This is a genomic window from Amycolatopsis sp. NPDC043885 (genome assembly GCF_056435685.1).
On record NZ_JBWKEA010000018.1, the window covers coordinates 99189 to 156006 of the forward strand.

Annotated in this window: 53 protein-coding genes and 1 pseudogene (2 of these 54 only partly in view); 21 read left to right on the plus strand and 33 right to left on the minus strand. The window is 68.6% G+C overall.

Features of this window, described 5'->3' with window-relative positions:
- Positions 1-219, plus strand: the 3' portion of a protein-coding gene (locus AC069I_RS35650; protein WP_478224519.1) for an acyl carrier protein. It extends 39 nt beyond the left edge of the window; only the last 219 of its 258 coding nucleotides appear in the window; its start codon lies beyond the left edge, outside the window; it ends in the stop codon at positions 217-219.
- Positions 220-265: 46 nt separating this feature from the next.
- Here the strand turns inward: AC069I_RS35650 and AC069I_RS35655 are convergent, their stop codons facing one another.
- Genes AC069I_RS35655 through AC069I_RS35665 form a run of 3 tightly spaced genes read right to left on the minus strand, consistent with a single transcriptional unit; the run spans position 266 to position 2855 of the window.
- On the minus strand, positions 266-670 hold the full coding sequence (locus AC069I_RS35655; RefSeq protein ID WP_478224520.1) for a DUF302 domain-containing protein: 405 nt from the start codon (positions 668-670) through the stop codon (positions 266-268).
- Positions 671-694: 24 nt separating this feature from the next.
- A complete protein-coding gene (locus AC069I_RS35660) occupies positions 695-1486 on the minus strand; it encodes a sulfite exporter TauE/SafE family protein (RefSeq protein ID WP_478267358.1) in 792 nt (263 codons plus the stop codon).
- Between the two features lie 10 nt (positions 1487-1496).
- Positions 1497-2855, minus strand: coding sequence for an MBL fold metallo-hydrolase (locus tag AC069I_RS35665; RefSeq protein ID WP_478224522.1), 1359 nt, complete (start codon positions 2853-2855; stop codon positions 1497-1499).
- Between the two features lie 263 nt (positions 2856-3118).
- Between AC069I_RS35665 and AC069I_RS35670 the strand changes: the two genes are divergently transcribed.
- On the plus strand, positions 3119-3280 hold the full coding sequence (locus AC069I_RS35670) for a hypothetical protein (RefSeq protein ID WP_478224523.1): 162 nt from the start codon (positions 3119-3121) through the stop codon (positions 3278-3280).
- 90 nt (positions 3281-3370) lie between these two features.
- Here the strand turns inward: AC069I_RS35670 and AC069I_RS35675 are convergent, their stop codons facing one another.
- Positions 3371-3634, minus strand: a complete 264-nt coding sequence (locus AC069I_RS35675) for a metal-sensitive transcriptional regulator (RefSeq protein ID WP_340681391.1) — start codon at positions 3632-3634, stop codon at positions 3371-3373.
- A 168-nt stretch (positions 3635-3802) separates the two neighbouring features.
- Positions 3803-4402, minus strand: a complete 600-nt coding sequence (locus tag AC069I_RS35680) for an Rv1733c family protein (protein WP_478233321.1) — start codon at positions 4400-4402, stop codon at positions 3803-3805.
- A 422-nt stretch (positions 4403-4824) separates the two neighbouring features.
- On the opposite strand from AC069I_RS35680, the gene AC069I_RS35685 reads away from it, so the two are divergent.
- From AC069I_RS35685 to AC069I_RS35710, 6 genes are all read left to right on the plus strand, one after another.
- The gene (locus tag AC069I_RS35685) at positions 4825-6324 is read left to right on the plus strand and encodes an APC family permease (protein WP_478267359.1); all 1500 of its coding nucleotides are present in this window, start codon (positions 4825-4827) and stop codon (positions 6322-6324) included.
- Positions 6321-7541, plus strand: coding sequence for an arginine deiminase (locus tag AC069I_RS35690; RefSeq protein WP_478267360.1), 1221 nt, complete (start codon positions 6321-6323; stop codon positions 7539-7541). Before AC069I_RS35685 ends, AC069I_RS35690 begins: the two co-directional genes overlap by 4 nt.
- 11 nt (positions 7542-7552) lie before the next feature.
- The gene (gene argF / locus AC069I_RS35695; RefSeq protein WP_478267361.1) at positions 7553-8554 is read left to right on the plus strand and encodes an ornithine carbamoyltransferase; all 1002 of its coding nucleotides are present in this window, start codon (positions 7553-7555) and stop codon (positions 8552-8554) included.
- A 2-nt stretch (positions 8555-8556) separates the two neighbouring features.
- Positions 8557-9477, plus strand: coding sequence for a carbamate kinase (locus AC069I_RS35700; RefSeq protein WP_478267362.1), 921 nt, complete (start codon positions 8557-8559; stop codon positions 9475-9477).
- A 795-nt stretch (positions 9478-10272) separates the two neighbouring features.
- Positions 10273-10752 carry a DUF6069 family protein gene (locus tag AC069I_RS35705; RefSeq protein WP_478224529.1) on the plus strand — a complete coding sequence of 160 codons (480 nt, stop codon included), beginning with the start codon at positions 10273-10275 and terminating at the stop codon, positions 10750-10752.
- A gap of 93 nt (positions 10753-10845) precedes the next feature.
- Positions 10846-11181, plus strand: a complete 336-nt coding sequence (locus tag AC069I_RS35710; RefSeq protein WP_478224530.1) for a cupin domain-containing protein — start codon at positions 10846-10848, stop codon at positions 11179-11181.
- 8 nt (positions 11182-11189) lie between these two features.
- Here AC069I_RS35710 and AC069I_RS35715 read toward each other — a convergent pair whose 3' ends face one another.
- Positions 11190-11612 carry a pyridoxamine 5'-phosphate oxidase family protein gene (locus AC069I_RS35715; RefSeq protein WP_478267363.1) on the minus strand — a complete coding sequence of 141 codons (423 nt, stop codon included), beginning with the start codon at positions 11610-11612 and terminating at the stop codon, positions 11190-11192.
- A gap of 141 nt (positions 11613-11753) precedes the next feature.
- Between AC069I_RS35715 and AC069I_RS35720 the strand changes: the two genes are divergently transcribed.
- On the plus strand, positions 11754-13541 hold the full coding sequence (locus tag AC069I_RS35720) for a GAF domain-containing sensor histidine kinase (protein ID WP_478224532.1): 1788 nt from the start codon (positions 11754-11756) through the stop codon (positions 13539-13541).
- Positions 13542-13772: 231 nt separating this feature from the next.
- On the opposite strand, the gene AC069I_RS35725 is transcribed toward AC069I_RS35720, so the two are convergent.
- On the minus strand, positions 13773-14792 hold the full coding sequence (locus tag AC069I_RS35725; protein WP_478267364.1) for an Acg family FMN-binding oxidoreductase: 1020 nt from the start codon (positions 14790-14792) through the stop codon (positions 13773-13775).
- Between the two features lie 182 nt (positions 14793-14974).
- Here AC069I_RS35725 and AC069I_RS35730 point away from each other — a divergent pair, with 182 nt between their 5' ends.
- Entirely contained in the window at positions 14975-15637 is a 663-nt protein-coding gene (locus tag AC069I_RS35730; RefSeq protein ID WP_478233314.1) for a response regulator transcription factor, read from the plus strand.
- A 6-nt stretch (positions 15638-15643) separates the two neighbouring features.
- Here the strand turns inward: AC069I_RS35730 and AC069I_RS35735 are convergent, their stop codons facing one another.
- From AC069I_RS35735 to AC069I_RS35755, 5 genes are all read right to left on the minus strand, one after another.
- Positions 15644-17371: a sensor histidine kinase gene (locus AC069I_RS35735; RefSeq protein ID WP_478233313.1), complete on the minus strand. Its 1728-nt coding sequence runs from the start codon at positions 17369-17371 to the stop codon at positions 15644-15646.
- 101 nt (positions 17372-17472) lie between these two features.
- Positions 17473-18630: an ABC transporter permease gene (locus AC069I_RS35740; protein ID WP_478224536.1), complete on the minus strand. Its 1158-nt coding sequence runs from the start codon at positions 18628-18630 to the stop codon at positions 17473-17475.
- Positions 18627-19778: an ABC transporter permease gene (locus tag AC069I_RS35745; RefSeq protein ID WP_478224537.1), complete on the minus strand. Its 1152-nt coding sequence runs from the start codon at positions 19776-19778 to the stop codon at positions 18627-18629. The genes AC069I_RS35740 and AC069I_RS35745 overlap by 4 nt, the downstream gene beginning before the upstream one ends.
- 9 nt (positions 19779-19787) lie before the next feature.
- Complete coding sequence (locus AC069I_RS35750) at positions 19788-20747, minus strand: ABC transporter ATP-binding protein (RefSeq protein WP_478224538.1); 960 nt, start codon at positions 20745-20747, stop codon at positions 19788-19790.
- A 12-nt stretch (positions 20748-20759) separates the two neighbouring features.
- On the minus strand, positions 20760-21563 hold the full coding sequence (locus AC069I_RS35755) for an HPF/RaiA family ribosome-associated protein (RefSeq protein ID WP_478267365.1): 804 nt from the start codon (positions 21561-21563) through the stop codon (positions 20760-20762).
- A 130-nt stretch (positions 21564-21693) separates the two neighbouring features.
- On the opposite strand from AC069I_RS35755, the gene AC069I_RS35760 reads away from it, so the two are divergent.
- A complete protein-coding gene (locus AC069I_RS35760) occupies positions 21694-22167 on the plus strand; it encodes a GyrI-like domain-containing protein (RefSeq protein WP_478267366.1) in 474 nt (157 codons plus the stop codon).
- A 35-nt stretch (positions 22168-22202) separates the two neighbouring features.
- Here the strand turns inward: AC069I_RS35760 and AC069I_RS35765 are convergent, their stop codons facing one another.
- Positions 22203-23093 carry a universal stress protein gene (locus tag AC069I_RS35765; protein ID WP_478267394.1) on the minus strand — a complete coding sequence of 297 codons (891 nt, stop codon included), beginning with the start codon at positions 23091-23093 and terminating at the stop codon, positions 22203-22205.
- 174 nt (positions 23094-23267) lie between these two features.
- Here AC069I_RS35765 and AC069I_RS35770 point away from each other — a divergent pair, with 174 nt between their 5' ends.
- Entirely contained in the window at positions 23268-24308 is a 1041-nt protein-coding gene (locus AC069I_RS35770) for a zinc-dependent alcohol dehydrogenase family protein (RefSeq protein ID WP_478233307.1), read from the plus strand.
- Between the two features lie 275 nt (positions 24309-24583).
- Here AC069I_RS35770 and AC069I_RS35775 read toward each other — a convergent pair whose 3' ends face one another.
- The 5 genes from AC069I_RS35775 to AC069I_RS35795 form a co-directional block, all read right to left on the minus strand.
- Complete coding sequence (locus AC069I_RS35775; protein WP_478224542.1) at positions 24584-25279, minus strand: CBS domain-containing protein; 696 nt, start codon at positions 25277-25279, stop codon at positions 24584-24586.
- Between the two features lie 22 nt (positions 25280-25301).
- The gene (locus tag AC069I_RS35780; RefSeq protein WP_478267367.1) at positions 25302-26876 is read right to left on the minus strand and encodes an ABC transporter permease; all 1575 of its coding nucleotides are present in this window, start codon (positions 26874-26876) and stop codon (positions 25302-25304) included.
- A complete protein-coding gene (locus AC069I_RS35785; RefSeq protein ID WP_478267368.1) occupies positions 26873-27769 on the minus strand; it encodes an ABC transporter ATP-binding protein in 897 nt (298 codons plus the stop codon). Before AC069I_RS35785 ends, AC069I_RS35780 begins: the two co-directional genes overlap by 4 nt.
- Positions 27766-30006 carry a phosphoenolpyruvate synthase gene (gene ppsA / locus AC069I_RS35790; RefSeq protein ID WP_478267369.1) on the minus strand — a complete coding sequence of 747 codons (2241 nt, stop codon included), beginning with the start codon at positions 30004-30006 and terminating at the stop codon, positions 27766-27768. The genes AC069I_RS35785 and ppsA overlap by 4 nt, the downstream gene beginning before the upstream one ends.
- A gap of 120 nt (positions 30007-30126) precedes the next feature.
- Complete coding sequence (locus AC069I_RS35795; RefSeq protein ID WP_478224546.1) at positions 30127-30393, minus strand: DUF1876 domain-containing protein; 267 nt, start codon at positions 30391-30393, stop codon at positions 30127-30129.
- 203 nt (positions 30394-30596) lie between these two features.
- On the opposite strand from AC069I_RS35795, the gene AC069I_RS35800 reads away from it, so the two are divergent.
- Positions 30597-31754, plus strand: a complete 1158-nt coding sequence (locus AC069I_RS35800) for a site-2 protease family protein (protein WP_478267370.1) — start codon at positions 30597-30599, stop codon at positions 31752-31754.
- 100 nt (positions 31755-31854) lie between these two features.
- Here the strand turns inward: AC069I_RS35800 and AC069I_RS35805 are convergent, their stop codons facing one another.
- The 4 genes from AC069I_RS35805 to AC069I_RS35820 form a co-directional block, all read right to left on the minus strand.
- Entirely contained in the window at positions 31855-34056 is a 2202-nt protein-coding gene (locus AC069I_RS35805; protein WP_478267371.1) for a heavy metal translocating P-type ATPase, read from the minus strand.
- A gap of 71 nt (positions 34057-34127) precedes the next feature.
- A complete protein-coding gene (locus tag AC069I_RS35810; RefSeq protein ID WP_478267372.1) occupies positions 34128-34784 on the minus strand; it encodes a CBS domain-containing protein in 657 nt (218 codons plus the stop codon).
- Positions 34781-34975, minus strand: coding sequence for a hypothetical protein (locus AC069I_RS35815; RefSeq protein WP_478224549.1), 195 nt, complete (start codon positions 34973-34975; stop codon positions 34781-34783). The genes AC069I_RS35810 and AC069I_RS35815 overlap by 4 nt, the downstream gene beginning before the upstream one ends.
- A complete protein-coding gene (locus AC069I_RS35820; protein WP_478224550.1) occupies positions 34972-35898 on the minus strand; it encodes a universal stress protein in 927 nt (308 codons plus the stop codon). The genes AC069I_RS35815 and AC069I_RS35820 overlap by 4 nt, the downstream gene beginning before the upstream one ends.
- Before the next feature lie 176 nt (positions 35899-36074).
- Between AC069I_RS35820 and AC069I_RS35825 the strand changes: the two genes are divergently transcribed.
- Both AC069I_RS35825 and AC069I_RS35830 read left to right on the plus strand, forming a co-directional pair.
- A complete protein-coding gene (locus tag AC069I_RS35825; RefSeq protein WP_478267373.1) occupies positions 36075-36698 on the plus strand; it encodes a hypothetical protein in 624 nt (207 codons plus the stop codon).
- Positions 36695-37273, plus strand: a complete 579-nt coding sequence (locus tag AC069I_RS35830; RefSeq protein WP_478267374.1) for a hypothetical protein — start codon at positions 36695-36697, stop codon at positions 37271-37273. The genes AC069I_RS35825 and AC069I_RS35830 overlap by 4 nt, the downstream gene beginning before the upstream one ends.
- On the opposite strand, the gene AC069I_RS35835 is transcribed toward AC069I_RS35830, so the two are convergent.
- The 3 genes from AC069I_RS35835 to AC069I_RS35845 all read right to left on the minus strand — a co-directional run bounded on the left by AC069I_RS35835 (position 37260) and on the right by AC069I_RS35845 (position 41160).
- On the minus strand, positions 37260-38744 hold the full coding sequence (locus AC069I_RS35835; RefSeq protein WP_478267375.1) for a WS/DGAT domain-containing protein: 1485 nt from the start codon (positions 38742-38744) through the stop codon (positions 37260-37262). The two genes, AC069I_RS35830 and AC069I_RS35835, sit on opposite strands and share 14 nt — an antisense overlap.
- Positions 38741-39007 carry a DUF1918 domain-containing protein gene (locus tag AC069I_RS35840; RefSeq protein WP_478224554.1) on the minus strand — a complete coding sequence of 89 codons (267 nt, stop codon included), beginning with the start codon at positions 39005-39007 and terminating at the stop codon, positions 38741-38743. Before AC069I_RS35840 ends, AC069I_RS35835 begins: the two co-directional genes overlap by 4 nt.
- Before the next feature lie 1082 nt (positions 39008-40089).
- Complete coding sequence (locus AC069I_RS35845; protein ID WP_478224555.1) at positions 40090-41160, minus strand: acyltransferase family protein; 1071 nt, start codon at positions 41158-41160, stop codon at positions 40090-40092.
- Between the two features lie 48 nt (positions 41161-41208).
- Here AC069I_RS35845 and AC069I_RS35850 point away from each other — a divergent pair, with 48 nt between their 5' ends.
- A complete protein-coding gene (locus tag AC069I_RS35850) occupies positions 41209-41874 on the plus strand; it encodes a CPBP family intramembrane glutamic endopeptidase (protein ID WP_478224556.1) in 666 nt (221 codons plus the stop codon).
- Positions 41875-41877: 3 nt separating this feature from the next.
- On the opposite strand, the gene AC069I_RS35855 is transcribed toward AC069I_RS35850, so the two are convergent.
- Both AC069I_RS35855 and AC069I_RS35860 read right to left on the minus strand, forming a co-directional pair.
- A complete protein-coding gene (locus AC069I_RS35855; RefSeq protein ID WP_340681354.1) occupies positions 41878-42402 on the minus strand; it encodes a flavodoxin family protein in 525 nt (174 codons plus the stop codon).
- Positions 42402-43793: a DUF4389 domain-containing protein gene (locus tag AC069I_RS35860; RefSeq protein WP_478224557.1), complete on the minus strand. Its 1392-nt coding sequence runs from the start codon at positions 43791-43793 to the stop codon at positions 42402-42404. The genes AC069I_RS35855 and AC069I_RS35860 overlap by 1 nt, the downstream gene beginning before the upstream one ends.
- Before the next feature lie 168 nt (positions 43794-43961).
- Here AC069I_RS35860 and AC069I_RS35865 point away from each other — a divergent pair, with 168 nt between their 5' ends.
- The 4 genes and pseudogenes from AC069I_RS35865 to AC069I_RS35880 form a co-directional block, all read left to right on the plus strand.
- Positions 43962-44981, plus strand: a complete 1020-nt coding sequence (locus AC069I_RS35865; RefSeq protein ID WP_478224558.1) for an Acg family FMN-binding oxidoreductase — start codon at positions 43962-43964, stop codon at positions 44979-44981.
- 15 nt (positions 44982-44996) lie between these two features.
- Positions 44997-45227, plus strand: a complete 231-nt coding sequence (locus tag AC069I_RS35870) for an SHOCT domain-containing protein (RefSeq protein ID WP_478224559.1) — start codon at positions 44997-44999, stop codon at positions 45225-45227.
- 27 nt (positions 45228-45254) lie between these two features.
- Entirely contained in the window at positions 45255-47135 is a 1881-nt protein-coding gene (ftsH, locus tag AC069I_RS35875) for an ATP-dependent zinc metalloprotease FtsH (RefSeq protein ID WP_478224560.1), read from the plus strand.
- A gap of 18 nt (positions 47136-47153) precedes the next feature.
- A pseudogene (locus AC069I_RS35880) lies at positions 47154-48449 on the plus strand (wax ester/triacylglycerol synthase family O-acyltransferase); the annotation flags it as partial.
- Between the two features lie 69 nt (positions 48450-48518).
- On the opposite strand, the gene AC069I_RS35885 reads toward AC069I_RS35880, so the two are convergent.
- From AC069I_RS35885 to AC069I_RS35905, 5 genes are all read right to left on the minus strand, one after another.
- Positions 48519-51059: a cation-translocating P-type ATPase gene (locus tag AC069I_RS35885; RefSeq protein WP_478267376.1), complete on the minus strand. Its 2541-nt coding sequence runs from the start codon at positions 51057-51059 to the stop codon at positions 48519-48521.
- The gene (locus AC069I_RS35890) at positions 51056-51958 is read right to left on the minus strand and encodes a universal stress protein (protein WP_478233289.1); all 903 of its coding nucleotides are present in this window, start codon (positions 51956-51958) and stop codon (positions 51056-51058) included. The genes AC069I_RS35885 and AC069I_RS35890 overlap by 4 nt, the downstream gene beginning before the upstream one ends.
- 103 nt (positions 51959-52061) lie before the next feature.
- On the minus strand, positions 52062-52577 hold the full coding sequence (locus tag AC069I_RS35895) for an N-acetyltransferase family protein (RefSeq protein WP_478224563.1): 516 nt from the start codon (positions 52575-52577) through the stop codon (positions 52062-52064).
- A gap of 554 nt (positions 52578-53131) precedes the next feature.
- Positions 53132-54505, minus strand: a complete 1374-nt coding sequence (locus AC069I_RS35900) for an MBL fold metallo-hydrolase RNA specificity domain-containing protein (protein WP_478224564.1) — start codon at positions 54503-54505, stop codon at positions 53132-53134.
- A gap of 25 nt (positions 54506-54530) precedes the next feature.
- Positions 54531-55511, minus strand: a complete 981-nt coding sequence (locus tag AC069I_RS35905; RefSeq protein WP_478224565.1) for an Acg family FMN-binding oxidoreductase — start codon at positions 55509-55511, stop codon at positions 54531-54533.
- 218 nt (positions 55512-55729) lie between these two features.
- Between AC069I_RS35905 and AC069I_RS35910 the strand changes: the two genes are divergently transcribed.
- Positions 55730-56395: a response regulator transcription factor gene (locus AC069I_RS35910; RefSeq protein WP_478224566.1), complete on the plus strand. Its 666-nt coding sequence runs from the start codon at positions 55730-55732 to the stop codon at positions 56393-56395.
- Here the strand turns inward: AC069I_RS35910 and AC069I_RS35915 are convergent.
- Positions 56392-56818: the end of a sensor histidine kinase gene (locus AC069I_RS35915; protein ID WP_478224567.1), read on the minus strand. It continues 1295 nt past the right edge of the window; 427 of the gene's 1722 nt are visible here — the last part of the coding sequence; its start codon lies off the right edge, out of view; the stop codon is at positions 56392-56394. The genes AC069I_RS35910 and AC069I_RS35915 overlap by 4 nt on opposite strands.

Sequence of the window (56818 nt, forward strand, 5' to 3'; positions counted from 1 at the left end):
ATCCGTTCCGCGCTCCGAGGATTCGCCACCGAGGCCGATCTCGAATCCCTCGACCCCGGCGAAAGCCTTCGTGAAGCACTCGAACTCGACTCGCTCGACTTCCTGACCTTCGTGGAGCGGCTTTCCGGCACTCTCGGCAGGCGGATCGAGGAGAGTGACTACGGCAAGCTGGCCACGATGGACTCCACGACCGAGTTCCTCCTCGCGCGGGCACGCTGAGAGCACCGCGGTCAGGCGACCGGTGACGTGAACCGCGAGTCTTCCGTCAGGACGCCGCGAGGGCGTCCAGAGCCGCCCGGATGCGCTTGCCCGCTTCCTCGGCGACCGGGCGGAGTTCTTCGCGTTCCGGCACTTCGATCATGACGCGCGGGTCGAGTGCCTGGACCAGGCTGCGTTCGTCACCGTCGGCGCGGACCACGACGTTGCAGGGCAGCAACAGCCCGATCATGCGGTCGACCTCCAGCGCACGATGTGCCAGCGGCGGGTTGCAGGCGCCGAGGATCACGTACGGTTCCATGTCGGCGTCAAGCTTGTCGCGCATCGTGGCTTGGACGTCGATCTCGGTCAGTACGCCGAATCCCTGATCTTTCAGCGCCGCTCGCACTTCGGCGACGGCTTTCTCGTAGGGCAGGTCCAGGGTGAGGCTCAGGTCGTATTTCACGGTGATCATTTCCTTTCTCGATGGATGGGCGGTTCAGCCGCCGCGCAGGGCGGCTGGGGCGAACACGGCCGCGGCCGCGACTCCGGCGGCGACCACGAGGATCACGTAGGCGAACGTCCGCCGGACGGTCCGCTCCGGGAGCCGGTCGCCGACCTTCCCGGCCACCAATGACGCCAAGAGGGCCACCGCGGCGAATACCGCGGCGATGTCGTAGGGCAGATCCGGCATCGTGGCGGCGTGGGCGGCCAGCCCGCCCAGTGAGGTGAGCACGATGACGACCAGTGAGGTCGCGACCGCTTCCGGCGCGGTGAGGCCGAGCAGCATGGTCAGGGCGGGGACGATGACGAATCCGCCGCCGACCCCGAACAATCCGGTCAGCACCCCGACGACCGCGCCGACGGCGAGGGCCTTGGGCACGCAACTTCGCCAGTTCACCCCGCCCGCACTGGTCCGGCAGGCGCCGTCGCGCTCTGACGCGGCGGTGAGCATCCGTACCGCTACCACCGCCATGAGCACGGCGAACGCGACCAGCAGCCAGCGGTCGGGCAGCAGTTTCCCCAGCGCGGTGCCGGCGAACGCGGCCGGGACACTGGCAGTGGCGAAGACCAGCGCCACCGGCCAGCGGATCACCTTCGACCGCCACCGCCCCACCAAGCCCCCGGCCGCGGACACCGTGACGACCAGCAACGACGTCGGGATCGCCGCGGACAGCGGGAGGCCGACCCCATAGACCAGTGCGGGGATGGCGAGGATGGAGCCGCCCGCGCCGAGCAGGCCCAGGGCGGCGCCGATGATCAGGCCGAACGCCGCCGCCAGGATCATCATGGTGGCCGCCTCAGCCGGTGGCCATGGCAAGCCCTGCCAGGGCCGCCCGGTCGAACTCGTCATCCACCGCGACGACCCGGCGCCCGGCCGCGGCGAGGACGGAGGCCGCGATCGACGCGCGGTAGCCGGCCTGACAATGCACCCACACCTCTCCGGAAGGCACCTCACCGAGACGACCCAGCAGGTCGTGCAGCGGGATGTGCACGGCACCGTCGATGTGGTTCCGCGCCCATTCCAGGTTGCGCCGGACATCGAGAACGGTCACCGGCCGATGGTGACGGACCATGGCCAGCTCACCGAAATCCGCTCGGTGGAACGACCCGAGCGGCGCGGCGCCCGACCACGCTTCGGGCGTGCCGGTGGCCGCGGCTTCGACACGATCGATTCCGATCCGGACCAGTTCGCGCTGCGCGCCGGCGACCTGCTCCGCGGTGTCGCCGAGCAGGGACAGCGGCGTACCCCAGGGGATCAGCCACCCCAGATAGGTGGCGAAATTGCCGTCGGCACCGAAGTTCAGCGTGCCTGCCACGTGCCCTGCCGCGAACGCGGTCCGCGACCGCAGGTCCACTACCCACTCCCCTGCCTCGATGCGCGAACGCAACTCGGCCGGATCGGCGGTCTTCGGTGCGGCGAGGTCGGGGAGGCCCGGGCCGGCGCTGTTCGCCGGTCCCATATGAGCGTAGTAAGCCGGGTAGGCGTCCAGCCCGGCGAGCAGGCTGTCCACGTAGTCGCGCTCCTGCTGCGTCAGGACCGGGTTGATCCGCTTCTCCCGACCGATCGTCGACCGATCCGCGTCGGACTGCGTGGCCGAGCAGAAACTGCCGAAACCGTGCGTCGGGTAGATCTCGGCGTCATCCGGCAGGATCTCGGCCAGCCGATGAGCCGACGCGTACTGCCGCTTCACCAGCTCATCGGTGTGGGCGGGGCCGAGCAGGTCGGGACGGCCCGTGGAGCCGTACAGCAGCGAACCGCCGGTGAACACCGCCGGGACCCGTCCAGGCGCCTCCAGCACGTAGGACAGGTGCGTGAAGGTGTGCCCTGGTGTCGCCAGCGCCCGTACGCGCATGTGTGGCCCGACTTCCACCACGTCCCCGTCCTCGATCGACGCGCGTTCGAAGGACACCTTGTCCGCGGCGTTCACGTGGTAGGCCGCGCCGGTCACACGGGCCAAAGCGAGCCCGCCGGTCACGTAGTCGTTGTGGATATGGGTCTCGAACACGTCCGTGATCCGCAACCCACGCACTTGCGCCAGGTCCGTCACCCGGTCGATGTCGCGCTGCGGGTCGACCACGAACGCCGTCTCGCCGTCCTCGACGAGGTAACTGCGGTCTCCGAGGCTCGGAGTGTCGATGGCGATGATCTCGATCATAAAGCCTCCTTATACCCCCGGGGGTATCTAACCTCCAGTGTAGCGCATCGGCCGGCACTTCGCCGGACACCTTAAAAGGCACTGCGACAGAAGGTGATTCGCCCCATCGAGACAGCGTCGCAGCACCGAGGACACATCTCCAGAGACCATGGTCCCCACTCCACCGCCGACGGCTCATCCGGACCGCGGCAGGCGTACACAGGTACCCCTGGGGGTATAGTGGCCGCAAAGGCCTTGTCGTGAGCCCCTTGGAGGAACACCGAATGTGCCAGCGAATCGTCTGTCCGAAATGCGGAAAGCCGTCCTATCGGGGCTGCGGCAACCACGTCGAGCAGGTACTGGGCGATGTGCCCGCAGCCCAGCGCTGTTCCTGCGCCACCGAGCAGCCCGCACGGAAGCCGTGGCGACTGTTCCGCCGTCGCTGAAATCCCGGGCGACGACGGCGGTTCGTCCCACTCGGCGCGACGCGGGCGTCTCGGTGTCGCGCCGAGTCCGCCCGCGGCCGGCCCGGACCCTCAGGCCAGGGTCATGAACAGCTTTTCGAGCTCCTCGCGATCGGCGGCCCCTTGCACGGAGTCATCGGCGAGGCACTGCTCCAACCCGCTGGCGATCAACCGGAAACCCGCCCGGTCCAGCGCACGGGAAACCGCGGCGAGCTGGGTGATGACCTCCCGGCAGTCTCGTCCGTCGTCCATCATCTGGATCAGGCCACCGACCTGCCCTTGCGCCCGCCGCAGCCGCTTGCGCACGTCCGCGACGACATCTTGGTTCAGCTCCACACCGACCTCCTCAGGTACCCCCCAGGGTACCTGGAACGCGTGTGCGGTGTTCGGCGGCGCGCGGTCGGGGCCAGCTCTCCTTGCCCGCCGGGAACCGCGGTCTTGAATGATCCGGCTCGGGCTCGGGGAGACAACAGGACGAGGGCCGACGCGACAACTCCGTTCCCCTCACGCCGCGGTCCAGGTTTCCGACACCCGCCGCCATTCCCGCTCCCACGCGGCACCGCGCAGGCGACCCAGCATCGAACGACCGGCGAGAAAGAAGCCCGTAAGCAGCATCACGCACACGATCCAGAAGGCGACGCCGACGCCGACCCCCTGGCCGGCCACGTCAGCGGGCGTCGCGGGCGCCTCGACCGCGTTACCCTTCGCGTCGAGCCAGATCCGTATTTCGTTGCCGGTGGTCAAGCCGGGGTCCACGGTGACCACACCCTCCCGGACAGGCCCGCCGGGGACCGTCCAGCGAGCATGCGCCTTCACCGTCTCTTCGACGGGCACTCCATCGAACCGGACCTGCGCGGGCGGCGCGTCGGCCACCAGCATCGCAGTCGACTCGTGCCGGTTCGCGGCCTGCTCACCCGCTCGCCGCAACCCGGCGTCGTAGGCCTCGGACCCCACTGCCACGGCGAACGGGATCACCAACAGGGCGACCAGGACCACACCGATCACCAGCGCGGCCTCCAGCCGATCCGACGGCCGGGCAAGCGGGTTCCGGCCGACATGAAGCCGCCGCCACACCGCCGTGGCGATTCCCGGCTGTGCTCGCATGATTCTCTCCTCGGTCAGGGGCCGATCCAGGAACGAATGTCGACGCCTGGCTTCCAGCCTCTCTCCCTGAGGGAGCACACGGGAGTGGCTGTGGACCCCTGCGAACCGGGACCTTCGGCATGCCACCGTCCGATCCGGCCCTTAGGCCCATCGACCGCGGACCTAAGCCCCATGGCACTGCCGCGCCGGACGTAGATCCTCTATTGGAGGGAAAGGCGAAGGTGTCATATCGGCCGGGTTCGCCGTGAGTGGCGATCCGGATCGCCGAGGCCTTGGCTGGCTGACTGTGCCGAGCTTGTGTCATCCAACGCAGCGAAATACACACGGTCCTGCCGCGGGGCTGCGGAAACGGGGGCACTCGACGTCACACGCCACCTTTGCCTCAGGTAAGTGGGCTTACGGACGGAAGATCGGAAAGACCGATGGCACAGCAGGAACAACCCGGAGACCTCGACGGAGCCGAGCCAGGCGCCGAGGCCCCGGCGGGCGGCAAGGAGTTCTCGAACCGGTTCGGCTTGCCGGCCGCGACGGCGCTGGTGGTCGGTTCGATCATCGGAACGGGCGTGTTCGCCCTTCCCTCGTCCTTGGCCCCGTACGGCTTGTCGAGTCTCTTGGCCTTCGCCTTGGTCACGATCGGCGCCTTGGCTCTGGGCTCGGTGTTCGGTTGGCTCAACAAACGCGTGCCGGGCTCGGGCGGGCCGTACTTGTACGCACGGGACGCCTTCGGTGACTTCGGCGGCTTCGTCACCGCCTGGTCCTATTGGCTGACCGCCTGGGTGGGCAACGCCGGTATCGCGGTCGCCTGGGTCGGGTACGTGGAAGTGTTCGTCAACAAGGATCACAACCCGTGGTGGTCGATCGCCATCGCGCTGGTCGGTCTGTGGCTGCCCGCCGCGATCAACATCTCCGGCGTCCGGAACCTCGCGTGGTTCCAGATCGTCACCACGATCCTCAAATTCGTGCCGCTGGTGTTCATGGCGACCATCGGTTTGTTCTTCGTCAAGGCCGAAAACCTCGGTTCGTTCAATCCCAGCGGACTGTCGTGGGTGGGCGCCGTCTCCGCGGCGGCCGCGATCGCCCTGTTCAGCTACCTCGGCCTGGAGACCGCCTCGGTGGCCGCCGGACGCGTCCGCGACCCGCGGCGCAACGTGTCCCGGGCGACCGTGCTCGGCACCCTCGTCTGCGCCGTCGTCTACGTCCTGGGGACCGTCACGGTGTTCGGCACGGTCGGACAGCAGGCGCTGGTCGACTCCACTTCACCGTTCTCCGATTCGGCCACCGCCATCTTCGGGGCGAACTGGGCCGGGCAGGCCATGGCCGTGGTGGCGATCGTCTCCGGGCTCGGCTGCCTGAACGGCTGGACGTTGATCTGCGCCGAGATGCCGATGGCCGCCGCCCGTGACGGGCTGTTCCCGACCCAGTTCGCCAAGCTGAGCAAGAAGGAGATCCCGGTCTTCGGCATCGTGGCCGCCACCGTGCTGGCGTCGGTGCTCACGGCTTTCGGCTACTGGAACTTCCAGTCCGTATTCACCAACGTGGTGCTGCTGGGTGTGTTCACCGCGGTGATCCCTTACCTGTACTCCGCCGCCGCGCATCTCTACTGGCTCATCGTCCAGGGTCGCGCGCTGAACTGGCCGCATTTGATCCGCGATCTGGTCGTGACTGCCTTCGCGTTGCTCTTCAGCTTCTGGGCACTGGCAGGCAGCGGTTACCAGGCGGTGTACTACGGAGTGTTCGCCTTCTTCCTCGGTATTCCCGTCTACGTCTGGATGAAATCCCAGCGCAAGGAGTACGGCGAAACCCCCGTCACCCCTATCCGCTACCCCGCGGACAGCCCATATTTCCTCTCCCCGAAAGGGAACAACGGCGCAAGCGCCAAGAACGCTTCCCCACCGCCGTCCGAAACGCAGGAGCAGTCATGACTTTCGCCGTTCATTCGGAGGTCGGCCGGTTGCGGCAGGCCATCGTGCACCGTCCCGGACTCGAGCTCACCCGGTTGACCCCACGCAACATCGGCGATCTGCTCTTCGACGACGTCCTCTGGGCCAAGCAGGCGAAACAGGAGCACGACGCGTTCGCCGAAGCCCTGCGGGACAAGGGCGTCCGCGTGCACTACTACGGTCAGTTGCTGGCGGAAACGCTCGCGCTGCCCGAGGGCCGGACGTTCGTGCTGGATCGGGTGTGCACCCCCGAAATCCTCGGCCCGGCGCTGGTCGCGCCGCTGCGGGCCCTGTTCGACGACCTCGACGGCGAGAACCTGGCCGAGTATCTGGTGGGCGGAGTCCTCAAAGCCGACCTTTCCCCGCTGCGAGCGCGGAGTCTCCGATGGGACACCCTCGCCGCCGACGACTTCGTCCTCCCGCCGTTGCCCAATCACCTGTTCCAGCGTGACGATTCCTGCTGGGTGTACCGCGGTGTCTCGATCAACCCGATGGCGAAACCGGCCCGGCAACGCGAATCCCTGCACACCCGGGCCATCTACCGCCACCATCCGATGTTCGCCGGGGCCGGCTTCCACACCTACTACGGTGACGACGACGTCAGCCACCAGCCGGCCACGATCGAAGGCGGTGACGTGCACGTCCTCGGCGAGGGCGCCGTCCTCATCGGCATGGGAGAGCGCACCACGCCCATGGCCGTGGAGATCCTCGCCAAGGCGCTGTTCTCGTCCGGACAGGCACACACCGTGGTCGCCGTGGAGCTTCCGCACTCGCACGCCACGATGCATCTGGACACGGTGATGAGTATGGTCGACCGCGCCACCTTCGTGGTCTACCCCTACTTCGACCGCGGCGCCCGCAGCTGGACCATCACCGCGGGCGAAGAGCCCTCCACGCTGAGCGTGAACGCCAACGACAGCCTCTGGCACACCCTCGCCGAAGTCCTGAAAGTCCACGAGGTCACCCTGCTCAGCACCGACGAGGACATCCGGGCCGCCGAGCGGGAGCAATGGGACGACGGTACGAACTACCTCGCCGTCGCACCGGGGGTCGTCCTCGGCTACGAACGCAACGTCGCCACCAACACCATGCTGCGCAAACACGGCATCGAAGTCGTCACCATCGCCGGAAGCGAACTGGGACGCGGCCGTGGCGGCCCGCGCTGCATGACCTGCCCGATCGACCGCGACCCGAGCTGAACGGATCCGAAATGGCCTTCAACCTGCGTAACCGCAGCTACCTCACCGAACTCGACTTCACCAAGGAAGAACTCGTCTTCCTGCTCGACCTCGCCGCCCAGCTCAAGTCCGCGGCCTACGCCGGAATCGCGCAGAACCGGCTGGTGGGCAAGCATTTGGCGCTCATCTTCGAGAAGGCCTCCACCCGGACCCGATGCGCGTTCGAGGTCGCCGCCGCCGAGGAAGGAGCGACCACGACCTACCTCGGCCCCCAGGACGCCCACCTGGGACACAAGGAATCCGCCCGTGACACCGCTCGCGTGCTCGGCCGCATGTACGACGGGATCGAGTACCGCGGCCACGAGCAGGCCACCGTCGAAGAACTGGCCCGGCACTCCGGCGTACCCGTCTACAATGGACTCACCGCGACGAGCCACCCCACGCAATCACTGTGCGACGTGTTCACCATGCGCGAGCACAGCACGAAGCCCTTGCCGGAGATCGCTTTCTGCTACCTCGGCGATACCCGGAACAACGTCGCCCGTTCCCTGCTCGCGATGGGTGCCAAACTCGGCATGGACGTCCGGCTGGCCGGACCCCGCGCGCTCTGGCCCGATGAGGAGCACTTGGCGGCCTGTCTGGCCGAAGGCGCGGCCAGCGGGGCCCGGATCACCGTCACCGACGACGTCGAGGAGGCCGTGACGGGCGCGGACTTCGTCTACACAGATGTCTGGGTGTCCATGGGCGAACCCGCCGGCACCTGGCACGCCCGGGTCGAGCTGCTGGCGCCGTATCAGGTCACGGCCAAGACGCTCAGCGCCACCGGCAATCCCGGCGTCCGGTTCCTGCACTGCCTGCCCGCACTGCACGACCGCGAGACCGAGGTGGGAGCCGAAGCGTTCAAGGAATTCGGGCTGGACGGTGTCGAGGTCACCGACGAAGTCTTCGAATCCCCGGCGTCGCTGGTGTTCGAACAGGCGGAGAACCGGATGCACACCATCAAGGCGATCCTGGTCGCCACGCTGGGGAGCTGACCATGCGGATTCTCGTCGCGCTGGGCGGCAATGCCCTGCTGCGCCGCGGTGAACGGCCGGACGCCGACCTCCAGCAGGTCAACGTGCTCGCCGCCGCCGAGGCCCTCGCGGAACTCGCCACCGAGCACGAAGTCGTGCTCACCCACGGCAACGGCCCCCAGGTGGGGATGCTGGCCCTGGAAAGCGCGGCGGACCCCGCCCTGACCCGGCCGTACCCACTCGACGTCCTCGGCGCGCAGACCCAGGGCATGATCGGCTACCTGCTCGGCCAGGCGCTGCGGAACGTCGTGCCCGGTAAGCAGGTCGCCACGCTGATGACGCAGACGCTCGTCTCCGTCGCCGATCCCGCGTTCGGCGATCCCACCAAGTTCGTCGGCCCGGTCTACGCCGAGGAGCAGGCCGCCTCGCTGGCCGCCGAACGTGACTGGACTGTCCGCCAGGACGGCCCGTCCTGGCGCAGGGTCGTTCCTTCGCCAAGACCGCAACGCGTGGTGGAGACCCCGGTGATCCGCGCGCTCGCCGAGGCCGGAACGATCGTGGTCTGCGCCGGCGGGGGCGGTGTTCCCGTGGTACGGGACGAACACACCGGACGGTTGCGGGGTGTCGAAGCCGTCATCGACAAGGACCAGACCGCCGCCCTGCTCGCCGAATCCCTGGACGCCGACGCGCTACTGCTGCTGACCGACGTACCCGCGGTCATCGACGACTACGGCACCCCGCACGCCACTCCGATCCACCACACCACTCCGGCACGGCTGCGGTCCCGCGATTTCCCGGCCGGTTCGATGGGCCCGAAGGTCGACGCCGCCTGCCGTTTCGTCGAACTCACCGGCAACACAGCCGCCATCGGCGCCCTCGACTCACCCGCCGCGATGCTGCGGGGCACCGAAGGCACCGTCATCACACCCGGCGGCAAGGCGTGAGCGGTGGGCCACTCAAGCCTCGACTGACACCTTGCCATCGAGGGGTAGGTCGAAGGTGGCGTGACCGAGCCTCTGCGGTGAAGGCCTTCGCTGGGTCAAGGCAGGGAGGCGGCAGTCAGCTGCACCCTGAGTGTCCACAAGGGACACTTTCGCTGACTCAATGTCTGATTGATGCCCGGATGAGCGATTTCACGAGGGGGTCGTGAGTGGCGTTTCGGGTTAGAACCCGAAACGCCACTCACGACCAACCCGACCCACGACCAGGGGAGCCTTCACCTCACCCGTCAACCTCGCCCAAGATCAACTTAAGCTACGCGACATTGGGGTTCTAACCCTCTTTGCCACTCACGACCCCTCGCCAAACCGCACAAATCGCTCAACTCGGGCACCGACACCTCGGAAAATGCCCCTTATGGACAGTCAGGAGGTATCTCTTCGGCGAGTCCCGCCCCTGCCGCCGACTCCGGCACGCCACGTTTGACTTACCCCCCATAACCCGAATCGCCACTCACGACCCGGCAGGAACCGTGCAGACAGGCATCATCCGGCCGCTCGCCCGCCCGAGTACGTCCCTTGTGGACACTCAGGACACGGCCGGCTTCCGTCGGACAGTTCACAACCACACCGCGGAGACCACCTCTCGGCCATGAAGCCGGTGACGAGGGCTGAGCCGGTGAGCAGCCGGAACGCATGCGCGGCGGCGCACGGAAGCATCCGGGCACGCAGGCCGTTGGTCCCGCCAACGGGGTTCCTCTGCCCCTTCTGCACGGCGGAGCCGACGAGCAAGGTTTCACCATGGACAACGACTTCGAGGAAGAGGATCGACCTACTGTCAACGGAGCAAGGCTGTGGGCGGGCGGGGCCGCGACGGCGGTGACCGCCGGCCTGACCGCGATCGTCGGGATCCTGATCGCGCGCGGCCTGGTCAAAGTCGCCGTGCTGGCACCCAGCCGCGAAGGTGCGTGGGGTGGGGCAAGCACCCTCACCTACTCCCTCGCGTCGGCGGCCATCGCACTCGCGGCGACCGCTCTGCTGCATCTTCTTCTGCTCACGGCACCGAAGCCCCGGAGGTTCTTCGGCTGGATCATGGTGCTTTTCACCGCGATCTCCGTCGTGATCCCGCTCAGCCTGGGTGCCGCACTGGACGCGCGGCTCGCGACGGCGATCATCAACCTGGCCATCGGGCTCGCCATCACGATCACGCTGTCCGGCGTCGCCGGTTCGGCCATCCGCCCCCGGCGGACGACCGGATCGTTCGAACACGAATCACCCTGACCCACGGTCAGCGGCGATCCACCTTTCATCCCGGGACGGGCCGCCGCACAGGAGAAGGAGAAACACCATGACACCGAGCGAACAGGAACAGCGATGAGCGGCCGTCCCGAGGTCGCGGACGTCGGCGTCCTGGCAGCCGAACTGCTCCAGCAAGCCCGCGAACACCACTCACGGCGTGCCGCCAGGACCCTGGTGGCAGGCAACTCCCAACGGGTCACCCTCATCGCGCTGGCCGAGAGCGCCGAACTGGCGGAGCACGACTCGCCCCCGGCCGCCACACTGCACGTCATCACCGGAAGCGTTCGCCTGAGCACCCACGACCACGACTGGCTCCTCGGCCGCGGTCAGCTGACCGCCCTCCCACCCGAGCGGCACAGCCTGGCGGCGTTCCTCGACAGCGCCGTCCTGCTCACCGTCGCGCTCCACTGAGCGTCCGGTCAAGCGGTGGTGGTCACCGGCGTGTGCAGACGTCGTCCGGTCACCTTCTCCACCTCGATCCGGACGAAATGGTCGCGGCGACCGTCGACCCAAGGCGCCAGCCATGTTCCGGACACGTCCACAAGCTCGGTGACTTCCGTGATCAGGTTCGCGTGGCCGACGACGGTCACACTCCATCCGGTCCGCAGCTCGGGATCGAGTTCGTCGGCCTGGAAGGCCACCACGGTGTTGCCGGTCGCGGCGGCCAGTTTCGCCCCGCCGGCCACCCGGATCACGACGTGGTCCCGCTTCAACCGGAAGTTGACCGGCTGCACCGCCGGCACGGCGTCTTCGACGAAGACCAGACGCCCCACCCGCACTGTCCGCAGAAGGGCAAGGCACTGCTCGCGGTCCAGGACCTCGAGCTGTTGTCGATCCGCCACGATGACTCCCTGAAGACGTTGAAGAACAAGCACTTTCGAGCATGACCACCGGTTCGCCCACCGGTCAGGGCCGGACGTCCCGGTCTGCGAGGTCCATCGGCCATGACCGTGCTGTCAGTCGCAGCTCCGAAGCGGGCAGGCGTGATTGAATGGAAAACGCACTCTCTGCGGTGGAGAACAGCCGACCCGCTTCAGTTCCCCGACACCGGCCGGCTGAAACTCGACCAGGCGATCGACGTTCTGCTGGAGCACGCCCGCACCGTCCGTGACACCCAGGAGCGCCTACGGTCCTTGTTGCGGGCCAGTCATGTCGTGGCCTCCCACGTCGACCTGTCGCGGGTGCTGGGTCATGTCGTCGACGCGGCGAAGGATCTGGTCAACGCCCGCTACGCGGCGCTGGGCGTACTCGGACCGGACGGAACGGTGGACGAGTTCGTTTACAGCGGCCTCGACGATCAGCGCGCCGCCCGGATCGGGCAACCGCCCCACGGCCAGGGGATCCTCGGCCTGCTCATCACCGAACCCCGCCCGATCCGCCTCACCGACCTGTCCACTCATCCCGCATCGGCGGGCTTCCCACCCGGCCACCCGCCGATGCGGTCCTTTCTCGGAGTACCTCTGCTCGTCCGCGGCCAGGCGTTCGGAAACCTCTACCTGGCCGACAAGCAGGACGAGGACGAATTCAGCGCCGACGACGAGCAGCTTCTGCTCTCGCTCGCCGGGTTCGCCGCCGTGGCCATCGACAACGCGCATCTCTACGAGGAAGCCCAGCGCCGTGCCGCGTGGCAACGCTCGAGCGCCGAGATCACCGCCGCCCTGCTCGCGGGTACCGAAACCGGAGACGTGTTGCGCCTGATCGCCGCCAAAGCCCACGAGGTCGCCCGCGCCGATCTCGCCGCCGTCATGCTCCCGGCGGACGAAACCAACGTGCTCACGGTGCAGGCGGCCGCCGGCGAGGACGATGTGGAGGGTTTGGTCGGCCGGCGGTTGGACACCGAGAACTCCTTGTGCGAGCTGGCAATGACCGGCTCACAACCGCTCCTCAGTGAGAACTTGGGCAAAGACGAGCGCGGTCCCTTGTCCGACGAGACATGGGCGGGCAAGGCCGGGCCCGGCATGGTCGCCCCGCTGATGGCCCCTGACCGGCCACCGACCGGCGTGCTGGTCGTGGCCAATGCTCCTGGCCGTCGCGGCTTCCACGAACGCGACCTCGAGATGCTCGCGGCCTTCGCGTCCCAGGCCGCGTTGGCCCAGCAACTCGCACAGCACCGTGCGTACTCCGAGGAGCTGCAACTTCTCGAGGAGCGCGATCGCATCGCCCGCGACCTTCACGATCACGTCATCCAAGAGGTCTTCGCCACCGGCCTGTCCCTGAGCAACCTCGCCTCGGCCATCGACTCCGGCCAGAGAGATCGTCTGCTGACGGTCGTGCGCAAACTCGATCGGGTCGTCAGCGAGATCCGCGGCACCATCTTCGATCTGCACGCCCCGATGGGAGCGGGCGGGGAAGCCGAGCACAGCTTGCGCCGGGCGCTCTCCGAGATCGTCCGCACCACCACCGACTCGCTCGGCTTCACCCCCGTTCTGCGGCTTGACGGCCCGCTCGACACTCTCGTGCCGACCCGGCTCGCGGTAGATCTTTCCGCGGTCGTCCGCGAAGCCCTCTCGAACATCGCCCGCCACGCCCATGCGACCACCGCCACCGTGCAGGTCTCCGCGACGCCCACCACGCTCACAGCCCGCGTCGAGGACGACGGACACGGCCTCGGCGAGACCACCCGCCGTAGCGGCCTGGCCAACCTCCGCGCCCGCGCGGAGAAACACGGCGGCACCCTCAGGATCGACAGTGCTCCCGGCCAGGGCACGATCCTGAACTGGACGGTGCCGCTGCCCCACGGTGACCAGACGGGGCCGGGCTCGAACAATTAGCTTCCCGGCCAACGACGGGTTGAGCCCGAGCCGTACCGGGTACCTCACCGATCATGTGGATGGCGCTGCTGACCCCGCTGCTGGTCATGGCGTTCGCCTTGACCATGGAGCGCGTCGAAGCGATCGTCCCGAGCCGGGCCGCGCGCTCGATGGACCAGCCTGGCCGGCCCGGTCACCTCGCTACAACGCAGCTACACAGGCGACGTAGCGAAGGCCTTCACGGGCCGGTGATCACCGGCCACCACCGGCTTCGCCACCCCGGAAGCCGGTACCGAGCAGTTCGTCGATCGAGCGCCGCGGGGAATGCGGGACGGCACTCGAGGGATAGCCGAATCGCATGAGCACCTGGAGGGAACCGGGGAGCTCCAAGTCCTCGGTCAGGGCGGCACGCACCTCGGGCAGGTGCAGTGGCTGTGTCAGGACCGAGCCGACGAGTCCTTCGTGGACCGCGTCGAGCCAGGTCAGCTGCAACGCCCGCCCAGCACGAAGATGATCGTGCCGGGTGTCACCTGGTGTGACGAACGCCAGCAAAGTCTCCTCGGCCAGCCTGCGCTTGAGAACCTCACGATCGGGCAGCGCCGTCGACTCAAGGACCAGCCCCGCCCACGGCAGCGAACCGGCCGATCGCACGCTCGCGGCCAGGCCGGCGCCGTTGCGCTGGTCCTGGTCGCGGACGGTCCACAAGGCCAGCTCCCGCTGGTAGCCGAGGTCGTGCCGGTAGGCCTCGGCGGCGAACTCGAGCCGGTCCGCGACCATGGTCAGCTCGATCTCGTCGAGGATCGGCCTGGTCTGGACACCTTCGGCCGCCGCACTGTCCCGCAGATCCACGATCTGGTGCCTGGTCAGCGACCGCCCCGAAAAACGACGGCGATGACTGTGCCGCCGCTTGATCGCGGAATAGCGGTTCACCTCCGCGACCGAAGGGGGCAGCAGCCCGTTCGGTTCGACGGCGGCCACCACTTCGGGCCGGTCCGGATCGGGGAACTCGGCGGTGTACGTCCGGTGGCCGAGCACCCGGATGGCCAGTTCCAGATTGGCCAGCGCGGCACCACACGACATGAGGCGGTCACGACCGTGCGGGTCGTGCTCGGGGAGCTCCAGATCCCGGCGCTCGACCAGGACGAGCAGGCCTTCCTCGAAGTTCAGCCGCCACGGCTGGATGTTGTGCACCGACGGCGCGCGCAGCACCGCGCCCGCCAATACCTCCAGCTCCGCGGGCGACCAGCGCTCCGCCGGCTTTCGTCCGACCATTTCAGTCCTCTCGTACCCACGTCACTTACCTCTACGATGCGCCGCCGCGGCTGACCGGCAGCAGATTCGGAGGACTCGGGTCACCAGGACCAAGGACCCGCGACGGTGTGACGGCTGCGCCGGGCGGAACGGACGAGTACGGTCGAATTCGCGGCCGGTACCACGCAGTGGGAGGAAGCGGCATGACGACCAAGGTGTTTCTGGTCGACGACCACGAGATCGTCCGGCGAGGGCTCGCCGATCTCCTCGGCAACGAACCGGATATCACGGTGGCCGGTGAAGCGGCCTCGGTTTCCGAAGCCCTCACTCGAATCCCGAAGAGCGACGCGGACATCGCGGTACTAGACGTCCGGCTCCCCGACGGTAACGGCATCGAACTGTGCCGGGAGCTGCTGTCCACTCAGCCGGACCTGCGCTGCCTGATGCTCACGTCCTACGCCGACGACGAAGCACTGTTCACCGCGATCATGGCCGGAGCATCCGGCTTCGTCCTCAAGCAGGTACTCGGCAACGACCTCATCTCCGCCATCCGCACCATCGCCTCCGGCGGCTCACTGCTCGACAGCCGCACCACCGCCGCCCTGATGAACCGCATCCGCCGCGAACGCGACCGCGACGACCCGACCACCGGCATGTCCGAACAGGAACGCGCGGTCTTCGAGCTGATCGGCGAAGGCCTGACCAACCGCGAGATCGGTGAACGCATGTTCCTCGCCGAAAAAACCGTGAAGAACTACGTCTCGCGCATCCTCGCCAAACTCGGCCTCCAACGCCGCACACAAGCCGCGGTCCTGGCCACCGAACTCAAAAAGAACTCCGGCCCGTCGCTGTTCGGCGATCAGTAGGTCTCGTCAGGACAACGGCACGTGCCACAGCACCCGGCTACCGCCACCGGTGACCGGAGTGATCTCCAACGTCCCGCCGCATCGCAGGGCACGCTGGGACAGGTTGTCCAGCCCGCTGCGCCGCCCCGGCCCGGGAATTCCGACACCGTTGTCCGTCACTTCGATGACGAGTTCGTGTCCGGCCTCCATACTGACCGTGATCCGGTCGGCGCCGGAATGCCGGACCGCGTTGCTCAGCGTTTCCCGTAACACCGCCACGGCATGCTCGTGCAACTCCGGACCCACCAGCGTGTCGACCGCGCCGGTGATCCGCACCGACGGCGTCACGGTGACCTCAGTCGTCACGTCCTCGACCACGTCCAACAACTTCCGTCGCAGGCTCATCTCGGCTTCCGCACCCGAGGAATGCAGATCGAAGATCGACGTCCTGATCTCGCGAACGGTCCGGTCCAGCTGCTCGACGGTGTGCGCGACGCGGTTGCGCGCGAAGTCCTCCGCCACACGCGGCACGACACTCTGCAGGCTCATCCCCGTGGCGAACAGCCGCTGGATCACGTGATCATGCAGATCCTGGGCGATCCGGTCCCGATCGGCCAGCACGTCCAGCAACCTCTGGTTCCGCTGCTTCTCCGCGAACTCGAGGGCGACCGCCGCCTGGTCGGCGAAAGACATCAGCATCGGCACCTGCTCCGCCTTGAACTGCCGTGCCCCCTTCTCCCGCCCTGCGATCAGTATCCCGCCGACGACCTCTGCTCTGATCAACGGCACGGCCACCGCGGGCCCGGACAGCGCGGGCTCCTCGTCCGTCGGGAAGGCCGCTCCCAGATCGGCGATGAATCTCGCCTTGCGTTCGGTGACGACCTCGTCGAGCACCGCTCGGCCACCGGAGAGCGAATTCCCCAGCAGTGGATCGATCCGCTCCCCCGAGTTCGCGGTCACGGACAGTGATCCCGCGTCTGTCACCCCGGTATCCGTCAGCAGAATCATCACGCCTTCGGCCTCGGCGAGTTCGCGGACGCGGTCTGTGATCAGGTTCAAGAGCTCGGTCACCGAAGCCCCGCCGAGCAGTTCCCCGTTCACCTCGGCGACCGCGGCCAGCCACCGTTCCCTCGTCCGGGACTGTTCGAACAGCCGCGCGTTGTCCACAGCCACTCCGGCGGCGGCCGCCAAAGCCTGCAAGACGACCTCGTCATCGGCGGTGAACTCGGCGCCACCCCGCTTTTCGGTGAGATACAGGTTGCCGAACACCTTGTCCCGCACGCGGACGGGGACGCCGAGGAAGCTGCTCATCGGCGGGTGGTTCGGGGGAAAGCCGACCGATGCCGGATGCGCGGACAGATCCGGGACCCGAACCGGACGTGGCTCGTCGATCAGCAGGCCCAGCAGGCCACGCCCTTCCGGAAGGTGTCCCATGTTCGCCCTGGTCTCGGCGTCGATTCCGACATGAACGAACTCGGACAGACCTTCTTCGTCATCGAGCACGCCGAGAGCTCCGTACCGCGCGTCCACCAGTTCGACCGCGGCCTGAACGATCCGTTGCAAGGTCGAATCGAGTTCGAGCCCGGCCGCCACCGCCGGCACGGCGTCGAGCAGCCCCTGAAGCCGATCGCGGCCTTTCACGATCTCCCCGAGCCGCTCCTGCACCTCGCGGAGGAGCTCGTCGAGCCGTAGCCCGGTCAGCACGGCTGAAGCGGGCGCCGGTCGTCCCTTGGCGGGTTTCGGTTCGGCGGGCATCCTCGACTCCCTCCCGGCGGAGGTGACGGCATGACGTGGACCGGTTACCCGGAGGGACCGGCTCTACACCACACGGACGCCCGGAACCTTCGCCGCCGGGCTCAAGCGGTCAAGGACCGCCGCAGCCGCAGAGTCGCCGCGCCGAGGAAGAGGGCCGCGAAGGCACCGAGCACCGCCAAGGGCCGCAAGATGTCGACGAGTCCGCCGCCCCGCGACAGGATCGTGGTCCAGGCGTCGACCGCCCAAGCGTGCGGCGTGACGTGTCCTGCCGCACGTACGGCGGGCGGAACGATTTCCAACGGCCAGGTGCAGCCGCCGAGCATGCCCGCCCCGATGCCGACCGCGGGACCGATGGCCGACGCCTGCTCAGGGGTGCGGAACAGCGCGCCGCTCAGCATCCCCGCACCGGCACCGACGAGACCCCACATGAAGGTCAAGGTCACGGCCGCGAGCGGGTCACCCCAGTTCACTCCGAAGAGCAGGCCACCCACCCCGATGATCAGACCGGATTGCAGCAAGGTCAGCGCGAGGTAGCAGAGCGTTTCGCCGAGTATGACCTCACGCGGACGGACCGGTCCGGCGAGGATCCGGGCGTGGATACCCAGCCGTCTGGTCTGGATCAAGGCCGCTCCACCGGCGAGCGCGTTGATGAAGACGAAGAACACGAGCATGGTCGGCGCGCTGTAGCTGAATCCCGGAGGCAGGACGTCACCCGTGCTTCCCACCGTTTCGGCCCGCACGGCGACCTGAGGCACCGTGCGGTCGAGCGAGCGCGCCAGCGGCACCAGCTCGTCGAAGGAAGCAGAGGTCCGGGTCGCGGCGAAGGCTGCGGCCTGGACGGTCGCCGCGTGGTCCGCGACCACCGACGCGACCGCTGACCAGGCCCCCTGCCCGGCGCCCGAAGCGGCGGTGGTGAGCAACGGGAGTTCGACCGGCGCCCCGGCCGTCAGGGTCCGGTCCATCCCGGCGGGGATGAGCAGTACCGCGTCGACTTCGTTGCGCCGCAAGGCGTCCTTCGCCGCCGACTCATCGGTGAACGGACTGGTGACCAGCGTTCCCGCGGCGGCGAGACTCTGGGTCAGCTCGCCGGCGAAACGCCCTTCCGCCGCCACGACAGCGACCCTGAACCCGTTCTGACCGCGCATCACCGCGCCGATCACCAGGATCACGACGACCGGCAGCAGCACGATGAAGAACAACGCGATCCGGTCTCGCGCCAGTCTCCGGAGTGACACCAACGCGATGGTCACCACGTTCACCTGAATCTCCTCCGGTAGATCGGCACCGTGATGGCCGAGATCACCACGCAGAACAACAAGATCGCCAAGGCCGGCTGCACGACGCTGATCCAGCCCGCTCCCCCGGCGAGATCCGTGAAGGCCCGCAACGCCCACCCGTTCGGCGTCAGCAAGGCGAGCTTCCGCATGATCTCCGGCGCACCGCCGAGAAGGATGAAGTTGCCGCCGAGCAGGACCAGCCCGAAGATCACGAGTGAGGCGATGCCATCGGCCTGCCGGTCGTTGCCTGCCACGGCGATCACGAAGGCGGTCAGGCAGACCAGCGTCAGTGCCAGCGCGACGATCACCATGCCCACGGCGAGTGGCGGGCCCCACCCCTGACCGAGGACCAGGGCGGTGATCAGCGCGACCGACGACAGGCTCGCGACGCCGTAGGCGAAGGTGGCCAGCGCCTTCCCGAGGAGCAACGCACCGGCGCCCACCGGGGCGACGGCGATCCGGTCGAGGGTGCCGTTCTCACGCTCCTCGAAGTATCCGCGCGCACCGAAACCGATCGCGAAGAACATGAAGAAGATCCCCATCGCGGGACCGTAGTACCCGGCCGCGGTGAGCTGCTCGGTTCCGGCCGCCTTGGGCACGACCTGTTCGGGGAGCCGCAACCCGGCGGTCGCCGATGGATCCACGGGTCCGGCTCCGGCGGCCAGCGCCGTCGCCATCGAGAGGCGGTCCGCGTTCAGCTGAGCCACGAACGACTCGCCGATGGATCGGGCGACCGTTCCGGCGAGCGGCGAATCGACTCCGGAAAGCACGGTCATCGGCTCAGCTGTCCCATCATGTGCGGCGGCGGTGAAGCCCTCAGGCACCAAGAAGACCGCACCGAGCTCGCCCTCGTCGACCAAGGCGCGGGCTTCGGCTTCACTCGTCACGGGGACCACGTCGAGTACGGAGTCCAGCTGTGGCCCGGCGAGAAACGCCGTGAACGCCGTCGCCAACGCCCCGCCGTCCTCGTCGACAACGGCCACCTTGGTGTGGAAGTGCTCCCCTCCCTGGAAGGCGAAGCTCATCAGCAAGGCCACGGCCACCGGCGCGACGAACCCGAGTACCCACGCCGATCGGTCCCGCAGCCGCTGGCGCAGGTCCTTGGCCGCCACGACGAACGCCGCATGCATCTTGGCTCCTCAGTCTCGGAGTGCGGTGCCGGTGAGGTGAAGGAAGACCGCCTCGAGGTCGGGCTCGGTCACTTCGACCGAACGCACTCCGACTTCGGACCTCTCGGCCGCGTCGAGAACCGCGGGCAGCGCGCGACGGCCCTCGCGCACGATCAGGTGGACTTCGTCGCCCGCGGAATCGACTTTCTCGATGCCCGCGACAGAGCCGATCCGGTCCACCAGCCGGGCCGGATCCCCGTCGGTGGAAAGCGTGATGCGGTCATGCTCGCCGAGCCGGTCGATCAGCTCGCGGCGGGTGCCTTCGGCGATCAGGCGGCCGCGGTCGATGATGCCGACCCGGTCGCACAGGCGTTCGGCCTCTTCCATGTAGTGCGTGGTGTACAGGACGGCCATCCCGCTCGTGCCGAGCGACCGCACGTTCTCCATGATCGCGTGCCTGCTCTGCGGATCGACCCCGACCGTCGGCTCGTCGAGGATCAGCAGCGTCGGCCGGTGCATCAAGCCGGCTCCGATGTTGAGCCGGCGGCGCATCCCGCCAGAGAAGGACTCGACCCGGTCCCCGGCGCGGTCGGTGAGGCCGATCAACTCCAGCACTTCGTCGACCCGCCGGTCCAGCGTTTTCCCGCGTAGCCGGTACAACCGGGCGAAGAACCGCAGGTTTTCCCGTGCAGTGAGATCCGGGTACAGCGCGATGTCCTGCGGAACGTAGCCGATCCGGGCACGGGCCGCCGCGGCCGCGCCGTCGGCGGCTCCCGCGATCGCGATGCTGCCGGCGTCCGCGCGCAGCAGGCCGCACACCAGCCGGATGATGGTCGTCTTCCCGGCGCCGTTCGGGCCCAGCAGGCCATAGGTCTCGCCGGCGCCGATGGAGAACGCGACATCGTCGACGGCGACCCGTTCGCCGAAGCGCTTGGTCAGCCCGGCCACCGCCAGCACTTCGGCCTGCCCGGCGCGCGGTGACTCGGTCATGCGAAGAGTCACCTAGGCCGCCGGGGTGATCAGGCCGTAGTGACCGTCGTAGCGGTGGTACAGCACGCTGCCCCGGCCCCGTTCACCGTCGAGGTAGAACAGGAACGGCAAGCCGGTCAGGCCGAGCCGCTCCACAGCCTCCACTGTGGACAGCACCGGTGCGGGACACCCGCTGATCGTGAGGGGAAGTTCGAAGGGACTGAGGCCGTGCGAGCCCGGCGGAACGGTCTGAGCGAGCCGGTGCATGGTCGGCCCGGCGTGGTAGAGCACGCTGTCCTGCCCGGTACCGGTCTCGGTGAACAGATGGAAGTCATAGTCGAGGAGGTGCATGTCGACGAATGCCTCGTCGACCGTCGACCGGGCCAGCGAGTAGGACTTGTGCCGCACGATCTCTCGTTCCTGCTCCGGCCTCGGGAACCAGGGCTCGCGCGCGGCGGGATCCGACTCGTGGCGCCATTCGCCGGGATCCGGAACAGGACGCCCTCCTCGCCGGGCTTCCCAGTGCAGGGCACTTTTCTCCAGTTGCCTCCGGAGTTTCGCGTCCATCCGATCGATCGCCTCGTCCACCGACGGCGCCGCCGCCTGCGCGCGTACCGGCCTGCCGTTCACGTCCAGGGACGCCTGCGCCGTCACCGACTGCTCCCGTGCGGGGTCTCCGTACTTGGTCAGTCGCACCGACGCCGCCAGTACCGGCCGATGGGCAAGCCTCATCAGGCGCGAGACCTTGGCGGCCGCACGGCTCGCGGAAGCCGGCTCGACATCGCCGCGTACCGCCACCCGTACCTCGGGCATCGTCCTGGTTTCCTTCGTCCGCATCGATCGTCCTTCCCAAGTCGGTGCCCTAATCGGTACGCCGGTCGACCGGCGTGTCACCAGGGACCTAGGACGCCGCGGGAAGGGACCTTGGGGTCTCTGCCGCGGTCGCCCGGCAGCTGATGCTCGTGTCATGACTTACGCAGTGGAACTCACCGAACTCGACTCCATCGACGCCGCACATCTGCGGCGCCACACCACGACGGCCGACATCGGCGAGTGCGTGGGGGTGGGACTCGACGCGTTGTACACCTTCGTCTCCGAAGCAGGTAGCGCTCCGAACGGCCCTCCCCAAGCGGCCTATCCGGGCGATTTCCAACCGGGCGAAGAACTCGATCTCGACCTCTACCTGCCCATCACCGGCGGCCTCCCGTCGCAGGGCGATATCGACATCGTCACCCTCGACGGCGGACCTGCCGCCCGCACCTCGCATCACGGGCCTTACGACAAGATCGGTGCGGCGTATGAAGCCGTGTACGAATGGGTTCGTGAGAACGGCCGCCAACCCGCTGGAGCTCCACGGGAGTTGTACCTGTGTGGTCCGGAAAGCACGCCGGACTCCGCCGACTACGTCACCGACGTAGTCCTGCCGTTACGGAACGAGTGAGCGCGAGCCGACCGGCGCGCAGGCCGGGTCCTCAGTCATCGGGGCGCCCTTCCCGTCTCCCGGACGACCATGACCGGGCACTTCGCGTGATGGATCAGGGCGTGGCTCGTCGACCCGACGGCCAGAGCGGCGAAACCGCCTCGGCCACGAGTGCCCACGACCACCAGTCGAGCTTTCTCGCTCAGCTCGAGCAAGCGGTGCCGCGGCTTGTCCCTGACGACGACTTGGTCGACAGGTACCTGCGGGTATTTCTTGCGCCACCCCGCGAGCCGCTGCCCCAGAACGCGGTTTTCGGTCTCACGTACCGATTCTCCGGGGAAAGGCAGAGCACCTTCACCGGTGAAGAGTCCTGCGACATCGCCGTCGTGCCACGCATGCAAGGTGACCAAGGGAGCCTTCCGGTTGGAAGCTTCCGCGAAGGCCCAGGCGAGTGCTTCCTCACTCAACGGACTGCCGTCCACCCCGACAACGACCGCCCCGGTGTCACCCGGCCCCCGGACGACCACGACCGGGCAGACGGCGCCCGACGACAGGCGGGACGCGGACACTCCGGCGAACAGGCCGGCGATCTCACCGGTGGGAGCGCCGATCGCCAGAAGTCGCGCCGTGGCCGAGATTTCGGTCAACGCGGCGACCGGGCCCGTATCGACTGCCGCGGTGGTCACTTTTACCTCGGGAACCGCCGATTCACAGGCCTCGCGGAACTCGTGCAGCACTTCGCCGGTGATGGCTTCCTTCGCTTTCAACCAGGTGTCAGGCGGAAACGACCGATTCCCGAAGGGACCGCCATCGACGCCGTAGGCCATCAGAAGCAGCAGCTCCGTCTTGCACAGCAACGCTTCTTTTGCCGCCCACAACGCGGCCGCCATGGAGTGAGCCGAACCGTTCACCGCCGCGACGACCGGCCGGGAACCGAATGTCGTCATGGAGCACTCCTTCAGCCGACCGGTTTCGGATACCGACTCCGTCGACGCTAGGCACCCCGTCGCGGTGGTGATGCGGCCGTACGTCGCGGCCCGCAGGGGCTTTGGGCTCTGTGTCGCGCGGCCGCATGGCGACACGCTCGAACCGGCAACCCCTTCCGCGAACAAGGAGAAGGCATGAAGGCACTCGTTTACGACGGACCGGGGCGGCGTGCTTGGACCGACCGCCCTCAGCCGGAGCTCGCCGCGGCGACCGACGCGATCGTCCGCGTCGACGCCGTCACCATCTGCGGGACCGATCTGCACATCCTCAAAGGTGACGTGCCTGCCGTGGCACCTGGCACGATCCTGGGCCACGAAGCCGTCGGCACGATCATGGAGGTCGGCAAGGCGGTGACGACCTTGAAGCCGGGCGATCGGGTGCTGATCTCCTGTATCACCGCGTGCGGACGCTGCGAATACTGCCGGAAAGCCGTCTACGGGCAGTGCCTCGGCGGTGGCGGCTGGATCCTGGGTCACCGGATCGACGGCGTGCAGGCGGAGTTCGTGCGCGTTCCGTTCGCCGAGACCTCGACCTACGTGCTACCGAACGGTGTCGCGAACGAGGCCGCGCTGATGCTGGCCGACATCATGCCGACCTCCTACGAGGTCGGCGCCCGCAACGGACGGGTCCAGCCCGGTGACTGCGTCGCGATCGTCGGGGCGGGGCCGATCGGGCTCGCCGCGATCACCACGGCGCAGCTGTTCGGGCCGAGTTCCATCGTGGTGATCGACAAGGAACCCAGCAGGCTCGCCGCCGCGAAGACCTTCGGCGCGGACGTGCTCCTCCAGCCCGGCGAGAACCCGGCAGCGGTCATCGCCGAGCTCACCGGCGGACTCGGCGCGGACGTCGCGATCGAAGCGGTCGGCGTTCCGGAAACCTTCGAACTGTGCACGAAACTGGTCCGGCCCGGCGGACATGTCGCGAACGTCGGTGTCCACGGCGCGCCCGCCACGTTGCACCTGGAGGATCTCTGGATCCGCGACATCACCATCACCACGGGCCTGGTCGACACGTCGAGCACCTCGATGCTGCTGCGGATGCTCGCCGCGGGCAGGCTCGACACGACCCGGTTCATCACCCACCGGTTCGGGCTCGACGAGATGGACGAGGCCTACGACGTCTTCGCCCGGCCCCAAGAAAGCGACGCTCTCAAAGTCGCCCTCTTCCGCGGCTGAACACGCTGACGGGGGGCCTGCTCGGTGTTGCGAAAGCCACTTTCGCAACACCTCGGTGCGGGCTTGGAGTGGCTGGTCGCGCTAGGGGCGTGAGCGGGAATCCAGAGCCGGGCAGGTCCCCAATGTGGCATTGGAGACGCTCAGTGTCACCAATGCCGCTTTGGGGACGTCGGACCGCAGCGGCGCGATCCGACGTCACATGCACCACGTCGCATTCGCCTCGCCCCTCCATAGACCGGAAACGCCACTAACGGACGGAAGCGGGCCGCGTTCGGTCACGAACGACGCTTCAACGCCTCGATGACACCTGTACCGACCGGTTCCTCGATCGGCAAGCGGCTGTCGTCCATCTCCGCGGTGAGGTGTTCGCGGACGTCCACCACGCCGTCGAGCCGCCTGATCAACGCCACGATCACCGGGATCATGCCCGTACGTTCGACCTGACCGCGCACCGTGACGACACCGTTGTGGACGGAGATCGACAGCGTGTCCGGATCGATCGACATCGCCCGTTCGACGACCTCGGTGCGGACCTCCTCGCGCACTTCCGAGTCGGATCGCAGAAAGCCGCGCAGAAGGTCTGATCTCCCGACGATGCCCACCAGTTTCGCGTCGTCGTCGAGGACCGGCAGACGATGCACCCGATGGTTCTCCATCAGCCGGATCGCTTCGTCCACCCCGGCATCCTGTGCCACGGTGATCGCCGGCCGGGTCATCAACTCGTCGGCTCGGCTTCCCTCCACCTTGCGCCGTAATCGGGGCCGGAACCGCAGCAGCCGGTGCTGGATCTCCCGTTCCAGCAGATCACGCTGGGAGACGACGCCGACCACCCTGCCTTCGTCGTCCACCACGGGCGCACCACTCACTTCCCACGACGCGAGCAGGACGGTGATCGCCTTGAACGGGGTCTCCGGTCGCACGGTGAGCACCTGGCCGCGCATCACCTCGCGCACTCGACGACGTTTGCTCATCTCGCTCTCCTTTCCGAAAGTGTCAAGCCGCGATGTCCCGGCGTCTGAAGCCCGCCACACCGGCCGCGAGCAACGCGCAGGCGACCAAGACGAGCCAGGGAATGGACGCCATGCCCTCCGTCGAACCCGGCAGGTTCGGCAGGTGGGTGAACGGCGAGAGGTTCAGGACCACTTGAGGGACGCCGAAGAGCACGCCGAACTCGCCGACGACGACGATCGCCACGAGCACCACCCAGATCAGGCCGAGCTTGCGCGGAAACAGTCCGAACAAGGCGCAGGCCAGCCCGGCCAGCACCCACACCGCGGGCAGCTGCACCAGCGCGGCCGCTGTCAGCCTGCCGATCTCGGCGCCGGGGTACCCGGTCTGCAGGCCGCTGGCGAGTCCCGCGCCCAGGCCCGCCGCGAGCATCGGGACCACGCTTCCGGCGATCGCGACAACCAGGTAGCCGGTCAGCAACCGGGTCCGCGAGACCGATGCGGTGAGGAGCGGCTCGACCCGGAGTGCCTCTTCCTCGGTGTGCAAGTGGGTGAGCGCGGACATCGCGTACACCGAGACGACGACTCCGGCGATACCCAGTTCCAGAGCGAAGAACGCGTCCGAAAGGGCCTTCTCCCCGCCCAACGCGAGAATGAGCTGCTCGGCCCTGGGATTGTCGACGAACCTGCCGATACCGTTGGCCAGATTGCCGATGACGAGGCCCAGCACCAGGTAGACCGCCGTCCAGGCGAGCAGACCTGCTCGGTTGAGCCGCCAGAGCAGACCACCGATGCTCCGCAGGCCACGACCGGCGTGGGCGGGGCCGACGCGGTCGGCCAGCAGGCCCGCCCCGAGATCACGGTGATCGCTCAGCCTGACCGCGATCAGCACCAGCACGGCGGCGAACGCGAGGGGAAGTGCCATGACCCACCAGCGTTCCCCGGCGAACGGCCGGATCTGCTGCGCCCAGCCGATCGGGGACAGCCAGGACAGCCATTCCGGGCCGGAGTCCCCGATGGCACGCAGAAGATAGGCGAGCCCGAGGATTGAACCGGCGATACCGGTCGCCAGCCGCGCGGACCTGGATAACTGCGCGGTGACCGCCGCGATCGCTCCGAAGGCCCACCCCGTCGTCATCCAGCCGGCGCCCAACGCCACCGAGCCCGCCAAGGGCAGCCCCGCGACGGCCAGTCCACCGGCGGTCAGGATCCCGACGGCCAGTCCGGTGACGGCGGTGACCGCGAGCGCCGCGGCGAGCGCCGCGTGCCTGCCGAGCAGATCGAGCCTGCCGGACTCCTCCTCCGCCCTGGTGTGGCGGACCACCGTGGTGATGAGCAGCAACGCGACCAGTGCGGCACCGAAACCGGTCAGCTTGAGCACCGAGGCGGCACCGAGCGACGTGGGGTCGTAGATGCGGCCGTAGAAGGCGACCAGCGCCGGCACCGCGTTGACCGCCTCGGCCAAGACGGTCAGTTCCCGTTGCGACGGATAGAGGTCCGCGGTGGCGGCGGCCGCTCCGGCGGTGGTCGCCGCGCAGGCGAGTGTCCACAAAGGAACTCGTAGCCGCTCGCGGCGCAGGGCGAGGCGGAACAAGACGCCGGTCCCGGTCATTGTGCTCATCGGGACTCCAGGACCGGCGCGCGATAGTGGCGCAGGAAGAGTTCCTCGAGGGTCGGAGCCTGACTCGTCAGTTCCAGGACTCCGAGGCGGCTGAGCGCGGCTAGGACCACACTGAGTTCGGAGTTGTCGACGGTCATCCGGAAGGTGTCCCGGTCGTGGCCGAAGTCGTGGACGCCCGGCAAGGCCGCGAGCCCGTCCGGCGGCCCGGCCAGCCGCACGGTGAACGACGCGCGTGTCAGGTGCCGGAGCTCGCCGAGGCTCCCGGTGTCGACCACGCGCCCGCCCCGGATGATGCTGACGCGGTCGGACAACGCCTCGGCCTCGGCGAGGATGTGGCTGGACAACAGCACGGTCCGGCCGCGGTCGCGTTCCTCCCGGATGCAGTCGCGGAAAGCGTCCTCCATCAGTGGATCGAGACCGGCCGTCGGTTCGTCGAGAAGGAGCAGTTCGGCGTCTGAGGCCAACGCCGCCACGACGGCCACCTTCTGGCGATTCCCCTTGGAATAGGTGCGCCCCTTGCGGGTCGGATCGAGGTCGAACAGGTCCAGATAGCGATCGCGGAGACGTGGGTCGATTCCGCCGCGGAGCCTGCCGAGCAGGTCGATCACCTCACCGCCGGTGAGGGTCGGCCAGAGGGCCACCTCGCCGGGCACGTAGGCGAGGCGCCGATGGAGCGACACGGCGTCACGCCAGGGATCCGCGCCCAGCACTCGCATCTCCCCGCCGTCGGCACGCAGCGATCCCAAGAGAAGGCGCAGGGTGGTCGTCTTGCCCGCACCGTTAGGACCGAGGAATCCGTGGACTTCGCCGGTCCGGACGGTCAGGTCCAGTCCGTCCAGCGCCTTGGTGCGGCCGAAGCTCTTCCGCAGGCCGCGGATCTCGATCGCGTTCATCGGGCGGCGTCCAGCAGGACCCGGCGTTCCGCGGCCGCGATCGCGCTCCGGGACGCGTCGACCGCGTCGGGGTTGACGGAGATCGACGTGATCCCGAACCGCACGAGATGCTCCGCGAAGCCAGGCTTCGCCGAAGGTGCCTGCCCGCACAGCGAGGATGTGATTCCGGCGTCTCGCGCGGTGCCGACGATACGTCCGATGGTGTCGAGCACGGCGGGGTCGGCTTCGTCGAACAGTTCCGCGCAGACCGCCGAGTCCCGGTCCACCCCGAGAACCAGCTGGGTGAGGTCGTTGCTGCCGATGGACACACCGTCGATGCCCATCCCGGCGTACTCGGGAAGCCAGTGCACCACGGACGGGACCTCCGCCATGATCCAGCGACGCAGGCCTCGTTGCCGTCCGAGCGGGCTCGCGTCGATCAGCTCGAGACAGGCCTCCAGTTCCCATTTCGTGCGGACGAACGGGATCATGAGATGCAGGTTCGGCGTCTGCTCGCGGACCCTGGCGAGCGTGCGGAGTTCGAGGTCGAACAGGTCCTTCTCCCGTACGTAGCGGAAGCAGCCGCGGTAGCCGATCATCGGATTGCTCTCGACGGCTTCGTAGGCCTCGCCCCCGGCGAGACCGCGGAACTCGTTGCTGCGCAAGTCGGTCGTCCGGTAGACGACCGGGCGTGTGCCGAAGGGGCGCGTGATCCGCAGCAGCGACTCGGCCATCGAGTCCACAAAGGACTCCTGTTCGCCCTTGGCGATGAGGTCACGGGGATGACGCCCGCCGAGCGCCTCGGTCAGCAGGAACTCCGCCCGAAGCAGTCCGACCCCGTCGACCTGCCGCGCGGCGACCTCTTCGGCGTGTTCGGGCATGGCGAGGTTGACGTACAGCCTGGTTCCGATCGTCTCCGGCACGGCGGACACCACTACGGGTTCGGTACGCGCCGGCGGCCGGACGTAGCCGGACCGCACCTCGCCGGTGGTGCCGTCGACCGTGACGGGTCCTCGTCCCGCGAGGACCCGTGTCGCGTCGCCGGTGCCGACCACGCAGGGAACCCGTAGCTCCCGCGCGACGACCGCGGCGTGACAGGTCATCCCTCCTCCGTCGGTCACCAGCGCCGAGGCTCGCCGGATGGCGGGTACCCAGTCGGGGTTGGTCATCGGGGCGACCAGCACCTCGCCGTCCCGCAGCTGTCCGCCTTCGGCCGGATCACGCAGCACCCGTACCGCTCCACCGCCGATGCCCGGCGACGCGGCCAGCCCCGTGACGAGAACGTCCGGCGCCGGATCTCGCCTGGACGGAAGAGTCGTCACCGGCCGGGACTGGACGACCCAGATTTCCTTGCCCGTCATGGCGAATTCGATGTCCTGGGGCGTTTCGTAGTGGTCTTCGATCCTGGTCGCGAGCCGCGCCAGTTCGAGGACGGTCGCGTCGTCGAGGACACGGCGGCCCGCCGTATGCGCGGGAAGCTCGACTTTGACGTCTCCCCCGCCCACCTCGGCGATGATCTTGTGGGACTTGCTGCCGACCCGAGCCGAAACCAGCCGAAGATCGTCTTTGGCCACCAGATAGGTATCCGGTTCGACCGCCCCGGAAACGATCGCTTCGCCTTGACCGAAGACCGCTTCGATCACCAGACGGTCCCGATCGCCGGAGCGCGGGTCCGCGGTGAAGATGACCCCGGAGCGATCGGCGGTGATCATTCTCTGCACCACCACGGCGATCGCGGGTTCGCCGGTGAAGCCACGGCCGGCCCGGTATCCGATCACCCTGGGCGAGAACAACGACGCCCAGCAGTCGACGATCCGCTCACGAACGGCGTTGTCGCCCCACACGTTGGTGAAACTGGCGTTCATTCCGGCGAACGAGGCTTCCGCGCCGTCCTCGCCCGTCGCCGAGGACCGGACCGCGATGGGCGTCGACTGCCCGATCCCGTGATAGGCATCGATCACGTCGGTCAGGACACCGGCCGTCATCCCCGCCTGGTGGACCAAAACGCGCAACTGGTCGCACAGGCCTGACAGCTGCTCCGGCGCGTCCGCGGACGCGAGCGCCTTCTCGTGCAGATCCGCGATCTCACCGCGCACACCCGCTTCGTCGAGCGAAGCGAGGTACGCCTCGCGAAGCACGACGAACCCTGGAGGGACGGAGAATCCGGCGGTGATCAGCTCACCGAGATTCGCGCCCTTGCCGCCCGCCGATTCGGCGTCGGCGAGGCTGACCGTCGACAAGTCGCGTACGTAGGTCATCGCTTTCCCTCCGGACGTTGGCCTTCCATGGAATCCATGCTCGCCGGAGGTGCGGTCGCCGCTCTGCTGTCCAAGGTCCCGGCGCGACGGGACTTCGTCCCCACGCCGGGCTTCGGCGGGTCAGCGGCCGAGATGAACGGGTTTGCCGGTGACGCCCTCGATATCCGCCGCGGCCGCGTCGAGCAACCGGTGTGCGAGCTCGCTCAACGCACGGGAGACGGCCAGTTCGTCACCGATCTCGGGCACATTCGCGTCCACCGGATTGAGTCGCGCGGCTCCCACGCCCGTCAAGCCGGTGTCATCCCGGTTGACCAGTCTCGCGGTCGCTCGCGTCTGCGCTTCGTGCTCGTCGATGAAGATCTCCACGGTCCAGCGTTTCCCCTGCATTCGAACCTCCTTGGTTCGTTGTCCGTCCGAGGGATCCACCGTGTTCCGGCGGCGGCACCGGTCGAAAGTGCCGAAGGTCCCGGCTCGGCGGACGGCCCTGTGACCGAGGCTGTTCGGCCCTAGTCGACCGTCCGTGCCCCGAGAACCGTTGGGGGTCCGCTCCGCGAAAACACCGGACAGCGACGCCCGGGAAAGGGGACCCGATGTTCCGCACTGCCATCCCGCTCGGCCGGTGGGCCGGAGTCGTCGTACGAGCCCACTGGTCGGTACTCGTCGTGCTCCTCCTGATCACCGATCTCCTGGCGTCGGCCGTCCTGCCTCAAGCTGCTCCCGGCGCGAACACCACGTGGTACTGGGTGACCGGTGGGCTCACCGCGACGGGCTTCCTCGTTTCGCTTCTTCTCCACGAGCTTTCCCACGCCACGGTCGCGCGGCTCCACGGTGTGACGGTCAGGCGGATCACGCTGTGGATGCTCGGTGGCATGGCCGAGTTCGAGGGTGAACCACCGACGCCGAAAGCCGATTTCCGGATCGCGGTGGCGGGCCCGCTCGCCAGCCTGCTGATCGGAGGCACCGCACTCGGTGGCGCCTTCCTGGCCGCGGGTGCCCTGCCGCCGTTGCCGGTCGGCGGCCTGGCTTGGCTCGGGGTCAGCAACCTCCTGCTCGCGGTGTTCAACCTGCTGCCCGGCGCGCCGCTGGACGGCGGCAGGATCCTGCGAGCGGTCATCTGGTGGCGGCGGGGTGACCGTGCCCGGGCAGACGCCATCGCCGACAGGTCCGGTCAAGTGCTGGGAGCCGTCCTGGCCATGGCGGGTTTCGCGCAACTGGTCTTCCTGGGGCAGTTCACCGGCCTTTGGCTCGTCCTGCTCGGCTGGTTCCTGATCTTCGCGGCACAGGCCGAGTTCGCCGCCGGTCCGTTGCGCGAACGGCTCGGCGGGTTGCTGGTGGGCGACATCATGAACTCCGCACCGGTGATCGCACCCGGCTGGTGGACAGTGGACGCCTTCGCCGAATACGCCGCGGGTGCGAGTCACGAACGTGTTTTTCCGGTCCTGTCGTTCAACGGCGTTCCTCTCGGCGTCGTCAGCCTCGGCGACCTGCTCAAGGTGCCCGCCGACGCCCGGTGCGCGACCAGGATCACCGACGTCGCGGGGAAGGATCGGGCGGTCACGGTCGTCGGCGTCGACGCACCGGTGGCCGCGCTGATGGAGCGTGGCTTTCCCCGATCCGGCCGCGATCTCGTCCTGGTCACCCGGGCCGGCGGTCTGGCCGGTGTGGTCGGAGCCGACGACCTGGCGTGGGCGTTCGAAGTGACCGCGTTGGACCACCGCCCTCGGATCGCCGGTGGTCAGCGTCTCTGAGCACGCGAGTTACGCTTCTGATCACGCGAGTTACGTCTCTGGGCCCGCACTGAACGCAGAGGCGAGAGCCGGCCAAGCGACGACAACCACATGCCGTCCCTCAAAGCGTGAAGTAGGCCTCTTCCTCCTGCGCGAAGTGGAGGGTGAGAATCGCGTCGAGGCCATAGAGCGTCGCCCGGAGGTCATCGACCTGGTCCGATCGGATGCCGTCCGGCGCCTCGTCGAGGTGCCTGCGCAATCGACGGATCAACCGCTCGATCTCGGCGTGCTCCCGGCTCATCGTAACCGTACTGTCCGGGCCTCCCAGCACTTCGGCCAGCGCCGGATACAGCTGTTCCTCCTCGGCCCGTTCATGCGGCAGAAGCCGCTCCGTGAGCAACTTGCCGGCGTGCCGGACCGCGTCGTCGGCGTCCTGCCCCGCGCCCTCGGCCAGTGCGTCGGCGGCCAGGCGTACCGCGGAACGGACCGGCAGCAAGGTTTCGTGCTCACCGGCGAATCGCCCGACCAACCCTTCCGGCGCGCGCGGGCGAGACGCTCGCGGAGCGAGAAGAGCCCGGAGCGAATTCCCGATGACGGCGATGTCGATCCCCTCCTGCACCAACGCCCCCAGCACGGGTGCCAACCATCCGCCCGCCGCCGCGAGCATGGCGAGCACCGACAAGCCGGTGCCGATCCCGGCGCTCTCCACCGCGAGCCGCCTCGCCCGGTGCGCGATGTCCACCGCATCGGCAAGCCGGTCGATGCGGTCGTCCAAGATCACCGCGTCGGCGGCCTGGACCGCGGCCGTCGAACCGCGCGAGCCCAGCGCGATACCGACATCCGCGGCAGCGAGGGCCGGCGCGTCGTTGATCCCGTCCCCGACCATGGCGGTGACCGCGCGCTCGCTTTCCCCGCGCACGAACGAGATCTTGTCCCCCGGGGAGCATTCGGCGTGCAGGTCGTCGAGTCCGAGCAGCGCCGCCACCTCCTCCGCGTTGCCGACGCGATCGCCGGTGAGCAGGACGATCCGCGTCAGTCCCGCCGAACGCAGACGGCGCAGCGTCCGGGCCGCGTCCGGCCTGAGCCCGTCCCGCACCAGCAGCGCGGCGACCGGCTTCTCATCTTGCTCGACCCAGATCACGGAGGCCAGGTCGAGCCTTCCTCGTCGTTCCACGCCAAGCGCCCAGCCGGGAAGAAGGCTTCCGGACCGCCTGCCCACCCGGACCCTCTTCCCGTTCACCGTCCCCTCGACCCCGCGCCCCGGTGTCTCGGACACGACCTCGGCGGGCGGGACCGCGACTCCGGCGGTCCTCGCCGCCCGCACGACACATCCGGCGAGCACATGCGGTGAGAACTCCTCCACCGCCGCGGCGATCCCGAGAACGCGATCGGCCGAGTCGTCCGGTGCGCAGACCACCGCGGTGATCTCCGGACGGCCCGCGGTCACGGTGCCGGTCTTGTCCATCGCGAGGGTGCGGACCCGGCCGAGCAGTTCCAGCGCGGCACCGTCCTTGACGACCACCCCCGACCGCGCCATCCGGGACATTCCGCCGGTCACCGCGACCGGTACGGCGAGCAGCAGCGGGCAGGGCGTGGCGGTGACGAGTACCGCCACCGCGCGTGTCGGATCCGCGGTGAACACCCAGGTGAGGGCGGCGATCACCAGTGCCGTCGGCAGGAACCAGACCGCCACCCGGTCCGCCAGCCGCGCGATCGGCGCGGTGGCCGAGGCGGCCTGCTCCGCGAGCCGGACGACTCCGGCGTAGGTGCTGGCGTCGGCGGTCGCGGAGGCCGACACCTCGACGACGGCGCCGGCGTTGACGACACCACTGCGGACCTCTTCCCCCGAACGATCGGCAGGCTCCGCTTCTCCGGTCAGGGCGGACTCGTCGAAGATCCCCGCACCCCGGACCAGCCCGTCCACCGGAACGACCTCGCCGGGCAGCACGACGACCACGTCGCCCGGTAGCACGGAAGCGGCCGGAACGTCCTCGACGAGGTCGCCTCGGCGCACATGGGCCGTGGCCGGCGCCCGTGCCAGCAGCGCGGAGAGGTCGCGTCCGGCCCGGCGACGCGCGGCCGCTTCGAGCAGCCGGCCGGTCGCGACCATCGCCGCGATGATCGCCCCGGCGAGGTACTCCCCGACCGCGACAGTGCCGCCCAGCGCGAGCACGGCGAGCACGTCGGCTCCCCACCTGCCCGCCCGCAGGTCGGCGAGTACCCAGAGCGTCGCGGGTACGAACATCACCGCGGTGGCGGCCGCCCACAGCACGGAAGCCGCCACCGGGCTCACGACGCGGGCGATCCCACCCGCGGCGAGCATCGTCAGCACCCCGGCCAGGAGAAGCGTTTCACGAGACGGAGGCCACCGGGGCGGCGATGGTGACCACTCAGTCATCCGGCCGGCCTGTTCGCCTCGTCGTCCCACCCGAACCGGACGCGATCGACTACCTCGACGACGCCCGCGATGCGACGCACCAGCGCCGCCAGCAGAACCGCCTGACTCCGTCGCTCGACCTCACCTCGCAGGGTCACGATCCCGCTCTCCACCTCCGCCCGCACCTCACCCCGCGACGGGCGACGGGCCAGTTCCGAGATGTCCCGCAGGACCTCGTCCCGGATCTCCGCGTCCGTCCGGACGAAGGCGTGCACGAGGTCGGCCCGGCTGACGATCCCGGTCAGCTTGCCGTAGCGGTCGACCACCGGCAGCCGCTTGACCCGATTGCCCACCATCAACCGGGCGGCCTCCGTGACCGGAAGGTCGGCTTCGACGGTGATCGCGGGGGTGCTCATCACGTCCGCCGCCGTACGCCCGTCCGCTTTCGAGCGGATACCCGGCACCCGTGGCTGCGGCGTGCCGACCGACTCGACATGTCTGAGCAACAGGTCGGCCTCCGAAACGACACCGACGACATCGCGATCGTCGTCCACGACGGGAACGGCGCTGATTCCCCGGCCCGCGAGGGTTCCGGCGACATCCGCGATCGGGGTACCTTTCCGCACCGAGCAGACCTCCCGGGTCATGACGTCGCGGACGGCCATTCCGGTCATGACGGACGCTCTTCGTCCTCTTCGTCCTCTTCGGACGGTTCCTCGCGCTTCCGAGCGCGATAGGACTCCGCGGCGAAATATCTCCGCATCGCCGCCTCCGCCAGTTCAGCCGAAGAACGGGACGGACCGGATCCGGCGGCGATCGCGTCCCGTGCCTCCTTGGCCGCGCGCGCGTTCTCGACGTCGTTCATGTGCTGCTTCCTTCCTTGGAGTGCGAATTCCGAATCCCGGTGTCCACCCGGACGACGGCGACCGGACACGGTGCCCGGCTTGCCAGGCCTTGGCTCACCGAGCCGAGCAGCATCCCGGCGAATCCGCTCCGGCCACGGGTTCCGACCACGATCAGGCCCGCTCGTTCGCCGTATTCCCGGAGGACCTTGCCCGCTCGTCCTCGGACCACCACGCAACCGAAGGGAACACCCGGGTACTCGTGTGCCACCGAGGACACCTCGGCGGCCAAGGCACGCCGTGCGGAGTCGTGGACGGCTCTCGATCCGCCGAGACGCCGCACGCCCGGCTCGACCGGGCCCAGCTCACTCCACGTTCTGAGTGCGGTCACCGAGGTTCCCAGCTCCGATGCCTCCTGGAAGGCGAATCGCACGGCGGCCGCCGAGTCGGGCCAGCCGTCGACACCGACCAGTACCGGACCTGGACGCGCGTCACCGTCCCGGACGACCACGAGCGGGCACTGTCCGCGGGCCGCCAGCGCGATTCCCGAAGAGCCGAGCAGGAATCTGCCGACGCTTCCGAGCCCGTGCGAACCGAGGACCACGAGGGCAGCCCGTCGCGATTCCTCGACGAGTACCTCCCTCGTGTCTCCCTCCACGACCTCGGTCGTGATGTCCAGGCCGGGCGCGGCGGCCGCGGCGGTCTTCCCGGCGGCACTCAAGCGCACGATCCCGGTCTCCCGCATGGCTTCACGCACCTCCGCCGCGGTGACCTCCAGAGTGGGATAGTCACGTCCGGCCGATTCGTACGCGTGCACGAGCCGCAACGGAAGTCCGCGACGGCGAGCCTCTCCGGCGGCCCAGCGCGCCGCCTCCACGGCCGACCACGAGCCATCGATTCCGGCCACCACCGGCTTCGACCGGCTGTCGTCGAACCCTTCTGCCATCTCTCGACCGCCTTCCACGAAGTGCTACGGCCAAGCCTGCCTTCGTCGTGGTGGGAAGGTCAGTGCCTGGCGCCCCGATACGCCGGGTCGTTGGCCCGCCCGGTGCGGGACGTTCGGCCCTCCCGCCGTGCACGGGTTCGGAGAACCCTTTGTCTTTCCGGAGAGGAGACCCCGCGATGCCCATCAGCGGAACGCGCTCGCCATCGACGGCCACCGCGGAACTACTGGCCGACCGGTTCGCACCGAAACCCGCCTTTTCCGTGCTCCGCCACCGAGTGGTCGACGCCGACACCGTCACGACCTACGCCGCGATACGCGGATTCGATTTCATGGAGGTGAGCGGCCCGCTCGTTCGCGCCGCGGGCTGGGTTCGTGGCCTGCCCGAGCGATTCCGGCGCCGTCGCGGCCCGTCGGTGCCCACCCGGCTCACGTTCGACGACATGACGACGGATTCCGACTGGGTCATCCTCGGTGAACGACCCGGCGCCGAACTGGCCGCGGGCGTCGCGGGCAAGTTCTGGCGACCGGTGATCGAGTGGCGGCGAGTCGAGCCCGGTGAGTTCGCCGGCTTCCTCGAACCGGGTTACGGGAAGATCGTGCTGTCGTTGTCCGTCCGCCGATACGGTGAACGGCACTCCCTGCTGTCCTACGACATCCGGGTCACACTCACGGACTCCGCGAGTCTCTCCCGATTCCGGCTGTACTGGGCCGTGGCCTCGCCGTTCATCAGGGCCATTCACGCCGCGACGTTGCGGACGATCGCTCGAGATGCCGAGAACGCGTGTCCGGAGGCGCGGTGAGTACCGGCCGCCACCCCACGCTGCTCGACGTCTTCGCGCCACATCCGGCCTTCGTTCTCACGGAGACCTCGCGGGTCGACGTTCCAGCCGACGCGCTGTACCGGGCGATCGGCGAGCTCCGGGCCGCGGACGTGCGTTCGCCGTGGGTCCGGACGCTCGTCCACGCGCGAGGCCTCCCCGAAGCGCTCCGCGAGCACGGGCACTTTTCCGATCTCGGCGAGACCATGCTCGGTGAACGATGCGCTTTTCTCGGCGAGCGGCCCGGGCAGGAGATGGTCCTGGGTGCCGCCGGGCGATTTTGGACCGCCGTTCCCGAGTGGTACGAGGTCACGGCGGAGTCCTTTCGCGACTTCACCCATCCCCACAGCGGCACGATCGCCGTGGGGTTCTCCGTGACACCACGGGAGGAAACGGGCTGCCGGTTGACCATCGAGACCAGGATCACCGTCACCGACCCGGCCGCCCGGCACGCGATAGCGCTTTACTGGCACGCGATCCGGCCCGCGGCCCGGCTCACCACCCGCGCGTTGCTCGGCACCATCGCCGAGCGCGCCGCCGCGCTCACCGGTTCGTGAGCGCGGCGGCGTCGGTCACCGCGTCTTCCAGCGCGGCGACCAGCAGTCCGGGGTCGGGCACGAGTGACCGATCAGTCCCGAAACCGAATCGCACGAAACCCGCGTAGCTGAACACACAGACCGTGACGGCCTGCTTCCCGCTGCACGGCGCCCAGCCCACGACGCCTTCGACACGGGCCCCGGCGAGTTCGCCCGGCCGGCGCGGTCCAGGGACATTGGTCAGCACGCCCACCGTCTTGGCCGCGAAGAACCGCGTCAACGGTTCCGAGACCACCTCCGGTGCCCTGCCCGCCAGCCACTGGACACCGAACGTGAGGACCGGCTCCAGCGACTCGCGAATACCGGAGACACGGCGATGCACGCCATCCAACCGCTCCCGGAAGTTCTTTTGCCGCAGAGGAAAACCTGCCAGTATCAGCGCGAAATCGTTGCCGAGTTCCGGAGGAAGTGAAGCATCGAAGTCCGAACGGCTCACCGGGATGAGCCAATTCAGTTCCGCCTCGCCCCGCCCCGGATCGGCTTCTCGGGCGTACCGCTCGAACGCGGCCATGACCAGGGCGACGCACACTTCGTTCACGCTTGTTCCGGTGGCGCGGCCCACATCGGCGAGTAGCTCCAACGGCACGGCGTCTCCCCAGGCCGCGGCCTTCTCCGGTCCCGGGTCTCCCGACCAGGGCGCGGCGGGCGCCAGAAGCCCGACCACACCGTCGACGGTGTTGCGCGCGGTGAATCCCTGCGCCATCAACCATCTCACCACGGTGGCCGGACGTGACGGCAAGGCGGTGGTCACGATCTCGGCGACCGCCCCGGTGAGCCCCGCGGCCGCGGTCAGGCCGAGCAACGGCCAGCCCAGGGTCACGCGCGCGATCGGTCCCTCCAGCCGCTCACCGAACCCGTTGAGTGCCTTCACCACCTTCGCCGCGGCTCTGGAAGGCGCGCGGGAAAAGTCGGTCCCACGCGGCCCCACCCCGCCGATCCTCACCGGCCTGTCGTCCCCGTCCACCGGGTCGAACAATCCGAACAGGACTTGGACCAGGCGGATGCCGTCCGCCATGGCGTGGTGCGAGCACAGGACGACCGCCGACCCCGAGCCGTAGCCACGGTAGAGCTCCATCGTCCACAAAGGATGCTCCGGGTCGAGGAGCCGGCCTCTTCGCGCCGCGACCAGGTCCTGCAGGACCTCTCTGGTCCCGGGCGCGGGCAGCTCGCTCACCGTCAGATGCCTGTCCAGGCTGAACTCCAGGTCGTCCTCCCAATACCAGGCACCACCTTCGCGGACCGGACGCCGGGTGAACACCGGATAGCATCCGACCAGCCGGTCGGCGACCACCCGCTTCAGGCGCTCAGGATCCACTTCGCTCGCCGTCCACAGCACGGCCGTGATGAGCATCGGGTTGGCGGGTTCGTCCAGCTTGAGCCACAACCTGTCCTGCGCGCTGATCGGGCGGCGCGGCCGACGGTCACCGGTCACGACCAGTGCCGCACGGCGATGGCCTCCCTCGCGGCCGCGAGCCGGGCGCGCTCCGCCTCGTCCGCGGCGTTCTGCTCCGCCTCCGTCACGACAACGGCGTCGGGGCCGGGAAAGACCGTCGACACGTGGTCGTCCTGTGGCCAGCGCACGACGTAGGGCGGTGTTCCGTCCGGATTGCGGACCTCGATGATCAGGCCACGCTGGTCCGGTTTCCCGACCACCGGACCTTTGATGACCAGCCAGTCTCCTCGCTGCGCATGCATGGGTTCCCGCCTTCCGCCCCGCCGCCCGGTGTATCCGGTCACGACTCTCTCGGTCACACGCCGTTCACCGTCCTCCTCATGCCGTCGTCGATGGAGGGCCGAAGGTCCTCACGTCTCAGAGCCTGTTGGCGGAGCTGAGCCGCGAGTCGAACGTGTCGTGTGCTGGGCGAGCTCGGTGGTGGGGTGAAGGCCTCCCTTCGCCGCGTCCGATGCGATGAAGAGAGCTACGGCCCTCGCCGGGCGCGGGTCGTGAGTGGCTATTCGGGTTATCGAGGGGTAAGCCGAAGGCGCCCCGAAGTGTGTCGCGACAGGCGCACCGGCGTCGTGAGGGCCTCCTTGCCGACTCTGGTCCCGAGAAAGTCGCATAAACGCCGGCCGGTGCCGCTCTCGGTGATTCGAACGGGGCAGGCGACAGGGTGCCTGAACGGACAGTGTCCACAAAGGACGCCAGCCGACAGCTGGATTTCCGTTTGATGCGCATCTGTACGGTTTTCGAGGGTTCTACTTTGTCATGGTCGCGAGTGGCGTTTCGGGTTCTATAGCGAGGTAAGGCGAACGTGGCGTGCCGCAGTTGGCGACTGGAGCGGGACTCGCCGAAAAGACACCTTCCCGACTGTCCACAAGGGACGCTTCCCGAGGTGCCAGTGCCCGAATTGAGCGATTTGCACGGTTACCGATGGGGGTCGTGAGCGGTAAAGAGGGTTAGAACCCTACTTGCCACTCACGACCCCCTCGCCAAAACGGGCATATGGCTTTGAAGCAGACATTTCGTCACTGGAAAGCATCCCTTGTGGACACACAGAGTGCAGCTGTCTGCCACCTCTCTGCCTTGACCAAGCGGACGGGTCCTTCACCGCAGAGGCTCGGTCACGCGATATTTGTCTTACCCCTCGATAACCCGAAACTCCACTCACGCCACAAGCGGATAGCCGACTTTGCCGAGACCCTGAAGGCGGGGAAGGAGGCCCTCACCACCCGCCGATGTGGTCCCTGGTGACGCCGGAACAACCGTGACGCCAACCCGGGCCGGCCATCGGACACGACACTTCTCACTTTCCGCTCAAGAGAACCCGAAACGCCGATCACGCCACATTTGCCTTACCTGTCAATCGTGCCACGATCCGCCCTCCTCCGAAGAGCACCAGAAATGGGAGCGTGCACAACAACGAACCGAGTACCGCGATCGGCCGTTGCAGCCACCAGATCAGATCAGGGAGCCGGTCGTCGGAGAGGCCGTTCCCGAAGATGAAGTAGACGCAGGCCTTCGCCAGCGCCATCCCGGTGGTGTGGAAGAGGAACAGCGGCAGCGCGTAGTGGTCGAGCAGACCGATGAACCGGCGCCAGCGCCGCCTCGCGAGCCGTCGTTCGAAGAACGGGCGGGTCACCTCGGCGAAGCCGATCTGGAACGTCAGCAGCGCGACGATCACGAACGTCGGCGGCCCCATGTTCGACAACCGGTCCCCGGGGACGCCGACCATCGAACCCGGGTACAGACCGGAGAACACCAAGCCCGCCAGACCGAACAGGCCCGTCCAAAGCAACGCATGCCCCCACCGCCGCGGTGCGTCGACGAGCCGTCGATGGAAGAAACCGGCCTGATGGGCGAGACCCCAGACCGCGATCATGTTCACCCAGCCCGCCTCGTCGACGCCGTAGCGGAATCGCACCACGTCGGCGCCGAGTGCGGCACCACCCAGCCAGACCAGGACCACGACGTCGAACTTCCGGTGCAGCCACAGGCTCACCGGCAGCACGGCCAGAAGAACGACATACACCGCGAGAAACCACAACGGGCTGATGATCAACAGCACCGCTCCGCGAATCCAGCGTAGATTGGACAGGGACGCCGCCGTCACACCGAAAGCCGTCCAGATCAGCACCAGGGCTCCGGCCGGCACGACGAGACGCCTGATCCGGTGCCGGACGTATCGCGAGAGTGACTCCCCGCGTGCCCGCGCCCGTCGCCAGGACACCAGGTGCACGTATCCCCCGACATAGAAGAACATCGGCATCACCTGCAGAAGCCAGGTGAAGATCCACAAACCCGAGAAGAACCCGAGCGGGCTCGTGGGCATCGGCCCGTCCGGTGACCACCGCAGGATGGTGAACGCCCAGTGCCAGAGCACCACGACGATCAAACTGACCGAACGCAACCAATCGATATACGGCTCCCTCGCCGGGTTCTGGCCGTCATCGTCTCGGTGCTGCTGCTCGCCGCCGCCACGGTGCTCGCGAACCGGGTGCTGCCAGGGTGGGCGTATCCCGTGTGCGGTGTCGTGACGGCTGCCGTGCTGATCGCCGTGGCCAGGTTCTCCGGCCTGCGGCTCGCGTCCATGGGTCTCGGCAGGCATACCCTCGGCCGCGCCGCCGTCATCGGCCTCGTGGGCGCCGGGCTGGTCGGCCTCGTTTTCGCGGTGGCGCTGGCCGTTCCCGCCCTCCGGACGTTCTTCGAGGACGGCAGGGTCGGGACGCCGGGGATCGGTCAGCTGTTGTGGCTCGCCCTGCTCCGTATTCCGCTCGGCACTGTCCTTGTCGAGGAAGTGGCCTTCCGCGGCGTTCTCCCCGCGCTGCTCGGTGCCGGCGAGCGCTGGCGCTGGGCGCCGGTCCTCGGCGCCGCCGCCCTGTTCGGTCTGTGGCATCTGCTGCCCTCGCTCGCCTTGGTCCGCAACGCCGCGGTCGGCGCCACCATGGGCGGTCTCCCGCTTCCGCTGATCTCGGTCCTGGCGATGGTCGCGGCGGCCGGCGCCGGGATCTTCCTGTACTGGTGGCGGCACTGGGGAAAGGGCGTACTGGCGCCCGCGCTCCTGCACTGCGCGACCAACTCGGGTGGCCTGCTCGTCGCCTGGTGGGTGCTTTCTCACCCGTGAGGGTCATCCGGCCGCGGTCTCCAGAAGGCGTGCCGCGAGCCGGGCACCCCAGGCTTCGGCTCGTTCCTGCTCGCCATCGCACAGGATCGTGGCGTTCTTGCCGACGTCCACGAAGAAGCTCTCCGGCGGCAGCAACGGAACCCCGTGGCGCTTCAGCAGCAGCTTCCGCGCACCGACCGCGGCGGAACCGGTGAGCCACCGAGCCCGGCGAAGTCTCGTGTCGAAAACCGCGACCGGCACCCGCCGCGACGCCGGCGGCAAGGCACTCAACCACTCCCGTACGCCGGTCGCGGAACGGACTCCGCCCTCGACCTCCTGCCGCGCGCTCTTGCGTGTCCCGGGGCGGGTCATGCCGTGCGCATGGGTGGGGCCTCCGACGACGAGAAGGCCAAGGCCGTCCCACTGGACCGGGGCGTCGTCGACGTTCACGACGTCGACCTCGCAAGAGGCGGCCAGGCCCTTGCCGATCGCCCTGGCGATGATCTCGGTGTTGCCGAACATCGACTCGAACACCACGAGTACCTGCATCACGATTCTCCTTGGCTGATCGGTGAAAGTTCGTTCGAGACACGGGTGACGGCGACCGCGGCCAGCGCCACCCCGGCGGCGAGCAGCAGCGCCCCCGAGAGGAGCAGGACCCAGGACAACCAGCCGAGTATCGGTACGGTCGCGCCCGCCTCCGCGCGCACGTCCACGCCGGCCGAGGCGTCGGCGTTCATCACCACGATGGTCCAGTCACCGGCCTGGTCCGGCCAGGTGATCGTCTGTGTGCCCGGGCCGACCGCCGACACCGTCCAGATCCCCACTTCCCACGGGAGCACCGGCGACTCCGTAGAGCGGTGTACGGCCAGCTCGCCCGAAGCGAGATCGGTGACCGTCGCGTGGTCGGTCCCACTCAGATAGCGTTCCGCCGCCGGAGCCGGCGCGACACCGACGAAAACGTCCTTCGGGCCGAGAGCGGTCACACGTACGCGGATGTCGCCGAGCGCACGCGTGACGGGTACATCGCCGGCCGCGGTGGCGACGAACGTGAACCGTTCACTCGCCAAGGCAGCGGTATCGGTGCTGTAGGCACTCGAGACCGTCAGGTATCCGTCGTTGTCGCGATCGGCCCGATCCAGCCACAGCGAGGCCGCACCTCCGCTGATCAGACCGGTCGCCAGAACGGCGAGCGCCACTCCGATCACGACCGACACGACACGACCGGGCGTCCACCCCGCCGTACCCGGACGGTGCCGTGCCGGTTCGGCGGGGCCGGCGACCGGCGGGTCGGGTTCGGTACCGCCCGAGTCCAACCGGAACGGCGGGTACTCGTCGGTCATGAGAGCGGCGTACGCGCCTACGCGGATCACCCACCGATCCATGCCGAGTACGAAGTCGAAGATCGGCCTGGGGTATTCGCCGCGTACCAGCAAGACGACGCCCGCGATGAGCACCAGGATCCCGATCAATCCGCCCGCTCCCCACTGGAAGCCGTCGTCCGAGGTGTTCCACAGCCACAGCCCGCCCCCGGCGAAGAGAGCGACGACGAGGTAGTGCGGGATGGCGAGCAGCCACCACTTCACCAGCACGAGACCGCGGGAAAGCCGCTCCGGGTAGTCGATCTCGAGCCGGGCGGGGTAGCCGGGATCGTCGGCCAGGGTGAACGGCGGGTAGCGATCCGTGCCCAGCGCGGCGTAGGCGTAGTAGTGCACCCGCCACGCCCAGCGGAGAACCCCGACATTGAACTCGAAGATCGCCCGGGGATACCGCCCGGTGAACAGGATGGCGAAGAACGCCACCGTCGTCAGCGGCACGAACGCGAGCCACAGCACCGCGAGCACGAGATAGTGCGGGATCGCGAGCAACCACTTCACCAGCCACAGCCAGCGGGACAGATCAGGATCGAGCGAAGCCTCGACGCGGACGGGGGAACTCATGGGACGCCTCCTTGCGGGCAGCGGACCCTTCCGACGATCCTGCGCGGCCGCACGGGAGAACAGCAACGAACGGCCCGGCGAACCGGGCCCTCTGGCCCTCCACGACACACAGCGTCCGGAGAACCATGAAACGAGGCCCCTTCCCCCTTGAGCAGAGGCAGGTTTCCGATGGACCACGGCCTTCCCGACGACTACACGGTCGAAACCGCGGTGGCCCTGGCCGGCCGCGCCCCTTCGGTGCACAACTCGCAACCCTGGCAATGGCGCGTCGGAGATCGCACCGTCCACCTCTACGCCGACCGGGTCCGGCAGCTGGCCGGAACCGATCCGGACGGCCGGGACCTGATGCTCAGCTGCGGCACGGCGCTGCACCACCTCCGGGTCGGCTTCGCGGCCTTGGGCTGGCGGGCCGAGGTGCACCGGTTGCCCAATCCGGCGGAGCCGGACCACCTGGCGTCCGTCGAGCTGCACCGGCACGAGCCGACCCAGGAGGACATCACGCTGGCCGCCGCCATTCCCCGGCGCCGCACCGACCGGCGCAGGCACAGCTCCTGGACCGTGCCCACCGGGCACCTCGAAACCCTCGCCCGGCACGCGGCCGACGAAGGCGCCATCCTGCGTCCCGCCCTCGACGCCGCCCGCTACCACCTCGCACGCGCCATCTTCGAAGCCGCCGAGGTCCACGCGGCGGACCCGGCGTACCGCACCGAACTCGCCGCCTGGAGCGGCAGGCACACCGCTCCCGACGGCGTCCCGTCGGCGAACGCACCCGCACAGGACGACACCCCCGGCGCCCTGCCCGCGCGTGCGTTCGCCGACCCCCTGCTCGGCCAGCCCGAAGGCTCGACCGGTGAAGCGGACGAGACCGTGCTCCTCGTGCTGAGCACGGCTTCGGACGACGCCATGTCGCGACTTCGCGCGGGCGAAGCCACCAGCGCGGTGCTGCTCGCCGCAACCAGCCTGGGCTTGGCCACCTCTCCGCTCACCGAACCGCTGGAAGTCGCGGACACCAGGACGAAGGTGCGCGACCTGGTCACCGGCGGCACCTTCCCGCAGATGGTGCTGCGGACCGGCTGGGCCCCGGTCAACGCCGATCCCCTGCCCGCGACCCCGCGCCGGAACCTCGACGAGGTCCTCGCACCGCTCGGGACGCCGGCGACCCGCGAAGTGCGCTACCGGAGCCACTGATCGAAAGGAACAGTCATGCCTTACTGGCACTACTCCAACGGCGGCTGGGTCAGCATGCTGCTCATGCTGATCACCGTGCTCATCCTGGTCGGCGGCCTCATCGCCGTCTCGGTGATCCTGTTACGCCGCACCACCAAGACCTCGACCGGTCACGACGACGCGATCGAGATCCTGAACGAACGGTTCGCGCGTGGGGAGATCGACAAGGACGAGTTCGAGACACGGCGTGCCGTGCTTCGCGGGTGACCGGGCCCGCGCACGAAGGGACAAGCGATGTCACGGACGGCCAAACCCGGCCCGCCCCCCGACCCGATCCCACCCGCGGGCCCGCCTGAATCCTCAGGCCGGCACCGCTGGGCGGTTCCCGCGGCTTTCCTGGTGATGCTGCTCCTGTTCTTCCTCCCTCATCTGCTGACCGCCGAGACTCCCACCTTCGGTTACACGGAACTTCTGTCCAAAGTAGACGCGGGGCAGGTGGAGAAGGTCACGGTCGACGACGAAGGGGCGATCAAGGGCAATCTCCGTGACGGGACCGCGTTCACCACGCAGCTTCCCGTCGCGCTCGAGGACGACCAGTTGCTGCCGAAGCTGAAGGAGAAGGATGTCCAGGTCACCGGCGCGCGAGGGGGCACATCGGGCGTGCTTTCTTGGGTCGGCAGTCTGCTCCCCTTGCTTCTTCTGGTGGGTTTCCTGATCTGGATGGGCAAAGGTGCGCAACGGTCCCTCGCCGGGGCCGGGGGTTTCGGCCGGTCGAAAGCGAAGATCATCGAGGCACAGCGGCCCACCACCCGGTTCGCGGACGTAGCGGGGTACGAAGGGGTCAAGCAGGAGGTCAGTGAGATCGTCGACTTCCTCCGCGACCCGGATCGCTACGCGGCGGCGGGTGCGAAAGGACCGCGCGGCGTCATCATGGTCGGGCCGCCGGGCACCGGGAAGACGCTGCTGGCTCGCGCCGTCGCGGGCGAGGCCAGCGTGCCGTTCCTGTCGGTCACCGGTTCCGAGTTCGTGGAGATGTTCGTCGGCGTCGGTGCCTCGCGGGTCCGCGATCTGTTCACCGAGGCCAGGAACCGGGCGCCGTCCATCATCTTCATCGACGAGATCGACGCCGTCGGAAGCCGCCGGGGCGTCGGCGGTACGGGCGGGCACGACGAACGCGAACAGACCCTGAACCAGCTTCTGGCCGAAATGGACGGTTTCGATCAGGGCAGCGGGATCGTCGTGCTCGCCGCGACCAACCGGCCGGAGTCCCTCGACCACGCGCTCCTGCGTCCCGGCCGGTTCGACCGGCAGGTCACCGTGCCCCTGCCGAACCAGGACGAACGCGCGGCCATCCTCGCCGTTCACGTGCACGGCAAACACCTCGGTCCCGACGTCGACCTGCGGCGCATCGCCCGCGGAACGCCCGGATTCTCCGGCGCGGATCTCGCGAATCTGGTCAACGAGGGAGCGATCAACGCCGTCCGCGCCGGGCGCACGACCATCACGGCGGCCGACCTGGACTCGGCACGAGACCGGATACTGCTCGGACGTCGCGAAACGTCCAACGCCTTACTGCCCGAGGAACGGCACGCCGTGGCCGTGCACGAATCCGGGCACGCGCTGATCGCCGCGTTGTGCGAACACGCCGATCCGGTCGCGAAGGTCACCATCCTCCCGGCGGGAATGGCGCTGGGCGCCACCGAGCAACTCCCCGAAGCCGAACGTCATCTCTACAGCGAGGCTTATCTCACCGATCTGCTGACCGTCCGGCTGGGCGGACGCGCCGCGGAACTGGTGGTGTTCCGCCAGGGTTCCACCGGCGCTGCCGACGATCTCGCCGGTGCCACCGCGCTCGCGGTGAAGATGGTGACGGAGTTCGGCCTGTCCACCGCGCTCGGTCCGGTCGCCTATCCGGCCGCACACGCCCGGTTCCTCGCCGATGCCCCGACCGAGCGGCGGCACGGCGGTTTTTCCGAGAGAACGCAGCAAGTGATCGACCGGGAGGTCGCCCGGCTGCTGCGCGCGGCCGAAGACCGAGCCGTCAGCGCCTTGCGCGGACATCGGAAAGCGCTGGACCTCCTGACCGCCGAATTGATGAGCGAGGAGACCGTCGACGGAAGCGTCGTCCTCGACGCGCTGCGGCAGGAAGCCGAAGCCGGCGATCTCGCGTCCTGAACGAACCGGGAGGCACCGATGGACCATCTGAGCCCGCTCGACGCGGCGTTCCTGGAGCTGGAAGACGGGGATTCCAACGCTTCCCTTTCCATCGCGTCGGTGGCGGTGCTCGAAGGCCCGCCACCGTCACACGCGGACTTCGTCCGGTCGATCACCGCCCGGTTGCCGCTGATCCCGCGCTACCGGCAGAAGATCCATCGTGTGCCGCTCGATCTCGGTCCACCGGTGTGGGTCGACGACGACCGGTTCGACGCGGCCCGGCACTTCCACCGGATCGCCGTTCCGGCACCTGGCGGGGAACGGGAGCTGTGCGAACTCGTCGCCCTGCTGATGGGAGAACGCCTCGACCGGGATCATCCGCTGTGGGAATTCTGGGTCATGGAAGGGCTCTCCGGTGGCCGCTGGGCGGTGCTGTCGAAACTGCATCACTGCGTCGCCGACGGCGTCACCGGCAACGAGCTGCTGAAGGTCCTCTTCACGGACGGGCCCCAGGCCGCCGCGCCCGCCGAACCGGTCCCCGACCCCGGCACCGCGAACCTGCTCAAGGACGCCGCACGCAGGCTCCTGATGACTCCCGTCGAACTGCTCAACCGGGTGGTACGGCCGGTGCTTTCGCCTTCACGGGCGATGCGCGGCATCGCGGATGCCGTCTCGGGCCTGACGGCGTTCGCCTCCGCGCTCATCCCCGCGGCGCGGTCGTCGCTCTCCGGCCCCATCGGCCCGGACCGGCGCTACGAGGTGGCGCATACCGCCCTCGACGACGTGCACGCTGTCTGCCGTGCCTTCGAGGTCACCGTGAACGACGTGGCACTCGCGGCCGTCACGGGCGCGTTCCGGGCCCTTTTGCGCCGAAGAGGCGAGAAGCCGGTGCCGGACGCGATGCGGGCGCTCGTGCCGGTCTCCGTCCGCGGAAAGCACGACAGCGTCGACAACGAAGTCTCGCTGATGCTGCCTTTGCTCCCCGTCGACGTCCCCGATCCCGCGGGACGGCTGGTCGCGGTTCATCGGCGCTCGGCCGCCTTGAAGGCGAGCAAAGAGGCGGAGGCCGGCGCCGCGTTGACCGGTGTCGCGGCCTCCGTCCCGTTCGCACCGGTCGCGTGGGCCGTCCGGCTCGCCGCCGGTCTTCCTCAGCACAACGTGGTCTCGGTGGTCACGAATGTCCCGGGGCCGCGGACACCGCTGCGGTTGCTCGGACGCGAGGTGGCGGACCTCTATCCCTACGTCCCGGTCGCCTTGCGGCTGCGGACCGGCGTGGCCGCTTTCTCCTATCGCGACAAGCTCAATTTCGGGATCACCCTGGACTTCGCGAGTGCGCCGGACGCCGGTTTCCTCGCCAAGGCCATCGAGAACGAGCTCTCGGCCTTGGCGAGGATCGCGCGCCGCTCACGACCGGGCACGAACGGCCTTGTGGATGGTGTCGGCGAGCAGGACGACCGGGACGGTGGCGAAGGCCAGCACCCAGCCGAGCGGGCTCGGCACGGTACCGCCGAGAAGCCCGGGCAGGGGCGGCATCAGGAGGAAAGCCGCCAGCATCGCGAGTTCGAAGGCGATCGCGAACCACAGCAAAGGATTTCCCCGCAGTCCGATCCTGCCGATCCAGCGTGACTCGCTCCGGCAGGCGAAGGCGTTCGCGAGCTGGCCGAGCACGATCGCGGTGAAGGCGGTACCGGACGCGGTCGCGAGGAGCGCGGTGTCCGGGACCTCGCCGAACCACCACCCGCCGCCGAGGAGGACCACCAAGAACGCCGCCATCGACGCGAGCGCCTCGGCCGGGCCGAGCACTCCGAAGGCGCGGCGTGCCAACCTGCCGTCGATCAGGGAACCGCCCTTCGCGGGCCCCTCCATCGTGCGCCGGTTCGGCGGCTCCGCGCCGAGCGCGACCGCGGGAAGGAGATCGGTGCCGATGTCGAGCGCCAGTACCTGCAGGACCGTGATGGCCAGCGGGATCTGCCCTCCCGCGAGCGCCCACACGACGAACGGCGTGAGCTCGGCGACGTTGTCGGTCAGGTGATAGGTGAGAAAGCGCCGGATGTTCACGAACGTCGCGCGCCCGAGTTCCACGGCGGCCACGATGGTGCCGAAATGATCGTCGAGGAGGACCAGGTCTGCCGCTTCCCTGGCGACGTCACTGCCTGACGCCCCCATCGCGACACCGATGTCCGCTGTGCGCAAGGCCGGCCCGTCGTTGACGCCGTCGCCGGTCATCGCCACGACGTGTCCTCGGGCCTGGAGGACCTTCGCGATCCGGAGCTTCTCCTCCGGGGCGACCCTGGCGACCACCACGCCATCGACGTCGAGCAGCCTGCCGAGCGCCTCGTCGTCGGCCGGCAGGTCCTTGCCCTCCAATACGAGCCGGTCCGGCCCGAGCAGCCCGACTTCGGCGGCGATGGCCGCGGCCGTCCCCGGATGGTCGCCCGTCACCATCGCCAGCCGGATCCCGGCACGACGGCAGGACGCGATCGCGGCGCTGACGTCGGGCCGGGGCGGGTCCTCCAGCCCGACGAGGCCGAGCAGTGTCAGCCCTCCCTGCTCTTCTTTCGCTGCCGGTTTGGTGTGGTGCGCCACCGCGAGCACCCGCAGGCCCGCCCTGCTGAACGCGGCGACGGCTTCGTCCGCTCCGGAAACCTCCGCGCACAGTGGCAGGACGGTGTCCGGCGCGCCCGAGACATGGAGGCCGTCGACGTCCGCGACCGATGACCGGCGCCGGCGCGGATCGAACGGCCACCGCCGGACCGGCGGCGGAGCGCCGGTGACTCCGGCACGTGCGGCGAGGACGTGCAGCGCCACCTCCATCGGGTCGCCGACCGGCCGCCACCCGTTCGCCTCTTCGACGGCATGCGCGTCCGGAGAGCATCGCGCCGCGGAATCCGCGAGCGTCGCCGCCGCCCGCACCGCCGCCGGAGAGCCGGTGAGCTCGCCGACCGGCCGGTAACCCGTACCGTCGACCTCGACGATCCCGGACGGCGTCCACACCCGGACGACGGACATTTCGTTGCGGGTCAGCGTGCCGGTCTTGTCGGTGCAGATGAACGTGGTCGCCCCCAGCGTCTCCACGGATTCGAGCCGGCGTACCAGGGCGTTGCGGCCCGCCATCTTCTGCGCCGCCCGCGCCAGCGACAGCGTCACGGTCGGCAGCAGCCCCTCCGGGACGAGCGCGACCGTCACGCCGATCGCGAGCAGGAAGCTTTCCGTTCCCGCGCGGCCGAGACCGAGGGCTGCGGCGAAGAACACGCAGCCGACCGCGACCGCCATCAGGGCCACGAGCCGCACCACGCGGTGCAACTGCGTGGCCAAAGGACTTCTCGGCCGCACGGCGTTCGCGGTCACCGCGGAGATACCGGCGAGGCGGGTGCGGGCGCCGGTGGCCGTCACGATCGCGACGCCGTGCCCTTCGGTGACATACGTACCGGCGAAAACGGATCCGCCCACCTCCGGCCGCACCGGTCTGCTCTCGCCGGTCAGCATGGACTCGTCCACCGAGAGCAGGCCGCATTCGGCGAGTTCCCCGTCGGCGCACACGCGGTCCCCCGCCTCGAGCAGGACCACGTCGCCCACGACCAGGTCCGCCGCGTCCACGACGACCGCACGCCCGTCCCGGCGCACCGTCGCGCGCACCGGCAGCAGATCCCGCAACCGCTCCGCGGCACGGTCCGCGCGGTACTCCTGGGCGAACGAGAACGCACCGTTGAGCACCACGACCACGACGATCGCGATCGACAGCGCCGGCATCCCGGCGAGCAACGCCAGCCCCGCCGCCGCCCACAGCATCAACGCGAAGAAATGGACCATCTGACCCGCCAGCGTCAGCAACGGATTCCGCTGTTTCGCGGCGGGAAGGGTATTCGGTCCGTCCCGGCGAAGCGCGGTCGCCGCTTCGTCTGCCGTGAGACCCGCCGTTTCCCGGACCATGGCCGAGCCGGTCACCGGTCCGCTGCCTCGCGGGCCACGATCACCGGGCACAGCGCGTAGGACATCACCGCTTGGCTGGTCGAACCGAGGAGCATTCCGGCGACGCCGCCGCGGCCGCGACTGCCCACGACCAGCAGTTGCGCCCGGTCGGCGTGCCCGAGCAGTTTGTCGGCGGGACGACCTCGCACCACCTCCCGGTGCACACGCACGTCGGGATACTTCTCCCGCCAGCCCGCCAGCCGTTCGGCGAGGACCTCGTTCGCGCTCTCCTCGATCTCGGACCGCTCCAGGCTCCAGTGCGTTTCCTCGAAGACCGCCGAAAGGAATGCGTCGTCCCAGCAATGCAAGGCGACCAATTCGGTCTGACGCCAGGACGCTTCCTCGAAGGCGAGCGCGAGGGCGGCTTCGCTGGTCCTTGTCCCGTCGACCCCGACGACGACCGGTCCGTCATGCGGTGCGTCGGCTTCCGCGACGTGCGGGCGGATCAGCGCGACGGGGCACGCCGCACGTGCCGCCAGCGCGATGGACACCGATCCGACCAGCACCCGGCCCAGGGGACGTAGCCCCTCGGTCCCCAGCACGAGCAGGTCCGCGTTCTCGGCCGCGTCTTTCAGCGCTTGCACCGGGCGCTCGTGCCGCAACAGGAGTGAGACGTGGAGGTCCGGAGCGATCTCCCTGGCGGCGTCACGGGCTTGCCGCAGGAGGCGATGTCCGCGCATCCTGATCGTTCCCGCGAGATCCTCCCGGGTCGGCATCGGCCTCGGATGGCTCAGCGACTCGTCGTCGATCGCGTGTACCAGCGTGAGTTCCGCGTGGCGGCGGCGCGCCTGATCCGCCGCCCAGCGGACGGCCCTGATCGCGGACTCCGAGCCGTCGACACCGACGACGACCCGGTGCCCCGAATTCTCCGGCATAACGGTTCACCCCATCCTGATTCGGCAACTGCCTTGGACGTTAGGAACTGACGCGTCAGGAAGGCAGCGGCGTTCGTAACCGGGGGACGGGACCTTCGACCTATCAGTCCACTGTGGAAGGACGGGGCGGCAGCCGCACCGCCGCGTCCGCGAGACCGTCCGTGATCACCTGTCGTGCCCCCGCCGAGTCGAGCAGATCGGCGACGGCGCGGTTGTCCGCGAGATAGGTGGCGGTGAACTCGCTGAACCCGTGCCGCGACGCCGCTTCCGCCAGCTTCGTGACCAAAGCCGTCGCCAGCCCTGCCCGGCGCCAGCAAGGCGTCACCGCGACCGCGATCTCCGCGACCCCTGGCTGGAGCGTCGCCTCGTACCGCGCGATCGCCACGCCCTTCCCGGCCTCGTCACGCGCGACAAGCGCGTAACGGCGATCGAAATCGAGCTCGGTCAGGTGTGCCAGCAAGCGCGGTGTCACCTTCGGAGGCGGCCCGCAGAACCGGCGGTACAGCGTCTCCCGATCCGCTTCGACGAGCGCCTCGCCGAGTTCTTCGGCGTCGGCCGGGCTCACACGGGTCACGAAGACGGTCCGGCCATCGCGCAGGCACACCGGTTGTCCGTCCATCGGCTCAGCGTAGGACCGCGGACTTTCGCGGCGCTACGGCCGAAGAGGCTGCGCCACCGGGACCAATGTCCTCGTCTTCCGTCCGGCGTCGACCACGTTCGAACGACGTCGGAATCACTTTCCGAGGGGTCGTGAGCGGTAGGGACGGTTATTGAGCCGAAGGTCAAACGTGTCTTTGTCGGGCGGGGCGTCCTGAAGGCCACCTTTTGAGGGGTAGGGCAAAGGTGGCGTGATCGAGCCTCTGGGCAGGAATGGGGTCGACAAGGGGAGCTGGCGTATTCCTGACCGTCCACAAGGGACATCAAGCAAGCAACGGTGTCCCTTTTGGGTACTTTGGCGGGGGTCGTGAGTGGTAATGAGCGTTCTAACCGTCATTACCACTCACGACCCCGTCGAAAATCGCACATTTAGACACTAAACGGGCATTTCACCGCCCGTAGGGGTCCTTCACCGCAAAGTCTCGGCCACGCCACCGTTGACTTACTCCTCAATAACGACACACAACACTCACGACGACCCCGGCGGCTGTTGACCCGGCGACCCACGCGTAGCCGTCAGATCAGCACCCGCTCCCGATCACGGGGAACGACAGCCTGCCAGTCATGCTCGGTACGAAGCCGTTCGGCGACCGCCGCCGACGCCTCGGGCTCGCCGTGCACGAGATAGGTACTCTTCGGCGGCGCTCCCGCGGTGGCCCACCGCACCAGCTCGTCCGCGTCGGCATGGGCACTGAAGGCGTCGAGCTGGGCCACGTCGGCGCGGACCGTGGTGTAGCGGCCATGGATCTTGATCTGCCTCGCTCCGTTCGCGAGGCTGCGCGCGCGGGTGCCAGGGGCGGCGTAGCCGACTATCAGCACGGTGTGCCGGTGATCAGGCAGCATGTGTTCGAGGTGATGCAGTACCCGGCCTCCGCTCGCCATCCCCGACGCGGAGATGATGATCGAAGGCATCCTCGGAGCATTGACCCGCATGGATTCTTCCACCGTTCGCAGTTCCGTCAGCGAACGCGGAGTCAGCGGATCGTGCCCGGCGAGTTCGGGCCGGATCTCCGGCCAATGGTCACGGAATGCCTCGCGGTACACCCGCAGCGCCGCCAACGCCATCGGGCTGTCCACGTAAACCGGCAGGTCGGGGATCGTGTGCGACCGCATCAACTTCGCGAGCGCGGCCAGTACCACTTCGGTCCTGTCGACGGCGAACGCCGGGACGAGGACACTGCCGCCGCGTCTGGCCGTCCGCCTGATGACTTCGCCGAGCTGGTCCATGGCGTCGGTGTCGTGGTGGACCCGGGAGCCGTAGGTCGATTCGAGTACCAGCGCGTCGCAGGGAGGCCGCGGCGATGGCGGGCGCAGGAGACTGTGTGCCGGACGGCCGAGATCGCCGCTGAACACGACGTCGCGCCCATCGGACCGCAGCTGTGCCCAGGCGGAGCCGAGGATGTGACCGGCTTGCCCGAAACGCAGCGTCATGTCCTTGCCGACCGTCGTCTCGATGCCGTACTCGAGTTCTTCGAGAAGACCGATCGCTTTCCGCGCGTCACCCGCGTCGTAAAGAGGCAAGGCCGGCCGGTGCTTCGACCAGCCGTACTTGTTGGCGTGCGCGGCCTCCTCGGTCATGAGATGGGCACTGTCCTCCAGCACGATCGGAACGAGAGCCGCGGTGCCCGGTGTCGCGTACACCGGTCCGCGCCAGCCCGATCGCACCAGGACCGGCAGGTACCCGCAGTGGTCCAGATGGGCGTGGGTGATCACCACGGCGTCGACGTCGGTCAAGGCACGCGGCAGCGGTGCCCAGTTCCGGCGGCGCAGATCGGCGAGTCCCTGGAAGAGCCCGCAGTCGACCAGGACACGGGAACCGGGCGTTTCCAGCAGGTACTTGCTGCCGGTGACGGTTCCGGCTCCGCCATGGAAGGTCAGCGCGATGGTCACGATGACGCCTTTCTCGGTGAGGAGCTCAGAATCCGTTCCCGAGGATTTCGTCGACGGCACGGCGCGGGCTCGACGGCACGAGCCCGGTGGGATAGCCGAAGCGCATGACGGCCTGCGGAAACCCGGGAAGCTCCAGATCCTCGGTCAACGCGGAACGGACTTCGGGCAGGTGGAACGGCTGGGTCAGCACCGAACCGGCCAGACCGTCGTCGACCGCTTCAAGCCAGGTGTCCTGGAGCGCGTGTCCCGCGTGCAGGTGGTCGTACCGGCCATCATCGACGGTGAGGAAGACGAGCAAGGTCTCACCGGCGAGGCGACGCTGAAGGACTCGGCGATCGGGGAGAGCCGTCCCTGGACGGACCAGTCCCGCCCAGGGAAGCGATCCGGCGGGAAGCGCGCTCGCGGCCAGCCCGACGCCATGGCGGTGAAAGTGCTCGTCGTGGATCGTCCACAGGGCCAGTTCGCGCTGGTACGCCAGATCGTGCTGATACGCCTCGGCGGCGAATTCGAGCAGATCCGCGATCCGGGAGAGTTCCAGCTCGTCGTGGATCAGCCTGGCTTCGACCCCGCTTTCGTTCGCGGCGGCGATCAAGTCACCGATTTTCTCTCGCGAGACTCGTCGGCCGGAGAAGGGGTGCCGGTAGCTTCCTCGCCGGGCGATCGCCGAGTACCGGTGCAGGTCGACATCGGACGGCGCCGAACGCCCCGTGGTCTCGATCGCGGCGACGATGTCCGGCTCGCCGTCCTCCGGGAACATCCGCGTGGTCAGGTCGTAGCCGAGAACCCGGACCGCCAGCTCCACATTGGCGAGGGCGGCACCGCACGAGATGAGCCGGTCACGGCCTCGGGTGTCGTGTTCGGGCAGTGCCAGGTCGCGGCGCTCACGCAGGAGAAGCCGGTGTCCGTCGGGCTCCAGCCGCCACGGCTGGATGTTGTGCACGGAGGGCGCCCGCAGCAACGTCCTCGCCAGTACCTCGGTCTCGGCCCTCGTCCACCCGTTTGCCATGTGTCCCGTCCTCAGTCGTCCTTCGATCGAGTTCAACGGTGCACCTGTCCCACGAGGATGGAGCAGGTACCGAGGGCACCGATCGCCGGGACCAAATACCCGGGTGCGGTCCCGCCAGGGCCCAAGGTCCCGGTTCGTTGGGACGTCTAGGTGGCTGTATCAGCCGAAGTGCACGGGTACCGTCGGTCGAGAAGCAGGGACCCCTCAGGAGGGACGAGATGGCGACCAAGGTGTTCCTCGTGGACGACCACGAGATTGTCCGGCGAGGGCTGGCGGATCTGCTCGGGAACGAACCTGACATCGAAATCGCCGGCGAAGCCGCGTCCGTCTCCGAAGCACTCGCCCGCATCCCGCAAAGCGATGCGGACATCGCCGTGCTCGACGTGCGGCTCCCCGACGGAACCGGCATCGAACTCTGCCGCGATCTGCTGTCCACCGAGCCGGAGCTGCGGTGCCTGATGCTCACCTCGTACGCCGACGACGAGGCGCTCTTCACCGCCATCATGGCCGGCGCGTCGGGATTCGTCCTCAAGCAGGTCCTCGGGAACGATCTCGTCTCGGCGATCCGGACCATCGCGGGCGGCGGCTCGCTTCTCGACAGCCGGACCACCGCCGCGCTGATGAACCGCATCCGGCGCGAGCGCGACCAGAACGATCCGACCTCCACCTTGTCCGAGCAGGAACGAACGGTGTTCGATCTGATCGGCGAAGGCCTGACCAACCGAGAGATCGGTGAGCGGATGTTCCTCGCCGAAAAGACCGTGAAGAACTACGTCTCCCGGATCCTGGCCAAGCTCGGCATTCAGCGCCGGACGCAAGCCGCGGTCCTCGCGACCGAACTCAAACGAACCGCGGCGGCGTCCCCGGTATTCGGTGACCGCTAGGTCAGCGGAACGCGCCAAAGCACCCGAGCGCCGCCACCGTCACGGTCTCCGAACTCGGTTTCGCCGCCACACTTCGTCGCTCGGTCGGCGAGGTTCACCAATCCGCTTCGCCTGCCCGCTTGGGGGATGCCGATGCCGTTGTCGGTGACCTCGATGATCAGCTCACGGTCGGCCTCGACGCTGATCGTGATCTCATCGGCGCCGGAATGACGGACCGCGTTGCTCAGCGCCTCACGGACCACCGCCTCGGCATGTTCGTGCAGCGTCTGCGGCACGAGCGTGTCCACAGCCCCGGCGATCCGGACCGAAGGAGTGAGCGTGCTCTCGGTCGTCAATTCCGTGACGGCGTCGAGCAGCCGGCGGCGCAGGCTCTTCGAGGCGTCCGAGCCCGAGGTGTGCAGATCGAAGATGGACGTCCTGATC

Excerpts from the sequence above, each read along its gene's own strand:
- AC069I_RS35825 (WP_478267373.1), top strand. The coding sequence starts at position 36,075 with ATGCCCATCAGCGGAACGCGCTCGCCATCGACGGCCACCGCGGAACTA.
- AC069I_RS35860 (WP_478224557.1), bottom strand. The coding sequence starts at position 43,793 with ATGAGTTCCCCCGTCCGCGTCGAGGCTTCGCTCGATCCTGATCTGTCC.
- AC069I_RS35670 (WP_478224523.1), top strand. The coding sequence starts at position 3,119 with ATGTGCCAGCGAATCGTCTGTCCGAAATGCGGAAAGCCGTCCTATCGG.
- AC069I_RS35795 (WP_478224546.1), bottom strand. The coding sequence starts at position 30,393 with ATGCAGGGGAAACGCTGGACCGTGGAGATCTTCATCGACGAGCACGAA.
- AC069I_RS35775 (WP_478224542.1), bottom strand. The coding sequence starts at position 25,279 with ATGAGCAAACGTCGTCGAGTGCGCGAGGTGATGCGCGGCCAGGTGCTC.
- AC069I_RS35685 (WP_478267359.1), top strand. The coding sequence starts at position 4,825 with ATGGCACAGCAGGAACAACCCGGAGACCTCGACGGAGCCGAGCCAGGC.
- AC069I_RS35865 (WP_478224558.1), top strand. The coding sequence starts at position 43,962 with ATGGACCACGGCCTTCCCGACGACTACACGGTCGAAACCGCGGTGGCC.
- AC069I_RS35730 (WP_478233314.1), top strand. The coding sequence starts at position 14,975 with ATGACGACCAAGGTGTTTCTGGTCGACGACCACGAGATCGTCCGGCGA.
- argF (WP_478267361.1), top strand. The coding sequence starts at position 7,553 with ATGGCCTTCAACCTGCGTAACCGCAGCTACCTCACCGAACTCGACTTC.
- AC069I_RS35855 (WP_340681354.1), bottom strand. The coding sequence starts at position 42,402 with ATGCAGGTACTCGTGGTGTTCGAGTCGATGTTCGGCAACACCGAGATC.
- AC069I_RS35765 (WP_478267394.1), bottom strand. The coding sequence starts at position 23,093 with ATGACGACATTCGGTTCCCGGCCGGTCGTCGCGGCGGTGAACGGTTCG.
- AC069I_RS35895 (WP_478224563.1), bottom strand. The coding sequence starts at position 52,577 with ATGGACGGACAACCGGTGTGCCTGCGCGATGGCCGGACCGTCTTCGTG.
- AC069I_RS35780 (WP_478267367.1), bottom strand. The coding sequence starts at position 26,876 with ATGAGCACAATGACCGGGACCGGCGTCTTGTTCCGCCTCGCCCTGCGC.
- AC069I_RS35750 (WP_478224538.1), bottom strand. The coding sequence starts at position 20,747 with ATGACCGAGTCACCGCGCGCCGGGCAGGCCGAAGTGCTGGCGGTGGCC.
- AC069I_RS35805 (WP_478267371.1), bottom strand. The coding sequence starts at position 34,056 with ATGCTCGCCGCGGGTGGGATCGCCCGCGTCGTGAGCCCGGTGGCGGCT.
- AC069I_RS35815 (WP_478224549.1), bottom strand. The coding sequence starts at position 34,975 with ATGAACGACGTCGAGAACGCGCGCGCGGCCAAGGAGGCACGGGACGCG.
- AC069I_RS35820 (WP_478224550.1), bottom strand. The coding sequence starts at position 35,898 with ATGGCAGAAGGGTTCGACGACAGCCGGTCGAAGCCGGTGGTGGCCGGA.
- AC069I_RS35870 (WP_478224559.1), top strand. The coding sequence starts at position 44,997 with ATGCCTTACTGGCACTACTCCAACGGCGGCTGGGTCAGCATGCTGCTC.
- ppsA (WP_478267369.1), bottom strand. The coding sequence starts at position 30,006 with ATGACCTACGTACGCGACTTGTCGACGGTCAGCCTCGCCGACGCCGAA.
- AC069I_RS35655 (WP_478224520.1), bottom strand. The coding sequence starts at position 670 with ATGATCACCGTGAAATACGACCTGAGCCTCACCCTGGACCTGCCCTAC.
- AC069I_RS35755 (WP_478267365.1), bottom strand. The coding sequence starts at position 21,563 with ATGCGGACGAAGGAAACCAGGACGATGCCCGAGGTACGGGTGGCGGTA.
- AC069I_RS35660 (WP_478267358.1), bottom strand. The coding sequence starts at position 1,486 with ATGATGATCCTGGCGGCGGCGTTCGGCCTGATCATCGGCGCCGCCCTG.
- AC069I_RS35905 (WP_478224565.1), bottom strand. The coding sequence starts at position 55,511 with ATGGCAAACGGGTGGACGAGGGCCGAGACCGAGGTACTGGCGAGGACG.
- AC069I_RS35710 (WP_478224530.1), top strand. The coding sequence starts at position 10,846 with ATGAGCGGCCGTCCCGAGGTCGCGGACGTCGGCGTCCTGGCAGCCGAA.
- ftsH (WP_478224560.1), top strand. The coding sequence starts at position 45,255 with ATGTCACGGACGGCCAAACCCGGCCCGCCCCCCGACCCGATCCCACCC.
- AC069I_RS35690 (WP_478267360.1), top strand. The coding sequence starts at position 6,321 with ATGACTTTCGCCGTTCATTCGGAGGTCGGCCGGTTGCGGCAGGCCATC.
- AC069I_RS35745 (WP_478224537.1), bottom strand. The coding sequence starts at position 19,778 with ATGCATGCGGCGTTCGTCGTGGCGGCCAAGGACCTGCGCCAGCGGCTG.
- AC069I_RS35840 (WP_478224554.1), bottom strand. The coding sequence starts at position 39,007 with ATGCATGCGCAGCGAGGAGACTGGCTGGTCATCAAAGGTCCGGTGGTC.
- AC069I_RS35680 (WP_478233321.1), bottom strand. The coding sequence starts at position 4,402 with ATGCGAGCACAGCCGGGAATCGCCACGGCGGTGTGGCGGCGGCTTCAT.
- AC069I_RS35810 (WP_478267372.1), bottom strand. The coding sequence starts at position 34,784 with ATGACCGGAATGGCCGTCCGCGACGTCATGACCCGGGAGGTCTGCTCG.
- AC069I_RS35770 (WP_478233307.1), top strand. The coding sequence starts at position 23,268 with ATGAAGGCACTCGTTTACGACGGACCGGGGCGGCGTGCTTGGACCGAC.
- AC069I_RS35735 (WP_478233313.1), bottom strand. The coding sequence starts at position 17,371 with ATGCCCGCCGAACCGAAACCCGCCAAGGGACGACCGGCGCCCGCTTCA.
- AC069I_RS35800 (WP_478267370.1), top strand. The coding sequence starts at position 30,597 with ATGTTCCGCACTGCCATCCCGCTCGGCCGGTGGGCCGGAGTCGTCGTA.
- AC069I_RS35665 (WP_478224522.1), bottom strand. The coding sequence starts at position 2,855 with ATGATCGAGATCATCGCCATCGACACTCCGAGCCTCGGAGACCGCAGT.
- AC069I_RS35890 (WP_478233289.1), bottom strand. The coding sequence starts at position 51,958 with ATGCCGGAGAATTCGGGGCACCGGGTCGTCGTCGGTGTCGACGGCTCG.
- AC069I_RS35760 (WP_478267366.1), top strand. The coding sequence starts at position 21,694 with ATGACTTACGCAGTGGAACTCACCGAACTCGACTCCATCGACGCCGCA.
- AC069I_RS35910 (WP_478224566.1), top strand. The coding sequence starts at position 55,730 with ATGGCGACCAAGGTGTTCCTCGTGGACGACCACGAGATTGTCCGGCGA.
- AC069I_RS35785 (WP_478267368.1), bottom strand. The coding sequence starts at position 27,769 with ATGAACGCGATCGAGATCCGCGGCCTGCGGAAGAGCTTCGGCCGCACC.
- AC069I_RS35725 (WP_478267364.1), bottom strand. The coding sequence starts at position 14,792 with ATGGTCGGACGAAAGCCGGCGGAGCGCTGGTCGCCCGCGGAGCTGGAG.
- AC069I_RS35705 (WP_478224529.1), top strand. The coding sequence starts at position 10,273 with ATGGACAACGACTTCGAGGAAGAGGATCGACCTACTGTCAACGGAGCA.
- AC069I_RS35700 (WP_478267362.1), top strand. The coding sequence starts at position 8,557 with ATGCGGATTCTCGTCGCGCTGGGCGGCAATGCCCTGCTGCGCCGCGGT.